The 56941-nt window shown below is 71.3% G+C and carries 46 protein-coding genes and 3 pseudogenes (1 of these 49 cut by a window edge); 28 read left to right on the forward strand and 21 right to left on the reverse strand.

Annotated features, from left to right (window positions below):
- On the reverse strand, window positions 1-1088 hold a 1088-nt coding region (locus ACTWP8_RS30400; RefSeq protein ID WP_443325297.1), incomplete at its 3' end, for a GAF domain-containing protein.
- 489 nt (window positions 1089-1577) lie between these two features.
- Between ACTWP8_RS30400 and ACTWP8_RS30405 the strand changes: the two genes are divergently transcribed.
- The 3 genes from ACTWP8_RS30405 to ACTWP8_RS30415 all read left to right on the forward strand — a co-directional run bounded on the left by ACTWP8_RS30405 (window position 1578) and on the right by ACTWP8_RS30415 (window position 4005).
- Entirely contained in the window at window positions 1578-2321 is a 744-nt protein-coding gene (locus ACTWP8_RS30405) for a helix-turn-helix domain-containing protein (RefSeq protein WP_443325298.1), read from the forward strand.
- 13 nt (window positions 2322-2334) lie between these two features.
- Window positions 2335-2913, forward strand: coding sequence for a hypothetical protein (locus ACTWP8_RS30410; RefSeq protein ID WP_443325299.1), 579 nt, complete (start codon window positions 2335-2337; stop codon window positions 2911-2913).
- Window positions 2914-3258: 345 nt separating this feature from the next.
- Window positions 3259-4005 carry a hypothetical protein gene (locus tag ACTWP8_RS30415; RefSeq protein WP_443325300.1) on the forward strand — a complete coding sequence of 249 codons (747 nt, stop codon included), beginning with the start codon at window positions 3259-3261 and terminating at the stop codon, window positions 4003-4005.
- A 94-nt stretch (window positions 4006-4099) separates the two neighbouring features.
- Here the strand turns inward: ACTWP8_RS30415 and ACTWP8_RS30420 are convergent, their stop codons facing one another.
- On the reverse strand, window positions 4100-4570 hold the full coding sequence (locus tag ACTWP8_RS30420; protein ID WP_443325301.1) for an ATP-binding protein: 471 nt from the start codon (window positions 4568-4570) through the stop codon (window positions 4100-4102).
- Window positions 4571-5784: 1214 nt separating this feature from the next.
- Here ACTWP8_RS30420 and ACTWP8_RS30425 point away from each other — a divergent pair.
- The 3 genes from ACTWP8_RS30425 to ACTWP8_RS30435 all read left to right on the forward strand — a co-directional run bounded on the left by ACTWP8_RS30425 (window position 5785) and on the right by ACTWP8_RS30435 (window position 13222).
- Window positions 5785-7380 carry a BTAD domain-containing putative transcriptional regulator gene (locus ACTWP8_RS30425; RefSeq protein ID WP_443325370.1) on the forward strand — a complete coding sequence of 532 codons (1596 nt, stop codon included), beginning with the start codon at window positions 5785-5787 and terminating at the stop codon, window positions 7378-7380.
- 1213 nt (window positions 7381-8593) lie between these two features.
- A complete protein-coding gene (locus ACTWP8_RS30430; RefSeq protein ID WP_443325302.1) occupies window positions 8594-9784 on the forward strand; it encodes an MAB_1171c family putative transporter in 1191 nt (396 codons plus the stop codon).
- A 198-nt stretch (window positions 9785-9982) separates the two neighbouring features.
- A complete protein-coding gene (locus ACTWP8_RS30435) occupies window positions 9983-13222 on the forward strand; it encodes an amidohydrolase family protein (protein WP_443325303.1) in 3240 nt (1079 codons plus the stop codon).
- Between the two features lie 155 nt (window positions 13223-13377).
- Here the strand turns inward: ACTWP8_RS30435 and ACTWP8_RS30440 are convergent, their stop codons facing one another.
- Genes ACTWP8_RS30440 through ACTWP8_RS30450 form a run of 3 tightly spaced genes read right to left on the reverse strand, consistent with a single transcriptional unit; the run spans window position 13378 to window position 15664 of the window.
- A complete protein-coding gene (locus tag ACTWP8_RS30440; protein WP_443325304.1) occupies window positions 13378-15006 on the reverse strand; it encodes a solute symporter family protein in 1629 nt (542 codons plus the stop codon).
- Window positions 15003-15536 (reverse strand): DUF485 domain-containing protein, encoded by a 534-nt coding sequence (locus ACTWP8_RS30445; RefSeq protein WP_443325305.1) that lies wholly within the window; start codon window positions 15534-15536, stop codon window positions 15003-15005. Before ACTWP8_RS30445 ends, ACTWP8_RS30440 begins: the two co-directional genes overlap by 4 nt.
- Window positions 15533-15664: a hypothetical protein gene (locus ACTWP8_RS30450; protein ID WP_443325306.1), complete on the reverse strand. Its 132-nt coding sequence runs from the start codon at window positions 15662-15664 to the stop codon at window positions 15533-15535. The genes ACTWP8_RS30445 and ACTWP8_RS30450 overlap by 4 nt, the downstream gene beginning before the upstream one ends.
- A 289-nt stretch (window positions 15665-15953) precedes the next feature.
- On the opposite strand from ACTWP8_RS30450, the gene ACTWP8_RS30455 reads away from it, so the two are divergent.
- Both ACTWP8_RS30455 and ACTWP8_RS30460 read left to right on the forward strand, forming a co-directional pair.
- Complete coding sequence (locus tag ACTWP8_RS30455) at window positions 15954-17090, forward strand: GAF domain-containing protein (protein WP_443325307.1); 1137 nt, start codon at window positions 15954-15956, stop codon at window positions 17088-17090.
- Complete coding sequence (locus tag ACTWP8_RS30460) at window positions 17087-17719, forward strand: response regulator (protein ID WP_443325308.1); 633 nt, start codon at window positions 17087-17089, stop codon at window positions 17717-17719. The genes ACTWP8_RS30455 and ACTWP8_RS30460 overlap by 4 nt, the downstream gene beginning before the upstream one ends.
- A 100-nt stretch (window positions 17720-17819) precedes the next feature.
- On the opposite strand, the gene exaC is transcribed toward ACTWP8_RS30460, so the two are convergent.
- Entirely contained in the window at window positions 17820-19343 is a 1524-nt protein-coding gene (gene exaC, locus ACTWP8_RS30465; protein ID WP_443325309.1) for an acetaldehyde dehydrogenase ExaC, read from the reverse strand.
- Between the two features lie 56 nt (window positions 19344-19399).
- Window positions 19400-20839 carry a GAF domain-containing protein gene (locus ACTWP8_RS30470; RefSeq protein ID WP_443325310.1) on the reverse strand — a complete coding sequence of 480 codons (1440 nt, stop codon included), beginning with the start codon at window positions 20837-20839 and terminating at the stop codon, window positions 19400-19402.
- Between the two features lie 39 nt (window positions 20840-20878).
- Here ACTWP8_RS30470 and ACTWP8_RS30475 point away from each other — a divergent pair, with 39 nt between their 5' ends.
- Window positions 20879-21004, forward strand: a complete 126-nt coding sequence (locus ACTWP8_RS30475) for a hypothetical protein (RefSeq protein WP_443325311.1) — start codon at window positions 20879-20881, stop codon at window positions 21002-21004.
- Between the two features lie 65 nt (window positions 21005-21069).
- Window positions 21070-21822 (forward strand): PIG-L deacetylase family protein, encoded by a 753-nt coding sequence (locus tag ACTWP8_RS30480; protein ID WP_443325312.1) that lies wholly within the window; start codon window positions 21070-21072, stop codon window positions 21820-21822.
- 336 nt (window positions 21823-22158) lie between these two features.
- On the opposite strand, the pseudogene xylA reads toward ACTWP8_RS30480, so the two are convergent.
- A pseudogene (gene xylA, locus ACTWP8_RS30485) lies at window positions 22159-23325 on the reverse strand (xylose isomerase); the annotation flags it as partial.
- Between the two features lie 140 nt (window positions 23326-23465).
- Here xylA and xylB point away from each other — a divergent pair.
- From xylB to ACTWP8_RS30500, 3 genes are all read left to right on the forward strand, one after another.
- Complete coding sequence (xylB, locus tag ACTWP8_RS30490) at window positions 23466-24950, forward strand: xylulokinase (protein WP_443325313.1); 1485 nt, start codon at window positions 23466-23468, stop codon at window positions 24948-24950.
- A 182-nt stretch (window positions 24951-25132) separates the two neighbouring features.
- Window positions 25133-26335 carry an ROK family protein gene (locus tag ACTWP8_RS30495; protein WP_443325314.1) on the forward strand — a complete coding sequence of 401 codons (1203 nt, stop codon included), beginning with the start codon at window positions 25133-25135 and terminating at the stop codon, window positions 26333-26335.
- Window positions 26336-26413: 78 nt separating this feature from the next.
- Complete coding sequence (locus ACTWP8_RS30500) at window positions 26414-27016, forward strand: N-acetylmuramoyl-L-alanine amidase (protein ID WP_443325315.1); 603 nt, start codon at window positions 26414-26416, stop codon at window positions 27014-27016.
- 28 nt (window positions 27017-27044) lie between these two features.
- Here ACTWP8_RS30500 and ACTWP8_RS30505 read toward each other — a convergent pair whose 3' ends face one another.
- Entirely contained in the window at window positions 27045-28340 is a 1296-nt protein-coding gene (locus tag ACTWP8_RS30505) for an SWIM zinc finger family protein (protein WP_443325316.1), read from the reverse strand.
- Complete coding sequence (locus ACTWP8_RS30510) at window positions 28337-31321, reverse strand: SNF2-related protein (RefSeq protein WP_443325317.1); 2985 nt, start codon at window positions 31319-31321, stop codon at window positions 28337-28339. Before ACTWP8_RS30510 ends, ACTWP8_RS30505 begins: the two co-directional genes overlap by 4 nt.
- Window positions 31322-31625: 304 nt before the next feature.
- On the opposite strand from ACTWP8_RS30510, the gene ACTWP8_RS30515 reads away from it, so the two are divergent.
- Together ACTWP8_RS30515 and ACTWP8_RS30520 are read left to right on the forward strand one after the other, a co-directional pair.
- Window positions 31626-31808 (forward strand): hypothetical protein, encoded by a 183-nt coding sequence (locus ACTWP8_RS30515; RefSeq protein WP_443313897.1) that lies wholly within the window; start codon window positions 31626-31628, stop codon window positions 31806-31808.
- Between the two features lie 91 nt (window positions 31809-31899).
- Window positions 31900-32442, forward strand: a complete 543-nt coding sequence (locus ACTWP8_RS30520) for an MOSC domain-containing protein (RefSeq protein ID WP_443325318.1) — start codon at window positions 31900-31902, stop codon at window positions 32440-32442.
- A 157-nt stretch (window positions 32443-32599) separates the two neighbouring features.
- Here ACTWP8_RS30520 and ACTWP8_RS30525 read toward each other — a convergent pair whose 3' ends face one another.
- The 3 genes from ACTWP8_RS30525 to ACTWP8_RS30535 form a co-directional block, all read right to left on the reverse strand.
- Window positions 32600-33544, reverse strand: a complete 945-nt coding sequence (locus tag ACTWP8_RS30525; RefSeq protein ID WP_443325319.1) for a hypothetical protein — start codon at window positions 33542-33544, stop codon at window positions 32600-32602.
- Window positions 33545-33671: 127 nt separating this feature from the next.
- Window positions 33672-34010: a hypothetical protein gene (locus ACTWP8_RS30530; protein WP_443325320.1), complete on the reverse strand. Its 339-nt coding sequence runs from the start codon at window positions 34008-34010 to the stop codon at window positions 33672-33674.
- Between the two features lie 39 nt (window positions 34011-34049).
- The gene (locus tag ACTWP8_RS30535) at window positions 34050-34673 is read right to left on the reverse strand and encodes a class I SAM-dependent methyltransferase (RefSeq protein WP_443325321.1); all 624 of its coding nucleotides are present in this window, start codon (window positions 34671-34673) and stop codon (window positions 34050-34052) included.
- Window positions 34674-34743: 70 nt separating this feature from the next.
- Between ACTWP8_RS30535 and ACTWP8_RS30540 the strand changes: the two are divergent.
- Window positions 34744-34827: pseudogene (locus tag ACTWP8_RS30540) on the forward strand (ATP-binding protein); the annotation flags it as partial.
- Window positions 34828-34836: 9 nt separating this feature from the next.
- Here ACTWP8_RS30540 and ACTWP8_RS30545 read toward each other — a convergent pair.
- Window positions 34837-35265, reverse strand: a complete 429-nt coding sequence (locus ACTWP8_RS30545) for a PPOX class F420-dependent oxidoreductase (protein WP_443325322.1) — start codon at window positions 35263-35265, stop codon at window positions 34837-34839.
- A 133-nt stretch (window positions 35266-35398) separates the two neighbouring features.
- Here ACTWP8_RS30545 and ACTWP8_RS30550 point away from each other — a divergent pair.
- Both ACTWP8_RS30550 and ACTWP8_RS30555 read left to right on the forward strand, forming a co-directional pair.
- Window positions 35399-35788, forward strand: a pseudogene (locus ACTWP8_RS30550) (roadblock/LC7 domain-containing protein); the annotation flags it as partial.
- Between the two features lie 198 nt (window positions 35789-35986).
- Window positions 35987-36994, forward strand: a complete 1008-nt coding sequence (locus ACTWP8_RS30555) for a DUF6397 family protein (protein ID WP_443325323.1) — start codon at window positions 35987-35989, stop codon at window positions 36992-36994.
- A 64-nt stretch (window positions 36995-37058) separates the two neighbouring features.
- Here the strand turns inward: ACTWP8_RS30555 and ACTWP8_RS30560 are convergent, their stop codons facing one another.
- The gene (locus ACTWP8_RS30560) at window positions 37059-37925 is read right to left on the reverse strand and encodes an acyl-CoA thioesterase (protein WP_443325324.1); all 867 of its coding nucleotides are present in this window, start codon (window positions 37923-37925) and stop codon (window positions 37059-37061) included.
- A 285-nt stretch (window positions 37926-38210) separates the two neighbouring features.
- Between ACTWP8_RS30560 and ACTWP8_RS30565 the strand changes: the two genes are divergently transcribed.
- Window positions 38211-39113 (forward strand): MBL fold metallo-hydrolase, encoded by a 903-nt coding sequence (locus ACTWP8_RS30565; RefSeq protein ID WP_443325325.1) that lies wholly within the window; start codon window positions 38211-38213, stop codon window positions 39111-39113.
- Window positions 39114-39171: 58 nt separating this feature from the next.
- Window positions 39172-40665: a carboxylesterase/lipase family protein gene (locus ACTWP8_RS30570; protein WP_443325326.1), complete on the forward strand. Its 1494-nt coding sequence runs from the start codon at window positions 39172-39174 to the stop codon at window positions 40663-40665.
- A 113-nt stretch (window positions 40666-40778) separates the two neighbouring features.
- On the opposite strand, the gene ACTWP8_RS30575 is transcribed toward ACTWP8_RS30570, so the two are convergent.
- Complete coding sequence (locus tag ACTWP8_RS30575) at window positions 40779-43574, reverse strand: AAA family ATPase (protein WP_443325327.1); 2796 nt, start codon at window positions 43572-43574, stop codon at window positions 40779-40781.
- Between the two features lie 392 nt (window positions 43575-43966).
- Window positions 43967-45295 (reverse strand): LuxR C-terminal-related transcriptional regulator, encoded by a 1329-nt coding sequence (locus ACTWP8_RS30580; RefSeq protein WP_443325328.1) that lies wholly within the window; start codon window positions 45293-45295, stop codon window positions 43967-43969.
- A gap of 170 nt (window positions 45296-45465) precedes the next feature.
- On the opposite strand from ACTWP8_RS30580, the gene ACTWP8_RS30585 reads away from it, so the two are divergent.
- From ACTWP8_RS30585 to ACTWP8_RS30595, 3 genes are all read left to right on the forward strand, one after another.
- The gene (locus ACTWP8_RS30585; RefSeq protein ID WP_443325329.1) at window positions 45466-46368 is read left to right on the forward strand and encodes an NADP-dependent oxidoreductase; all 903 of its coding nucleotides are present in this window, start codon (window positions 45466-45468) and stop codon (window positions 46366-46368) included.
- 98 nt (window positions 46369-46466) lie between these two features.
- Complete coding sequence (locus ACTWP8_RS30590; protein ID WP_443325330.1) at window positions 46467-46691, forward strand: hypothetical protein; 225 nt, start codon at window positions 46467-46469, stop codon at window positions 46689-46691.
- Between the two features lie 200 nt (window positions 46692-46891).
- On the forward strand, window positions 46892-47758 hold the full coding sequence (locus tag ACTWP8_RS30595) for an SAM-dependent methyltransferase (protein WP_443325331.1): 867 nt from the start codon (window positions 46892-46894) through the stop codon (window positions 47756-47758).
- Between the two features lie 107 nt (window positions 47759-47865).
- Here ACTWP8_RS30595 and ACTWP8_RS30600 read toward each other — a convergent pair whose 3' ends face one another.
- The 4 genes from ACTWP8_RS30600 to ACTWP8_RS30615 all read right to left on the reverse strand — a co-directional run bounded on the left by ACTWP8_RS30600 (window position 47866) and on the right by ACTWP8_RS30615 (window position 51426).
- A complete protein-coding gene (locus tag ACTWP8_RS30600; protein WP_443325332.1) occupies window positions 47866-48684 on the reverse strand; it encodes an SAM-dependent methyltransferase in 819 nt (272 codons plus the stop codon).
- Between the two features lie 158 nt (window positions 48685-48842).
- Window positions 48843-49799, reverse strand: a complete 957-nt coding sequence (locus tag ACTWP8_RS30605) for a lysylphosphatidylglycerol synthase transmembrane domain-containing protein (protein ID WP_443325333.1) — start codon at window positions 49797-49799, stop codon at window positions 48843-48845.
- A 105-nt stretch (window positions 49800-49904) separates the two neighbouring features.
- Entirely contained in the window at window positions 49905-50720 is an 816-nt protein-coding gene (locus tag ACTWP8_RS30610) for a YqjF family protein (protein WP_443325334.1), read from the reverse strand.
- A gap of 235 nt (window positions 50721-50955) precedes the next feature.
- The gene (locus ACTWP8_RS30615; RefSeq protein ID WP_443325335.1) at window positions 50956-51426 is read right to left on the reverse strand and encodes a hypothetical protein; all 471 of its coding nucleotides are present in this window, start codon (window positions 51424-51426) and stop codon (window positions 50956-50958) included.
- Window positions 51427-51700: 274 nt separating this feature from the next.
- On the opposite strand from ACTWP8_RS30615, the gene ACTWP8_RS30620 reads away from it, so the two are divergent.
- The 5 genes from ACTWP8_RS30620 to ACTWP8_RS30640 all read left to right on the forward strand — a co-directional run.
- Window positions 51701-53017: a glycosyltransferase 87 family protein gene (locus tag ACTWP8_RS30620; protein ID WP_443325336.1), complete on the forward strand. Its 1317-nt coding sequence runs from the start codon at window positions 51701-51703 to the stop codon at window positions 53015-53017.
- Between the two features lie 211 nt (window positions 53018-53228).
- Complete coding sequence (locus ACTWP8_RS30625) at window positions 53229-53702, forward strand: hypothetical protein (RefSeq protein ID WP_443325337.1); 474 nt, start codon at window positions 53229-53231, stop codon at window positions 53700-53702.
- Window positions 53703-53761: 59 nt separating this feature from the next.
- Complete coding sequence (locus ACTWP8_RS30630) at window positions 53762-55633, forward strand: penicillin-binding transpeptidase domain-containing protein (RefSeq protein ID WP_443325338.1); 1872 nt, start codon at window positions 53762-53764, stop codon at window positions 55631-55633.
- A 210-nt stretch (window positions 55634-55843) separates the two neighbouring features.
- Window positions 55844-56596 carry an anti-sigma factor family protein gene (locus ACTWP8_RS30635; RefSeq protein WP_443325339.1) on the forward strand — a complete coding sequence of 251 codons (753 nt, stop codon included), beginning with the start codon at window positions 55844-55846 and terminating at the stop codon, window positions 56594-56596.
- Between the two features lie 337 nt (window positions 56597-56933).
- A protein-coding gene (locus ACTWP8_RS30640; RefSeq protein WP_443325340.1) for a hypothetical protein crosses the window boundary here: on the forward strand, window positions 56934-56941 show its beginning. Its footprint extends 358 nt past the window's final position; the window shows 8 of its 366 coding nt (coding positions 1-8); its start codon is at window positions 56934-56936; its stop codon lies beyond the right edge, outside the window.

The following is a 56941-nucleotide window of genomic DNA, read 5'->3' on the forward strand; positions in this document are numbered from 1 at the left end:
TCGGTGAGCGGGCGGCTGGGGTCGAGGAACAGCGTGCCGAGGTACTCGTTGCCGGTGGCGACCGGCATGGTCCACATGCCGTCGTCCAGTTGCACCGGCGCCGGCTCACCGATGGTGTGAGCGTCCATCGCGGCCGCCATCAGGGCGCCCTCCTCTTTCTCGGGCAGGTCCCCGGCTGTTGCGAGGACGGTGCCGTTGGCGGCGAAGATCAGCAGGCCGCCGTTGAGCCGCTGGCTGACCTCCTCGGCCAGAGCCCGGAGATCGCCGCCCCTCAGAACCAGTTCGATCAGCTGGTCGTGGATGGTGCTGAGCTCCTCGGTACTCCTCAGATCGGCTTCGCACCTGGAGGCACTCTGCCGCAGGTCCCTCACCTCGGCCGTGATGCGGTCCCACTGCCGGGCCCTCTCGATGGCCACACCGGCGATGTCCCCGAGGAAGCTCAGCAACGCGATCTCGTCCGCGCTGAAGTGACGCACCCTCCGATCGGCCACGTACAGTGCGCCGAGCGGCTGTGTGCAGTCGCTCAGGGGAACCGCCATGATGGCATGGAGACCTTCGGCCCCGACCGCCTCATCGACGATTTCGCTGTGCTCGAACCGCTCGTCAGCGAGGTAGTCAGGGGTACAGAACGGTGAGGGACCAGTCGTTACGACGCTGCCGATCTCCGTGCTCGCCGGCAGCCGCAGCCCCACGTTCAGCCCTGCGGTGTGGCCATCGGAAGCGCACACGCAGAACGCTCCCTCGTCGTCCGGAAGGCCGATGTAGGACATGTCGACGCCGAGCAGCAGCCGGGCCCGCCTCGTGATGATCCTGAGTGTGGACTCCAGGTCGTGCAGCGCGGCCAGTTCCCGTGCGGTGTCCACGAGAGCGGAGAGGCCCGTCTCACGCTGCTGGCGCCGGTACAGCCGAGCGTGGAGGGCCAGCCCTAATCGCCTGGCGTGTTCGACCGCCTCCAGCTCGGCGCCGGTGACACCTCGCTTTCGGGCTTCCTGTACGGGCGTATCGAGAAGATCCGCCGGTCCCGCGCTGACCAGCAACTCCAGCACGGTGAGTACGTCGGACCCCGCTCCGGACCTCTCCTGCAACACAACGGCCCCTGTCCTTGGCTGTTTTGGACGACGTCCAGTGCAAGCACCCGAGTCTCAGGTCGCGGGATGGAATGGTCCCGCTGCGTAGCAGTCCCTCCGCGTTCGGGCGCTGAAGGGGAAACGCAGACAGGCTCGTCACTGGTTCGGTCGTGGCCGGGAGGCTCCAAGCACTGCCTGAGCCTTCCTCAAGCCCCCCTGTTGCAGTCCGTATTCGGCTGCCGTTGGCCAGTTAACAGTGAGGGCGATCGGGATATCTTGGGCAGGTCTTGCATAGTTCTTGCCTTGTGGGTTCACCGGGCGGCGCTCTGCCCGAGGCTTCGTCGCCACGGCCGACGGCAAGACTGTTCATACCCTCGTGCTGAAGAGTGAGGGTCTGCCGATTCTGCAGTATGTTAACCTGCACGTTGCTTGGGCTGACCGGCAGCCGCTCCCCGCGTGACTGGCCGGCAGCGCGCACCCAGTCCGGGGATCGTTGTGGAGGTGCGGCACATGGCGAGGGGGCTGTGCCTGTCGTTCGCGGCCGTACTCGACGATCTGTGCCTGCACCCCGCCGGTCGTTCCCAGCGTTACACCAACAGCGAACTGGCCCAACTCGTCGTCGCCAACGGCGGGGACATCACTGACGGCTACATCTCCCATTTGCGTAAGGGGCACCGGGACAACCCCACGCTGCAGACCGTCCAGGACCTGGCCGCTGCGCTCGGGGTGAGTCCTGCCGTCTTCGTCGGAGGCCGCCGGGAACGGCTTGGCGACGAGCAGCCGCGCCGGTCGTTCCCGGACAAGCTGCGCCGCCTGTTCCACGTGGTCCACCCTCCCGGCCGGGGGCCGTACACCCCGGAGGAGGTCGCGAATGCCATCAGCGACAACGGCAGGTACGGATCAATTTCGTCCAGTTACCTTCGCGAACTTCTCAACCCGCCACCCCAGTTGCCGCCCAACCCCCGGCTGAAGCACCTACTGGGGCTGGCCGACTTCTTCGGTCTGGCTGATGACCACGGACCGCAGGTAGCCTACTTCCTCGACGACCACCTGGCGGCCACGATCGATGCCGAGCTCGACGACTACGCGGCCTTCAGGGACGCCGGAGTCGTGGAGTTCGTCACGAGGATGGCCATGCAAGCACCCCAGTGGAGCCCACAGATGCGTCGCCAGGCCATTGACGCCTTCTCGTATGCCGTCGAGTCCGGCGATGGCGCCTGGGCGTTTCCGCTCAGGAAAGATGGCGCTCAATGAAACAGTCGGGGTCATGAAGATCGCTTTATGGGCCATCGGAGAGATCGCCATGAACGAGCGCGAGCGCAGGGAACTCTGTGACCAGGTGGTCGGGCAGTTCAACCTCTCGCATACGGCGACGTACCGGGACGCCTGTCGGCGTGTCGGCGAAGTGATGAGCGAGCGCCTCGGCGCGCGTGTCGAGCTCAGGTTCATGCCCATGCGCAATACGCACCTCAGCGGTGCGACGGCACGGCTCGCCAACGGAACGTACGTCGTGTACTGCGCGAAGTCCCCGTCCTGGTACCACAGGCTGGGCATTCTGCTGCACGAACTCGCTCACCTGCTCCTGGGCCATCAGCCCACCGTCCTCGGACCCGGCGAGGGCTTGCGCCACTTCGCGCCGCATCTGCCGAGCAAGATGGCGCGCCTCGTCGCCGGGAGGACGACCCATACCCGGGACGAGGAACGGGAAGCCGAAGAGTTCGCCGACGAGCTCATTGAACGCCTGACCGAGCGGCAGAACCTTGTGGAGGCCGTGACCCCGTCCGAGGCGAGGCCGCACGTGATGCGGATCGCGGAGGGACTGGGACCCGTCCCCAAGAAGCGCTAAGCGCGGGGGCTGTGCTGAGACTGCTGGCGCCGATCTTCGAGGTGACCCCTATCTCGTGCTTGTGTGCAACATCATGGCGGCCTTTCGCCGCAGCAGTATACTTGCTTGGTTGGATGCCCTATCCTGCAAGCAACGCGGGCTCAGTGAGGAGTTCAGGCACTCGTACCTGGCGCATCCATGAGCCCTACCCGGGGCCCTCGCGGCTCGGTTCCTCTTACTTGTATGGGCGCGCAGCAAAGATCTGGGGGCCTCTGCCGGGGAAGATCAACAGTGGCCTTCTTGGCCAACGGCCGGGTTGAGCCCTGATGATGCCGTTGCGCCGGGGACTGGTGGGAAGGTGTGGCTGTGGCTGATGGTCCACCGCAGTCGTTTGCGGCCATTCTCGATGACTTGTGCCTGTCCCCTGTGGGCCGTGGCCAGCGGTACACCAATACGGAGCTCGCTCAGATCGTCAGCAGTCTCGGCGGTGACATCACCGACGGTTACATCTCTCATCTACGCAACGGGCACCGGGACAACCCCACCCTGCAGACGATCGAGCACCTGGCCGCTGCGCTTCAGGTGTGCCCGGCCGTCTTCGTCGGCGGCCGGAGGGAGCGCCTCGGCGACGAGCAGCCACGGCAGTCCTTCCCAGCCAAACTGCGCCGCTTGTTCCGCGCGGTCCATCCTCCTGGGCGGGGGCCGTACACCCCCGAGGAAGCCGCAAAAACGATCAGTGAGGAGGGGAAGTACGGGTCGATTTCGTCCAGTTACATCCGTGAGCTGCTGAGTCCACCGCACGGCTCCCTGCCCAACCCGCGGCTGAAGCACCTGCTGGGATTGGCAAGCCATTTCGGCCTGGCAGACGATAACGGCCCACAGGCCGCCTACTTCCTCGACGACGATCTGGCCGCCAGAATCGACACCGAGCTCGACGACTACCTGGCCCTCAGGAACGCCGGAGTCATCGAGTTCGTCACAAGGATGGCCGAGCAGGCACCGCAGTGGACCCCGCAGATGCGCCGTCAGGCCGTCGACGCCTTCATGCAGGCCATTGAGTCGGGAGGCAGTACCACTTGGGCGTTCCCGCTCAAGAAGGACGGTGCTCAGTGAAAGCCTCGAGCGATGCACATCGCTGAAGACAGCCGGCACCGGAGCATGCGTCTGTGCTGCGTCGTGCCATGACTCCCCCGCAGAGCAGCTCGTCTCAGTCGTGGTTGCTGCCGACTGCCGAGGTGGTGTCGAACAGGCACCATGTCGTCTTCGTGCCGCTCACGTTCCTGTGAAACCCCCACCTTTGGGTGAGGTGCCCGACCAGCTGAAGTCCCCGTCCGTGTTCCTCATAGCCGTTGGTCTGCTGCAGCAGGGGATCTTCGGAGGAATCGTCTTCGACCTCAATGCGTAATGCGCCTTCGGCGTAGCGCAAAGCGAACCCGACAACCCTGCATGGGGCGTACTGGATGGCGTTGGTGACGAGCTCGCTGGCCACGATCTTGGCGTCGTCTATGAGCGATGCCAGGTTCCACCGAGTCAGGTGTTCATCCACCAGATTCCGGGCGGCTTTGGGGAGGGTCTCGATCTGGCGGCGGTCGGCAGGGTTGAGGATGCAGGCGGCGTGGCGCGGAGCAACGCTCGGCGATTCCGCGCTCAAGGCACTGCTGGTGTCGGTCGAGATCATGGTGACCCCTCAGATCTAGGACAAGTTGAGCTGAGCAATGCTCCGCTGGGCCCCCGCCGGACTGCCTCTGCAATGGATCGCAAGCTGATTGCCTGGGTCCGCCCTCGCCGTCCGACCCGAGACTGCGTGTGTGCAGGAGAGACGGCGCCGAGCGCTGGTGCAAGGGCTGGGCGGGCTCGTGTCGTACGGGAGCGACGGCAGCACACTACTTCGGTGGCAAAATCCGGATGACTTCGCCACATCGGTCCGGCGACTGTCCTAGAAGGTACCGACGGTCTGACCAAGGGACAACTCTTGTGGCGAAGTTACCGACGAGATTATTCAGCAGTATGAGACGTGGGGAGGTCGCGGGCCCTGTCGCCGTGGTGCTGACGGCTGTTCAGTGAACTGTCTCGCATGCCCCCGTGGACAGGTGGGAGTTGGCGGGCAGGCGGAAGGTGCTACTGGGTCTTGGTTCTGGCCGGGTTCCTGCCGACGTGGACGGCCGGCGGCCGGGTCGCCGACGGTCTCGGAGCTGGGGGGGGGCGGGGCCCGCTGACGACACCTTCTGAAGGACGGACAGCAGGTCTGCCCGGAAGCCCCTGGCAGCTCGGCCGGCGATGGCTGGGCCCCGCTGGCTCATACTGATGCGCGAGATTCTGGGGCGATTTCGCTACAGCAGTTGTCCTACTGGGGGGTTGCGGCTACCTTTTTCCCTATTGCCGATACTGGTGTGGCGGCACCCTTAAGATCTTGCCACGCGGGTATTCATTGCTGCGGCCGCTTCCCATCCCACGACCACCGCGAAGCCGACGGCAGCAGCCGATCCTCCTTCATTTGAGAGGAACACGATGACCGGGACTGCCACATGCCGCCCCCGAGCAGGGCCGCTTCGAGCTCGTCGGTCAGGGACGACGTCACACCGTTCACGCCCTGCGCGCCGAGGGCCTCAGGATCTCCCACGCAGGGAGAGAGCCCAGGACTGGTCGGCGACAGCGTTTCAGACAAGACCACGTCAGCCCCGCATACAACTCGGGCTGCACAAGCCCGGCTTGGGGCACTGCCGGCTCGACATGTTCGAACTCACCGGCTGCACGTGCGGGCACTACGCACACAGCAGTGTCGTACGGGGCTTCGTACCGGTCGCACGCTGCGGGCCGAGTCGGCGAGACCGCAACGGCGTAACTCCCCACTGGGAGGACCACTTGGTTGGAAGAAGGGGGTTGGTGGCCGGGATGACGGTGGAGCTAGGGGTCCTGGGTAGCATCGAGGTGGGTGTCGACGGTCGGCTGGTCGATCTCGGCCATGCCCGGCAACGGCTGCTGCTGGCGGCCTTGCTGGTGGACGTCAACCGTGAGGTGAGCATTAGTCAGCTCGCGGAGCGGGTGTGGGGGGAGGAGCCGGCGCAGCGGGGGACGTTGTACGGCTACCTGTCGCGGCTGCGGCAGGCCTTGACCGCGGCGGAGGGTGTGGATATCGCCCGTCGCTCCGCGGGTTATGTGCTCGATGTCGATCCCGCTGTGGTGGATCTGTACCAGTTCCGCGATCTGGTGGAGCAGGCGCGCAGGGCGGACGGGGATGAGCAGGCCGCGGCGTTGTTCGGGCGGGCTCTGGGGCTGTGGCGGGGGGAGGCGCTGGCCGGTGTGGGTACCCCGTGGAGCAACACGGTGCGCACGTGCCTGCATCACGAACGGCTCGCTGCCGAGCTGGACTGGGCGGATGCCCGGATGCGGCTGGGTCAGCACGGTGGTCTGCTCCCGGTCTTGCGTGCCCGTGCCGGGGAGCATCCACTGGATGAACGGCTGGCGGGCCAGCTGATGCTGGCGCTCTACCGGTGCGGGCGGACCGCCGAAGCGCTGGGGCACTACCAGTACACCCGTGGGCTGCTGGTCGAGGAGTTGGGCATCGACCCGGGTCCGGCGCTCAAGCGTCTGCACCAGCAGATACTCACGGCCGATCCCGCTCTTGCCCCGGGGACGGGGGCGAGCGCCAGGTCCGCTCCGGCTGCCGCGGTGTCCGTGTCCGTGCCGGTGCCGGTGCCGGTGCCGCGCCAGTTGCCGGCGCCGTCGGGCGTGTTCACTGGCCGGACGCGCGAGCTGGCAGCGCTCTCGGCAGCGCTGGAGGGGGAGGCCGGATCCGCGGGTAGCGTGCCCATCTCGGTGATCGGTGGCATGGAAGGGATAGGCAAGACCTGCCTGGCCCTGCACTGGGCCCATCACCATCAAGGGGTTTTCCCGGACGGGCAGTTGTATGTCAACCTGCATGGTTTCGACCCCTCAAGGGAGCCCGTGCCGCCTGCCGTGGCAGTGCGGGGCTTCCTCGACGCACTGGGTGTGGAGTCGGCGGCGGTCCCCGTCGAGCCGGCTGCCCAGGCTGCTCTGTATCGCAGCCTGGTGGCCGACAAGCGGATGCTGATGGTGCTGGACAACGCCCGGGACTCCGCTCAGACCATCCCGCTTCTGCCGGGCAGCCCTGGCTGCATGGTGCTGATCACCAGTCGGCACCAGCTTGCCGGCCTGGTGACGACCCACGGAGCCAAACTCCTCACCCTGGACACCCTGTCCGAGATCGAGGCCCGCCAGCTCCTCACCCGCCACCTCGGCGAGCACCGCCTCCGCGCCGAACCCGGCGCGGTCACCGCGATACTCAAGCGCTGCGCGGGCGTACCACTGGCACTGAGCATCGCGGCCGCCCGCGCCGCCATCCAACCCGGACTCCCTCTTGCTCACCTGGCCGAAGAACTGCCCGAAGCCGACATCACCGGGCTGGATGCACTGGCTGTCGCAGGAGCGCCCGCGGACGACCTCCGCACTGCCCTCTCCTGCCTGTGACGCCCACGCCACCCCCGGCTCGTCGAGTACCAGCAGATCCGCGCTCTTCGTTGTGAGCAGGTCCAGGTACGGCGAACGGCCCGTGGTCTATCGGGTGGTGCTTCTTGCCCAGTGGATCCCCTCAAACATCGACACGAATTCGGTGAGCAGGAATTCATCTTCGGGCCGTGGTGGCAGGAGCCACGTCCGCCCGGGACAGTTGCCGAATTGCGGGTATGAGGGGCGGCTGTCCCGTGGACACGACAGGTCAAACGGTCGCACAGTGAACCCCTCGGCCAGCAGGCTTCCGTTGCAGGGTGTCACCGGAATGTGTACGAGACGGTGGACGGCGCAACTCAGGACGGGTCCAACCGGCTTGCCCTGGACCAGGATGGACTCCAGGGCCGCCAGGCCGAGCCCCTGATTGAGGCTGAGGGTGTCCCATCGGCGTTCCCTCACCAGGAATTGCCGCGGTGGGTGATCACCAGGGCTGACCCGCCACAGGGCTAGAGAGGGAAGCAATTGGGGGCTCCGTGGGTGAATTCGTCCCGGCGGCGCTCGATGACTACGCCCATCGAGTTCCCCTGGCCCCCCGTCTCTTCGTCCTCGCCGAACGTGCCCTGCCGCAAGGACAGGTCTCTGGCGTGCTCTACCAACCTGGTCATGGTTCACCCTCCCGCTACTGAAGAGCCGTGCCCGGAGTAGTCGTCAGCAATTGCGTGCCAGGTGCGCCCGTAAAGCGTCGCACCGTGTGCGGCTGTCGAAATCCAGTTAACAGCGACGCTGCGCAAGGGATCTTGTGCAGGTCTTGCTCAGTTCTTGCGAGCAGATGGCAGGCCGAGGCGATCAAGACCCGCAAGGTCGCCGGGCGTCGGCACTGTCGACCACTGGGCGGGACGGCACCTTCTCAGAACTGTCCGCGCCACCTGGCCGACGGGCGCCGCTGGGGCCCCTGCCGGTGGGGGCGCCGCCACTCGAGCCGGACCGGGCGGCCGTGGCCCGTCCGCTGACCGAAATGCCAGGAGACTGCACGCTGAGCGGGTTCCCTCCACGGCGTTCAAGGCCAGATGTATGCAAGGCAGGCTCCCTCGACAGGGCCATTGCTGCACCACATTCCTGCGTATAGCATGCTGCACCACATTCCCATCCACTACCGGGCGCAAGATTCGCACGTCAGGCATCCATGGAATGCCGACGGGGAATTCTTGACACTCGGGAACGCTGGAGAACTTTCGTGGTCTTGAATGTCGTCTTCGCCAGCAGCACCCTTATATACCTGGCCATTTTCCTGTACAAATTCAATCACTTACGCGCCGACTGGTGCAACCCCATATTGTGGACCATGTGCATCGGCTGTCTCCTCTTCGTAATTCCCCGCGCCGCGGGCGGGCCGGCCGGCCAGCACTTCATCAATGAGGTAGCCGGCGTCCCCAACATCGCGATTCTGCTGATGTCTACCGTGCATAACGGAGCGTCGGCGGCATTCGTATCGCTGGCCTTATTCTGGCGCTATCCGATGCAGACGGCATGGCCCCGGGTGCGATGGATCATCGCCGCCTGCGCCCTGAACGTGGCCATCCTCGTCACACTCTTCGCCATGTTGGACGTGCCCGAGGAACGCGTAAGCCAAAATTTTGCCTCTTATTACATACCGAAACAGCCTCTGCTCTTCGTCTTCTACTTGTTCTACTCCGTACCAACGCTGGCGGGGTTTGTCATGTTGTCCATCTGGTGCCTCGCCTGGGCGCGCACAGAGGACTACGCCAATTTGCCACGGTTGCGGCGCGCCCTGTCCCTCTATGGCTGGGCCGGTATCTTCATGTGCGTCTTCCAAGCGGGACAGCTCGGGATCTTTATCGCGATGAAGTTCAGCGCATACTCGCTGGAAAATGTGATGCAAACATTCATTATCGTGGCCGGTCAACTATCCGTTCCGATGCTCGCAGCGGCCCTTCTCGTTCCCTGGTGGGGTCCTCGCTGGGAACTTTTTCGCGACTGGACGAAGCGATGGCACGCATTTCTCGCCCTCCGGTCCCTGCATCGCGCACTCCACCCTGTCGGTCCGGCCAGCGTTATCGTCGCCCAGGACAAGAAGCTCAACCCCCACCACCGCGTGCGACGTATGGTGATCGAACTCAATGACTGGAGCCAGGCCCTCGCCCCCCTCTTCAACTCCACCACCCAAGAACAAGCCGAAAGCCACGGCCGGAAAGCCGGCCTTACCGGCACAAAACTCGCCGCCCTTGTCCAGGCGGTGCAACTCCACACCGCCAAACTCGCCTGGCAGCAGGGCACCCGCCCTCCCGGCAACGGCATGGAATACCAGCACGACGAAGAACCCCGAGACGGAACCGGCATCGACGAAGAAATCACTTGGTGGATCCAGGTGGCCCGTGCCTATAAAGACCACTGCCGCGTTTTCTGAGACCGTGTCCATATGCCCGTCGGCTACCCGTCCGTAGCCGCTGGTCGCCGACATCGCGGTTTCGCCGGATACCCCTGAAATTCGAAGAGTCTGTCAAGTTTACGTTCAGGTATCAACCACTGCGCGGGCCTGCCAGAGGCCCGCGATCACCTCTTATCGTCAGGCGGGCTGACGCGATTTACGAGAGGTGAATGGCTAGTGGGACTCGAGTTCGGATTAACGCGACGGACGCTCGTCAAGCGCAGTGGCCAGGTCGTGGGGGGCGCCGGGGCCGCATGGCTGAGCGGCGGCGCGGCCGGTACGGCGGCGGGCGCTTGGGCCGCCGCCCCGGACGCCGTCCCCGTGGAGCGGATCACCGTCACCGAGGCGACCAACGCCTCGGCCGCTCTCTCCTCGGACGGCCGGACCATCGTCCTCGACCTGTTGGGCCTCCTCTGGACGCTCCCCGCCACCGGCGGCGAGGCCGTCCGCCTCACCGGCATCGAGCAGGAGGCGAGCGAGCCCGACCTGTCGCCCGACGGCACGCGCATCGTCTTCCAGTCCTACGCCGACGGCAACTTCCACCTGTGGCTCATGAGCGCCGACGGAACGGGCAGCCCCCGTCGCCTCACCTCGGGCACCGCCGACCACCGCGAGCCGCGCTTCTCCCCGGACGGCGAGCGGATCGCGTACGCCGGCGAGACCGACGCCGGCCGCTACGCCGTACACGTCCTGGACCTGGCCAGCGGCAAGACCCGGGTCTGGACGCAGGGTGACGGCCAGGAGGGCCAGCCGGCTTGGACCCCGGACGGCTCGGCCATCGCCTTCACCACCGGCATGGCCGCCACCCCGCGGGCCATCGACCTCGTGGACGCCTCCGGAGCGCGCCGCACCCTCGCCACCGTCTCCGAAGGGCGGGTCGCCGGACCCTCCTTCTCCCCGGACGGGGCCCGACTCGCCTATGTTCACCTCACCCCGGCCCGGACCTCGCTCGTCGTCGACGGTGAGAGCGTCACCGGCCAGGGCGAGGGGGGCGGGGAGGACGTCTTTCCCTTCGCCGCCCGCTGGATCTCCGATGACGAGCTGCTGTACACGGCCGACGGCAGGCTGCGCCGCCGTACGCTCGGCGGCCGGGTGCGCGACATTCCGTTCGCCGGCCGACTCACCGTGCCCCGGTTCGCCGAGCGGCCCAGCGCGCGCGACTTCGACTCCACCGCACAGCGGCAGGTCAAGGGCATCCTGAGCCCGGCGCTCTCGCCGGACGGCGGCCGGGTGGCGTTCGCCGCGCTCGGCGACATCTGGACCATGCGGCGCGGCGCCGCGCCCAAGGCAGTCGTCTCCGACGGGCACCGCAACACCGCCCCCGCCTGGGCACCGGACGGCCGCGCCCTCGTCTACAGCAGCGACCGCGGCGGCACTCCCGGCCTGTGGCTGCACGACCTGGTCAGCGGCGAGCAGCGCCGGCTGACCGGCTCCGAACTCAGCGCGGACGCGCCCGCGTTCAGCCCGGACGGCCGCACCGTCGCGTTCGTCGGCGACGGTGCGACGCTGTACACCGTGGAGGTCGCCACCGGGAACCTCCGTAAGGTCGCCGGACCGCTGAACGCCCCGGGCCGGCCCACCTTCACCGCCGACGGCCGGCGCATCGCCAGCGCCGTCCTCGTCCCGGTCACACTGCGCTTTCGCGAGGGCCGCAACCAGGTCCTCACCGTCGACCTGGACAGCGGCGAGTCCCACTACGTCGAGCCCGTCCCTGGAGTCTCGCTCGACGGCCGCATCGACAGCGGACCCGTCCACTCGCCCGACGGCACGTCCCTGGCCTGCGTCATCGGCGGCACCCTGCGGGTCGTACCCATCGACGCCGCCGGCCGCCCGAACGGACCCGCCCGGCAGGTGGGCGACGAGACCGCCGACGCCCCCAGCTGGAGCGGCGATTCGCGCTCCCTGCTCTACCTCTCCGACGGGCAGCTGCGCGTGGCCGACGCCGCCGGCGGCAGCGCCCAGGCGGTGCCCATGCAGCTCACCTGGCGCCCGGCCAGGCCGACCGGCCGCACCGTGATCCAGGTCGGTGCCCTGTGGGACGGCACCAGCCCGCAGCTGCGCCGCGACGTCGACATCACCCTGGAGGGCAACCGCATCGCGGCCGTCACTCCGCGCGGCAGGGGAGCCTCCCTGCCCGGCGACCGGATCGTCGACGCCCGCCCCCTGACAGCGATGCCCGGCCTCATCACCGTCCACGAGCACGGGCCCTGGCCCCGCAACGACACCTGCCGCCTGTGGCTCTCCTTCGGCATCACTTCCATGCGCTCCCCGGGCACCTCGCACTACGCCGCGGTGGAGGCCAAGGAGGCGGTCGAGTCCGGACGCCGCGCCGGGCCGCGGATCTTCGCCGCCGGCGACCTGTTCGAGGGGTCGCGCGTCTCCTACGCCCCCGTCCGCCCCGTCACCAGCGCCGACGCGCTCCAGCGCGAGATCAGCAAGGCGAAGGCGCTCGGCCACGACTTGGTCAAGACCTACGTCCGGCTGCCCTACGCGCTCCAGCGCAAGGCGATCGAGGCCGCCCACCAGCTGGGCCTGCCCGCCACCTCCCACTATCTGTTCGGCCCGCTCGCACTCGGCGCGGACGGCGTGGAGCACATCGGCGCCACCAGCCGCTACGGGCGCGGCCAGAAGGAGTCCTGGCTCGGCCGCTCCTACCAGGACGTCACCGAGCCCCTGATCCGCTCCGGCCTCGCCTTCACCCCGACCTTGGGCCTCTTCGCGACCAACGGATCGAGCCTGCGCCCGGCGCTGTACCGGTACGCCGAGTGGGCCCTGGACGACCCACGACTGACCAGGCTGATGGCCACCAAGGAGTACGAGGACTTCCGTACTGGGGTGAAGGCGGCGCTCGCCAAGGAGCCTACGGCCGAACTCGCCCTCGTCAGGCAGAACGGCAGGACGGTCAGCCGCATGATCGACAGCGGCGCGAACGTCGTCGTCGGCACGGACAGCACGCTGGTTCCCTCAGCGGTCTATTACCACCTCAACCTCCAGGCGATGGTGCGCTACGGCGCCAGCCCGTACGAGACCCTGCGCTGCGCCACCGTCCACGGCGCGCGGGCCCTGGGGCTGTCCGCCCACCTCGGCACCGTACAGCCGGGCAGCCTCGCCGACCTGGCCCTGGTCGAGGGCGACCCGCTCACGGACATCGCGGCGGCCGCGGCGGTCCGGCAGGTCGTCGCCGACGGGACGGTGCACAGCATCGACGGCCTCCTCGCCGAGTCCGCCGAGTCCGCCGAGTCCGCCGATTCCGCTGATTCCGCTGATTCCGCGGGGTCCGCGGGGTCCGCCGAGGCCGCTCCGGCCCCGAAGACCGCGGCGGTGCGGAACGCCCTGCTGCCCGAGGTCCCGCAGGCGCCTGCCCGCGATGCCTACTGGTGGCATCGCGAGCAGCACGCGCCGCGCTCTTGTTGCTGATCGACAGCAGGCGGTCAGGGCCGCCCAGTGACGCTCGCCCGGCGGGTTCGGCTACGCCGATGGGGAGTTCATGGGCGGTCCGCCGCTGTTGGTGAGTTCGGGTGAAGGGCCCGGGGACGACCGGTCGTTGTAGATGACCGGTCGTTGTGGAGGTTTCAGCGGCCTCCGGGCACCGGCTTCTTCATCGGGACCAGTTCCGTTCCGATTCCGCTCCCCACGAGGATGCGGATCTCTGTCTCCGCGTAATCCGCACCGCCCCGTTCCCTCCTGTCCAGGACCGATCCCAGCCAGCCGAGCAGGAAGCCGAGCGGGATCGAGACCAACACGGGACTGCTCAGCGGGAAGACGGCGAAGTCCCGGTCCGGCAGCAGCGCGGCCGGACTTCCCGACAGGGCGGGGGAGAGCAGCGCCAGCAGCACCGAGGAGAGCAGGCCCCCGTAGACGCTCCAGAGCGCTCCCCTGGTGGTGAAGCCCTTCCAGTACAGGTTGTACAGCACGGGCGGCAGGATCGCGGACGCGGCGACGGCGAAGGCCAGGCTCACCAGGAACGTGATGTTCTGGCCCTGGGCGTACATGGACAGTCCCGTCGCGGTGAGGCCGATCAGCAGCACCCCGCCTTTGGCCACCCGGAGTTCGTTCTTCTCCGACGCCCTGCCGCGCATCAGCCCGACCTGGTAAAGGTCGTGCGCCAGCGCGGTTGAGGCGGCCAGCACGATTCCGGAGACCACGGCCAGGATCGTGGTGAAGGCGACACACGAGATCACGGTGAGGAGGAACGCGCCGCCGAGGAACTCGGCCAGAAGCAGCACGGCGGAGTTGCCCGTGGGGCTGTCGGCCGTGATGGTGTTCCGTCCGAGCAGCGCCACCGCGCCGAACCCCAGCACCCCGGCGAGGAGACAGAACGCCAGCGTCAGCCAGGTCGCCCACTTGACCGATCCGCGTGCCGCGCGCGCGCTGGGCACCGCGCCGAGCCGCATGAGCAGGTGCGGCAGCCCGGCGGCCCCCAGGAGAATCGCCAGTTGCAGGCTCAGCGCGTCGAGTCTGCCCACGCCGTCGTCGCCGTAGCGCACGCCGGGCTGCAGGAAGGCATCCCCCAGCCCGCTGCGGTCCGCGGCCCGGCTCAGCAGGTTCGCGGGGTTCCAGCCGAACTTCGCCATCACCAGGAGAGCCAGCAGGCCGCCCCCGCCGAGCAGCATGGCGGCCTTGACCAACTGCACGAGGGTCGTCGCCCGCATGCCGCCGATCATTACGTAGATCACCATCAGGATGCCGAGCGCCCCGACCATGACCTGCCGCGCGCCCGTTCCGTCAAAACCCAGGATGGGCGCGGCCAGTGCCCCCGCGCCGACCAGCTGGGCGACCAGGTACACCAGGGAGATGACGAGCGTGGCGAGGCCCGCTGCCAGGTGTACGGGCCGCGGGCGCAGCCGCCGCCCGAGGCTGTCGCCGATCGTGTAGCGCCCGGTGCTGTGGAACGGCTCGGCGATCAGCAGGAGCACGATCCAGGCGACGATCGGTCCCAGCAGATAGGGGAGGCCGTCGTAGCCCGTCAGCGCGATCAGGCCGGGGGAGCCGAGCAGGGTCGCGGCCGACATGTAGTCACCGAAGAGGGCGACACCGTTGCGAGCTGGTGTGAGCCGGCCGTCGCTGACGTAGAAGTCGCCCGGGGTGGCCCGGTCCGTCGTGACCCAGATGGCCAGGAACAGCGCGCTGGACACGAAGGCGGCGAAGACCACGAATACGGGGAACGAGCCGGAGTCTGCGAGGGTCGCGGCAGCGGTCATCGTGCGTCCCCCTGCTGCTCCACCCGGTTCCTCAGACGCGAGCCCTCGGGGTCGAAGTGGGCCCTGGCGTGGCGCGTGTACCACCAGACCGCCCAGACGGTGGTGCCGCACTGCAGCAGGCTCATGGCCAGGCCGATGTTCAGCGGCCCCGCGATCCGTACGCCCATGAAGGCGCGCGCCTCGCTCGCCAGCAGGGCGTTGAGCACATAGAGGGCCACGACGGTGCCCATGACGGTGAAAACCGGGCGTCGGCGTGCCGCTCGCAGCCGCAGCAGGGCCGGATCGTCCTGAAGCTGCTCGAAGGCGGACGGAACGGGCGCTCCGTACGCGGCCGGTCGCCGGTGCGGGCGCGGCGGAGGCTCCGATCCCCGCGGCGGGGGCGCAGATGCCCGGTACGGGTCCGGTCCGCGGGACTGCTCCGGTCCCTGCCACGGCTCCGGTTCCCGCCACGGCTCAGGTCCCTGCCGCGGTTGGGATCCTCGCCACGGACCGGATCCCCCGGGCCGTGGCGGCGGGATCGCCGGGCTCACGACACCCGTCCCAGCGGCTCGTCGCGAGCGCCGCCGACGGCCCCCAACTCCGGGTCGGGATACGGGGACTCGTCATCGAGCAGGGGCACGTCCCGCACGGTGCTGGTAACGGGGGAACGGCTGGACATGTAGGTGGTCTTCCTTCGGTGTCGGTGCGGCCGGGACGGAGCCGTTCACCGGCCGCTGGGGCGAGGACGGTCCCGCCGTACTGCGCCCCTTGTCGCTTCACCGTCTGCTGCGGCGCTCGGCGCGATCCTGGGTTCCGCGACAGCGGGTGGCTAGCTCCAGGGGGAGGTATGACTTCGGAGGTCTCCATTCGGAGATGGCCACGGCCGCGGTACCAGGCGAGGATGCGGGCCTGCAGTGCGTGCGTACACTTCTGGTCCGCCGGGCGGGAGACGACCTACGATGACCAACGTGCCAGATGGGAGGCCGGACCGGCCGTTGCCGAGCATCCTGTTCGAGCTCACCGAGGGATACAGCGAGGTCCTCGCTCTGCTCGACCAGTCCGTCGCCATGCGCCGGATCGCGGACGACGTGCCGGAGCTGAGCGGGGTCGACGTGGCGTGGGTGGGTGAACCGGACGGCGCCGACCAGATTGTGCTCGGGCACACGGTCAACGCCCGCACGCCCGCCGTGGACGGTCTGGTGGTATCCGCCGGGTGCGGGCTCGGCGGGCAGGTGATGCTCCGGCGCCGCCCCCTGTGGGTCAGTGACTACCGCCGCTCCGACACCATCACCCACGACTTCAACGCCCAGGCGGAGACGGAGGGTCTGGGCGCGATGATCGCCGTGCCCGTCATCCACGACGACCAGCTGCTGGGTGTCCTCTACGGTGCGAACCGGGAGACCTCCCCGTTCGGCGACCGTACGACGCAGGCCCTGGAACAGGCGGCGAGCCGGGCCGCGGCCGCCGCTGTCGTCGCGGAGCGGGCCCGCCAGGCTGCAGAGGTCGCCGTGCATGAGGAACGGCGCCGGCTCGCGCTGGACCTGCACGACACCGTGGGGGCCATGCTCTTCTCCCTGGGGACGGGCATCCGCTCACTGGCCGCGGATCTGCCCGCCGGGGACGCCGTGTCCGCACGGCTCGGTGACCTGGAGGAGCAGGCGATCCAGGCGGCCGCCGCGCTGCGCGTATCGCTGCACGCGCTGCACGCGCCGCCGGAGGAGGTCGCTCTCGGAGTCGCGCTGCGCGGCGACTGCAGGGCCTTCCAGCAACGCACCGGCGTGATCGCCCGGCTGATCACGGTGACCGAGGTGCCGGGTCTTCCGCGGGCCCGGATCAAGGCGCTGACCGACGCGGCGCGGGAGGCGCTCCTGAACGTCGAGAAGCACGCCCGGGCCCGCTCCGTCGTGGTGAGCGTGTTCAGACTGTCCGGAGGCGTGTGCGTGACCATCGCCGATGACGGCGTGGGCCTGTCCCCGGCGGGCGAGTCCTCCGCCGGCATCGGTCTGTCCACCATGTCCGAGCGCCTGGAACGGGTGGGCGGCAGGGTCGATGTCGGCAGTAACGAGGATGGCGGCGTGACCGTCCAGGCGTGGGTGCCGGCATGAACAAGCCGATGGTGCGCGTACTGGTCGTGGACGACCACCCCATCGTCCGCGACGGCGTCGCCCTGGCGCTGGGCAACGCCTCCTGGATCACCGTCTCCGGATACGCGAGTTCCGGACGGGAGGCGATCAGTGAGGCCGGGCGTCTGGTGCCGGATGTGGTGCTGCTGGACCTGCGCCTGCCCGACATGCTCGCCCCCGAGGTCATCCGGGCGCTGCGCACCCATGCCACGGGCGTGAAGGTGGTGATCTTCACTGCCTATCCCGAGCACGCCGCTCTGGAGGACGCACTTGACGCCGGAGCGCACGCCGTGGTCGTCAAGGACGCCGAGCGGTCCGATCTGGTCGACATCGTCCGCCGGGTCTGCGCGGGCGAACGGGTTGTCCGTACCAGCCCGGACCACCTCCTCAGCGTGCTGCTGAACCGCAGGCTCAAGGAGAGCGGCCTGACCCGCCGCGAGTACGAGATCCTGCGCAGGGTCGCGATGGGCGAGACGAACCCGGAGATCGCCGACGTGCTGGGGCTGGCGCGGAACACGGTCAAGACCTACCTCCAGCGAACGCTCGAGAAGCTGGGCGCGCGCAACCGCGTGGAGGCCTTGGCGCGAGCGAGCGAGCGCGGGATTCTCTGACGGCTCGCGGGCAGGCACCCCAGAAAGGATTGACGGTAGGCGATCGCGCGGAAGGCGCCTGACGGGCGCAATCCCGGGTCAGGCGCCTTCTTTCGGGTGTCTAGAAGAAGCCGAGCTTCTTCGCGGAGTAGCTCACCAGCAGGTTCTTCGTCTGCTGGTAGTGCTCCAGCATCATCTTGTGGTTCTCCCTGCCGATGCCCGACTGCTTGTAGCCGCCGAAGGCCGCGTGCGCCGGGTAGGCGTGGTAGCAGTTCGTCCAGACGCGGCCCGCCTGGATGGACCGGCCCGCGCGGTACGCGGTGCCGGCGTCGCGGGTCCAGACGCCCGCGCCCAGGCCGTAGAGCGTGTCGTTGGCGGTCTTCATCGCGTCGTCGAAGTCGTTGAAGGACGTGACGGAGACGACGGGGCCGAAGATCTCCTCCTGGAAGATCCGCATGTGGTTGCCGCCCTCGAAGATCGTCGGCTGGACGTAGTAGCCGCCGGCCATGTCGCCACCGGGGTTGGCGACATGGCCGCCCGTGAGCACCTTGGCGCCCTCCTGCTGCCCGATGTCGAAGTAGGAAAGGATCTTCTGGAGCTGGTCGTTGGACGCCTGGGCGCCGATCATCGTGTCGGTGTCCAGCGGGTGGCCCGGCACGATCTTCTCGGTGCGGGCGACGGCGGCCTCCAGGAACTCCTGGTAGTGGCCCTGCTGGATGAGCGCCCGGGACGGGCAGGTGCACACCTCGCCCTGGTTGAGGGCGAACATGGTGAAGCCCTCGAGCGCCTTGTCGCGGAAGTCGTCGTCCGCAGCGGAGACGTCGTCGAAGAAGATGTTCGGGCTCTTGCCGCCCAGTTCGAGGGTGACCGGCTTGATGTTCTCGCTGGCGTACTGCATGATCAGCCGCCCTGTCGTGGTCTCGCCGGTGAAGGCGATCTTCGCGACGCGCGGGCTGGAGGCGAGCGGCTTCCCGGCCTCCACGCCGAATCCGTTGACGATGTTGACCACACCTGGCGGCAGCAGGTCGGCGACCAGGCTCAGCCACACGTGGACGGACGCCGGGGTCTGCTCGGCCGGCTTCAGCACGACGGCGTTCCCGGCCGCCAGCGCCGGAGCCAGCTTCCAGACGGCCATCAGAATGGGGAAGTTCCACGGGATGATCTGGCCGACGACGCCGAGCGGCTCGTGGAAGTGGTACGCGACCGTGTCGTCGTCGATCTCGCTGAGGCTGCCCTCCTGGGCACGCAGCGCGCCCGCGAAATACCGGAAGTGGTCGATGGCGAGCGGGATGTCGGCGGCCAGCGTCTCGCGGACCGGCTTGCCGTTCTCCCAGCTCTCCGCGACCGCCAGCTCCTCCAGATGGGCCTCCATCCGGTCCGCGATCCGCAGCAGGACGTTGGCGCGGTCGGCGGGTGCCGTACGGCCCCAGGCGGGAGCCGCGGCGTGGGCGGCGTCCAGGGCCGCCTCGACGTCGTCGGCGGTGCCGCGGGCGACCTCGGTGAACGGCCGGCCGTTGACCGGCGAGGGGTTCTCGAAGTACTGGCCGAGCTTCGGCTTGACGTACTCCCCACCGATCCAGTGGTCGTAGCGGGACTGGTAGGAGACGACTGCGCCGTCGGTGCCTGGAGCGGAGTAACGGGTCATATCGGTGGCCTCCCCACGACGTCGCCGCCCGCCGTTGGGCGGCGTTCCGCGCGAGGCTAGGGACGGTGAGGTTGCGACCACGTTGCGGCGGACCCGGAGACGGACCCGGACCCGGACTCGGACCCGGGCCCCGACCGGGCGGGTCGGAGTCCGGCCCCGGGCCCGGAGCCGGACTCGGACTCGGACCCGGACCCGGACCCGGGTGTGTACGCGGAGCCGCCGGATCCGTCGCCCGGCAGCCCGAGTTCGCCGTCGAGCTGACGCAGCCGGGCCCGGGCGACAGCTGCCGTCACGGACCCGCTCGGCAGGGTGGCCGCGAGCGCCGTCCACGCCTCCAAGTCCTCCGCGCCCCACGGGCTCCTCGTCCAGGCGCCCAGCAGATCCGGGTCGCGGCGGGCGATCAGCGCGGCCCGCAACTGGTCCTCGACCCTGCGCCGCAACCGCTCCACTGCCGGAGCCCGGGAGCCCGGCAGCAGTGGCCCGCCGTACGCGGTGACGGCCGCCGCGGGTGCGCCGGAGCCGAGCCTGCGGAGCACGGTCTCGAAGTCCGCCTCGACCGGGACGCCCAGCCGGTACGGGCGTGAGTGCAGGACGTCCTCGCCCAGCAGGCGGCGCAACCGGGAGAGTTCGGCCCTCAGCGTCACGGGCGAGACCGCCCCGTCCTCGTAGAGGGCGAGCATCAGCTCGTCACCGCTCAGCCCCTCCGGATGGCAGGCGAGGAGCACCACGATCTCGCTGTGCCGCCGGCTGAGCCGTACCCGCCTGCCCCCGTGCACGAGAAGCGCCTCGTCGCGGCCGAGCGCGGTCAGCTCCAGCCGGGGGTGTTCGGCCGGCGGTGCGAGGATGGCCAGTTGGGACTCGGCCGCGCGCGCGACGGCCTGGACGAAGGCGAGGCTGTGCGGGTGGGCGAGCCGGTCGCCGCCGGTGATGTCCACGGCGCCGAGCACCCGCCCGGTCCGCGGGTCGTGTACGGGCGCCGCCGCACACGTCCAGGCCTGGACCCTGCGGCTGAAGTGCTCGGCCGCGAAGACCTGCACGGCACGGTCGAGCGCCACCGCCGTACCCGGTGCGTTGGTGCCGACGGCCGACTCGGCCCAGCGCGCGCCGGGCACGAAGTTCATCATGTCCGCCCGACGCCGCGTGGCCGCGTGTCCCTCGACCCACAGCAGCCTGCCCTGCGTGTCGCAGATGGCCACGAGGTGCTCGCCGTCCGTGGCGAAGGTGCCCATCAGCTCGCGGAACAGCGGCATCACCGGGGCCAGTGGGTGTTCCGCGCGGTAGGTCCCCAACTCGCCGTCGGTGAGCTCGACGGACGCGGTGGTGTCCGGGCTGACGTGCGCCCGGGCCGAGCGGCGCCAGGAATCCACGACCACCGGCCGTATGGGGCGGTCCACAGAGCCTGCCGCCGTGAAGGCCTCGTGGGCACGGCGGATCGCGCCGACCCGCTCGGCGGGATCGGCGCCCGATTCCAGGGCGACCCACGGATTCGCGGTCAATGCGGCTTCCCGGAGTGGATGATCGGCTTGGATGTCGGAGTGGCTGCGTCCATCGTGGCCCGCGAGGGAGCCTTCGACAACAGCCCGGACAAGAGCCAGGACAACAGCCCGGACAAGAGCCAGGACACCAGCCCGGACAAGCCCGGACAACAGCCGGGGCAGTAGCCCGGGCCAACAGCCCGGGCAGCGGCCCGGCCGCCGGACCGACAGCGAGAGCAGCAGGAGACGTGATGACCGACCCGCAGTCGCCGCAGGAGCTCGAACCGATGCCCACCGACTGGGAGCGATGTCTCGCGGTCGTCGCCCACCCCGACGACCTGGAGTACGGCGCCGCTGCCGCCATCGCCACCTGGACCGACCGCGGCGCCGAGGTCGGCTATCTGCTGGTGACCCGCGGCGAGGCGGGCATCGACGCCCTCGAACCCGCCGCGTGCGCGCCCCTGCGCGAGCAGGAGCAGCGGGAGAGTGCCGCCGAAGTGGGCGTGACCTCGGTGGAGTTCCTCGATCACGCGGACGGTGTGATCGAGTACGGCACGCGGCTGCGGCGGGACATCGCGGCCGCCATCCGCCGCCACCGCCCCCAGCTGCTCCTGACGCTCAATCACCATGACACCTGGGGCGGCCGGTTCTGGAACACACCGGACCACCGGGCCGTCGGCAGGGCCGTACTGGACGCCGCCGCCGACGCCGGAAACCGGTGGATCTTTCCTGAGCTGATCGAGGAGGAGGGCCTGGCCCCCTGGAACGGGGTGCGCTGGGTGGCCGTCGCCGCCTCGCCCGAGCCCACCCACGCGGTCGACGTCACCGCGGGCCTCGACCGGGGCGTACGGTCGCTGCTGGCCCACCGCATGTATATCGAGGCCCTCACCGACGAGGAGCCGGAGGCCTACTGCCGCGCGTTCCTGACCCGCAACACCGAGCGCACGGCCGCCCGCTTCGGCGGCAGGCCCGCGGTCGCCTTCGAGCTCTTCCCGCGCGGCTGAGCCGCCTACGGCAGCGGCAGCCGCGGCGGCCTGCGCGCGAAGGGCGATGTGCGGCTCGGCCTCGATCCGCGCCGCCGTCTCGGCGAGGGCGGGCAGCAGCATGGCGCGCGCCTCCTCGGCCGTGCCCGGCCGGTGTACGTGGAGACCTTCAGCGCCGCGACCGGGCGGCCGCTGGAGTCTGCCACCCACCGGTGCCAAGGGCAGCTCGCCGGGCTGCACCGGATCGCGGACTCCGTCGCCGCCTCGCCCGAACTCGCCGAGATCTACACGCGATTACCGATCGGCCGACCGCCGTGGGCCCCATGCGCGCCGCGCACTCGGCCCCGTGTGGACGGCGCGTACGCCCAGCAAGTGGTCCATCGCCAGCTGGTCCAGCCGCTCGAAGGCCATGCCGCGGGCCGCGGCCGCCCCGGGGTCGAACTCCTCGAAGGCCGAGCGGTCGGCGAGCAGGCCGGCCAGGGTCTCGCCCTCGGCCAGGGTCGGCTGGGCCAGCTCGTCGAGGCGGGACGCCCGCAGTGCCTCCCGGACGGCGGGGTCGGAGCGGAACGCCGCGGAACGCTCCTTCAGGATCAGGTAGTTGCGCATGCAGCCCGCCGCCGAGGCCCACACCCCGTCGAGGTCCTCGGTCCGCGGCGGCTTGAAGTCGAAGTGCCGGGGCCCCGCGTAGCCCGCCGACTCGAGCAGGTCCACCAGCCAGAACGCGGCGCGCAGGTCGCCTGCGCCGAAGCGCAGGTCCTGGTCGTACTTGATGCCGCTCTGCCCGTTGAGGTCGATGTGGAAGAGCTTGCCCGCCCACAGCGCCTGGGCGATCCCGTGCGGGAAGTTGAGCCCGGCCATCTGCTCGTGGCCGACCTCCGGGTTGACGCCGTACAGCTCCGGCCGCTCGAGCCGCTCGATGAAGGCGAGCGCATGGCCGACGGTGGGCAGGAGGATGTCGCCGCGCGGCTCGTTCGGCTTGGGCTCGATGGCGAAGCGCAGGTCGTATCCCTGCTCGGTGACGTACGCGCCGAGAAGGTCGAACGCCTCCTTCATCCGGTCCAGCGCATCCCGGACGTCCTTGGCGGCGCCGGACTCCGCGCCCTCGCGGCCGCCCCACGCGACGTACGTCCTGGCCCCCAGTTCGGCGGCGAGGTCGATGTTGCGGATCGTCTTACGGAGGGCGTAGCGGCGCACGTCGCGGTCGTTGGCGGTGAACGCGCCGTCCTTGAAGACGGGGTGGGAGAAGAGGTTCGTGGTGGCCATCGGTACGACGAGGCCGGTGGCATCGAGCGCCTGGCGGAAGCGCTTGATACGGGACTCGCGCTCGGTTTCCGGGGATCCGAAGGGGATCAGGTCGTCGTCGTGGAACGTCACGCCGTACGCGCCGAGCTCGGCGAGCCGCTGGACGGACTCGACGGGGTCGAGGGCGCGGCGGGTCGCCTCGCCGAACGGGTCCCGCCCCCGCCAGCCGACCGTCCAGAGGCCGAAGCTGAATCTGTCGTCGGGGGTGGGCTGGTAGCTCATGGCGGCTCCCTCGCTATTTCGTCATGGCCGTTGACAAATTAGTGTGCGCAAGCAGAGTGGGGAACCCCCGATGCACGAAGCATCCCGAGGCCCGCAGCATGAGGAATCCGATGCCCGCAACACGAGGAAAGGGACGTGCGATGGGAGCACCGGAAGGACCGCTGGTCGTCGGCGTGGACAGCTCGACCCAGTCCACGAAGGCCCTGGTCGTCGACGCCGCGACCGGCGCAGTCGTCGCGCGCGGGCAGGCCCCGCACCAGGTCAGCGGCGGGCCCGGCCGCGAGAGCGACCCCGAGCAGTGGTGGAGCGCGCTGTGCCGGGCGCTGGAGCAGTGCGGGCCCGTGGCGCGCGGCGCGGCCGCCGTGTCGGTCGGCGGCCAGCAGCACGGGCTCGTCACGCTGGACGCGGCCGGGCGGCCCGTACGGCCGGCGATGCTCTGGAACGACGTGCGCTCGGCCCCGCAGCGCGACCGCCTCGTGGCCGAGCTCGGCGGGCCCAAGGCGTGGGCCGAGCGGATCGGCAGCGTTCCCGCTCCCGCCTTCACGATCACCAAGTGGGCGTGGCTGCGCGAGACCGAACCGGAGGCGGCCGCCCGCGTGAGCGCCGTACGGCTGCCGCACGACTACCTCACGGAACGGCTCACCGGGCGTGGCACGACGGACCGCGGGGACGCCTCGGGCACCGGGTGGTGGTCGGCGGCGACCGGTGCGTACGACGGGGAACTGCTCGACCGCGTCGGGCTCTCCACCGGTCTGCTCCCCGAGGTGCTGGCCCCTGGGGAGCCCGCGGGGTCGGTACGCGAGCGACTGCCGGAGCTGCCCCTGTCGCCCGGAGCCCTGGTCGCGGCGGGCACCGGCGACAACATGGCCGCGGCGCTGGGCCTCGGGTTGGACCCCGGGCAGCCGGTGCTGAGCCTGGGCACCTCCGGGACCGTGTACGCGGTGTCGCGCCACCGCCCCGCCGACCCCACCGGCACGGTGGCGGGCTTCGCGGACGCGCGCGGCGACTGGCTCCCGCTGGCCTGCACGCTCAACTGCACGCTCGCCGTGGACCGGATCGCGGCCCTGCTCGGGCGGGACCGGGAGGCGGTGGAGCCGGGCGGCAGTGCGGTGTGCCTGCCCTTCCTCGACGGCGAGCGGACCCCGGACCTGCCGTACGCGTCGGGGCTGTTGCACGGGCTGCGGCACGACACGACGGCCGGGCAGCTGCTCCAGGCCGCGTACGACGGGGCGGTGTTCGTTCTGCTGGCAGCCCTCGACCGGGTCCTGGACGGCGACGCACCGCAGGGCGCGCCGCAGGACGTGCCGGAGGATGCGTCGCAGGGCGCGCCGCAGGACACGCCGATCCTGCTGATCGGCGGTGGCGCGCGGGGCACGGCGTGGCGCGAGACGGTCCGCCGCCTGTCCGGCCGTCCGGTGCGGGTGCCGGAGGCTTCGGAGTTGGTGGCCCTGGGCGCGGCGGCGCAGGCGGCGGGTGTGCTGACCGGTGAGGACGCTGCGGCGGTGGCGCGGCGCTGGGGCACGGGCCGCGGACCGGCTTACGCGCCGGTCACGCGGGACGAGGCGGCGGTGGAACGGCTGACGGCGACGCTGGCCGACGCGGGTGGGTTGCTCGGGGGGCCGTGACCGGCGGGGCCGGAGGCCGCCGGGGGCGCGCTCGGCCCAACGGAGCCGGCTGCGGGCCGATCAGGCCGCTGTCCGGAGGGTCGGGCTGCGGTGCCCAACCTGTGGGGCGCTCCGAGACACCGGCGCCCGGCCCAGGGCCGGGCAAGTCCCCCCACGAGAACGATCGAGAGGAGTCCTCGGCCTTGGCCGCCCCCGCGCCCCAGACGCAGCACGGCATCCGGCAGCGCAATCTCTCCCTCGTGCTGCACGCCGTCGCCGCGCACGGGCCCCTCTCGCGTGCCGGAGTCGCCGGCCGGATCGGGCTGACCCGGGCCGCCGTGTCCACGCTCGTCGACGAACTGACGCGTGCCGGCCTGCTGGTGGAGCTGGGCCGCACCCGCCCCGGGACCGTGGGGCGGCCCGGCAGCGCGCTGGCGCTCAGCGATCGCGGACCCGCCGGGCTCGGTGCCGAGATCGGTGTCGACCATCTCGCCGTGTGCGCTGTCGATCTGCGCGGGCGCGTACGGGTCCGGGCCGAGGAGACGGCGGCCAACCGGAACAGCGAGCCCGGGTCCGTCATGGCCCGGCTCGCGAGGCTCCTGCGGCGGGTCACCGCCGAGGCGGAGCGGGAAGGCCTGACGCCCGCCGGGCTCGCCGTGGCCGTGCCCGGCCTCGTCGCCCGCGGTTCGGCGACGGTCGTCCGCGCACCGAACCTCGGCTGGCACGGCACCGACATCGGTCCGGCCCTGGCGCGAGCCCTGACTCCGGCCCTCCCCGCCGCCGTCGACAACGAGGCGAACCTCGGCGCGCTCGCCGAGCTCTGGCTGGGCGAAGGCGGCGCCGCCAGGCGGGACTTCGTGCACGTCTCCGCCGAGATCGGCATCGGAGCGGCGGTCGTCGTGGACGGGGCGCTGCTGCGCGGTGCGCAGGGCTTCGCGGGCGAGCTGGGTCATGTGCCCGTACGCCCCGAGGGCCACCCCTGCCCGTGCGGCGGCCGCGGCTGTCTGGAGCAGTACGCGGGCGAAGAGGCGGTGCTCCGCGCGGCCGGGATGACGGGCGGCGAGGGGATTCCGGAGTTGCGGGACCGGGCCGCCGCGGGCGACGGCGTCGTACGGCGGGCCCTGCGTGGCGCGGGCACGGCGCTCGGGATCGCGCTCGCCGGGGCGGTGAACCTGCTCGACCCGCAGGCCGTGGTGCTCGGTGGGGCGCTCGCGGAACTGTCGCCGTGGCTGCTGCCCGCCGCGGAGCGGGAGTTGGCCCGCCGGGTGACGCGCCCGTACGGCGAACTCGTCGTCTCGCGGCTCGGACGCGACGGGCCGCTTCTGGGGGCGGCACACTCCGTCGTGCAGGGCGTGCTCGACGATCCGATCGGGCGCACCAACTCCCCTGGTGCCGGGGTTGTCTGATCCTCTGTTTCAGCGCTGGTCGCAGCGGTCACCATGACAGAGGGGGGTGTCATGTGCGCGTCGCCCCTGGAGACCCCCATGGACTCGTCCCTCCCGGCCCGCCGGACCCTGCTGCGAGGCGGCCTCGTGATCGCCACCGCCGCTCTGACCACCGGCACAGCCGCAACCGCCACCGCCCGCCCCCGGAGACGCCCGGCCGACTACCCGGACGCCCACTGGACGCCCGCCAGCCCGTCCAACTACACCGTCTCCAGCCGCCCTTCGAGCTACCCGCTCGACTACGTGGTCGTGCACGTCACGCAGGAGACCTACGACGACACGATCAAGATCTTCCAGAATCCGGCCTCCCAGGTTTCGGCGCACTACGTGGTGCGCTCGGAGGACGGGTTCGTGGGCCAGTGCGTGCACGACAAGGACATCGGCTGGCACGCCGGGAACTGGGACTACAACACCCGCAGCATCGGCATCGAGCACGAGGGCTGGGTGGACAAGCCCGAGTACTTCACCGACGCGATGTACGAGTCGTCGGCGGCCCTCGCCGCGTACCTCTGCGACACCTACGGCATCCCGAAGAACCGCGACCACATCATCGGCCACAACGAGGTGCCGGGCTCCGACCACACGGACCCGGGACGGCACTGGGACTGGGCGCGCTATCTGCGGCTGATCAACGAGGGATGAGCCCCGTCGGTGCGGGGCCCGGCCCGACCTATTGCGGGCCGTGGAGGGCCGCCAGGGCGGACGCGGGGTCGTGGTCGGAGGGGCCCGCAGGGGACCAGCGGCCGTGCTCCTTGCGGTACGGCCACCACCGCCCGTCCCTCCCGTACCGCAGCTGCGTATCCGTCCCCACCGCCGTCCAGCGGTTGAGGGCGGCGCGCAGCTCCGGCGCCCGTTCCTCGTCCGCCCACGCGGCGGACAGCTGCGCACGCGCGCGTGCCAGCGCCTCCGGCTCCGGGTTCCAGTCCTCCTCCAGCACCGCGAGCGCCGCGGGACCGCCCTGGCCCCAGGCGCGTACGGCCAGCGCCAGGCTGTCGCGGTCCCGGCCGGTTCCTGCCGCCAGCCGCGCCGCGATACGGGCGTCGGGGCCGGCCGCGGCGAGCCGTACCGCATCCTGATCGAGCGTCAGCTCCCCCGGGTGCGGCGCCAGTTCGTGCCGGGGCGAGAGCGCCTCGGTGAGCATCCGCCGCGCACGGGCCGCGGCATCGGCCGCGAGGAACTCCAGCGCGGCCGGGTCGAGGCCCGGTGCCGGATCCGTGCCGCTGCCGAGCGCGGGCGGGCGGCCCGGCTCCTCGACCGGCGGCGGGGGAGCCGGCAGCGGCGGCAGGGTGTCCGCCGCGGCGAATGCCTCCCGCGCCAGGACGCCCGGCGGAGCGCCTTCGGGCTCCGGAACCCCGCCGTCCCCCGGAGGCGGCTTCTCGGCGCCCCGCACGCCCCGCGCCACGCTGCGCACCTGCAGCTCGGCCAGCAGCTCGCGCTCCCGGCGTCCGCGCACCAGCAGCAGGACGAAGGGATCCTGGTCCAGCAGCCGCGCCACCTGATAGCAGAGCGCGGCCGTGTGCGGACAGTGGTCCCAGACGCCGCAGCTGCACTCCGGCTCCAGGTCGCCGATGCCCGGCAGCAGTTCGACGCCGGCCGCCGCCGCGTCCTCGACCAGATGGGGCGGCATGTCGCGGTCGAGCAGCGCCGCGATGTGCCCGGCCCGGTCGGCCACCGTGTCCAGCAGCCGGTCCCAGTCCTCCTCGCCGAGCTCCTGCAGCAGCACGTCCGAGCGGTGCGGCGTCCGGTCGCGGTCCCGCACCACCGCGGTGATCCGGCCCGGCCGGACGGACACGGCGCCCACCGCGCCCTCGCGCGCGTACCTGCGCCCCTTCTTCAACTGCTCGGCGTCCAGGGCGGTGTCCTCCAGGGCCTTCAGCCATGCCTGGCCCCACCAGGTCTGCGCGAAGCCGCGGCCGCGGGCGGGCGGCAGAGCCTCGAAGGTCCGTTCCATGGAGTGCTCCGTCATCGCTCGTCCCTCCGCAGTTCGACGAGGTCCGCCAGCTCGGTGTCGGTCAGTTCGGTCAGCGCGGCCTCGCCGCTGCCGAGGACGGCGTCCGCCAACTCCCGCTTCCGCTGGAGCATGTCCGCGATCCGGTCCTCGACCGTGCCCTCGGTGATGATCCGGTGGACCTGCACCGGCTGCGTCTGGCCGATGCGGTACGCGCGGTCGGTGGCCTGTGCCTCGACGGCGGGGTTCCACCAGCGGTCGTAGTGCACGACATGCCCTGCGCGGGTGAGATTCAGCCCGGTGCCCGCCGCCTTCAACGACAGCAGGAAGACCGGCACTTCGCCGTCCTGGAAGCGGCGCACCATCTCTTCGCGCCGCTCGACAGGCGTGCCCCCGTACAGGAGCTGTGCGGGCACGCCGCGCGCGGCCAGGTGGCCCTCCAGGAGCCGGGCCATCTGCACGTACTGGGTGAAGACGAGTACGCTCGCGTCCTCGGTGAGGATCGTGTCCAGCAGTTCGTCCAGCAGCTCCAGCTTCCCCGAGCGGCCGGGGAGCCGCGGCCGGTCCTCCTTCAGGTACTGGGCGGGGTGGTTGCAGATCTGCTTGAGGGCGGTGAGGAGCTTGACCACCAGACCGCGGCGGGCGAAACCGGCGGTGCCGGAGATCTCCGCGAGCGTCTCGCGCACCACCGCCTCGTACAGCCCGGCCTGCTCCTTGGTGAGCGCGACCGCCCGGTCCGTCTCGGTCTTCGGCGGCAGTTCGGGCGCGATGCCCGGGTCGGACTTGCGGCGGCGCAGCAGGAAGGGGCGGACGAGTCTGCTGAGCCGCTCGGCGGCGGCCGGATCGCCACCTCCCTCGACTGCCTGGGCATAGCGCCTGCGGAAGGAGCCGAGCGTGCCGAGCAGGCCCGGCGTGGTCCAGTCGAGGATGGCCCACAGCTCGGAGAGGTTGTTCTCGACGGGGGTGCCGGTGAGCGCCACGCGCGCGTGGGCGCCGATGGTGCGCAGCTGCCTGGCGGTCGCGGAGAACGGGTTCTTGACGTGCTGCGCCTCGTCGGCGACGACCATGCCCCAGGGCCCGGCCGCGGCCAGCCGGTCCGCGTCGAGCCGCATCGTGCCGTACGTGGTGAGCACGAACTCGCCATCCGCCAGGTCCTCCAGGCTGCGGGCCGAGGCGTGGAAGCGGCGCACGGGCGTGCCGGGCGCGAACCGCTCGATCTCGCGCTGCCAGTTGCCCATGAGGGAGGTCGGGCAGACGACGAGCGTCGGTCCCGCGGACGCCGGGTCGGTCTGCCGGTGCAGGTGGAGCGAGATGAGCGTGATGGTCTTGCCGAGGCCCATGTCGTCGGCGAGACAGCCGCCGAGGCCGAGCGAGGTCATGCGGTGCAGCCAGTCCAGGCCGCGCAGCTGGTAGTCGCGCAGGGTCGCGGCCAGGGCCGCGGGCGGCCTCACGGGCTCGCGGTCCCCGCCCTGCCCGTCCGCGTGCCGCCCCTCCCCGTGCTGCCCGTCCCCGTGCCGCCCGTCCTTGTCCTGCCCGTCTTCCGGGTCCGCGAGCCGGTCGCGCAGGGCCGCCAGCCAGCCTCCGGCCTCCACGTCGACGGTCTCGCCGTCGGCCTCGGCCTTTCCGGTCAGCGCCGCGCCCAGCGCGTCGACCGCCGTGACCTTGCGGTCCTGCCGGCTCCGGGCCCGGCGGGCCAGTTCGGGATCGACCAGCACCCACTGGTCGCGAAGGCGTACGACAGGGCGGCTCGCCTCGGCGAGCCGGTCGAGCTCCTCCCGGGTCAGGTCCTGCCCGCCGACCGCGAACCGCCAGCTGAAGGCCAGCAGGGCGTCCGCGGACATGAGCGACGGAAGACCGGACTCGGGCCGGTCGGGTCCTGTGCCCTCCGGCGGGCCGATGACGGCGCGGGCGGTGAGCTCACGAGCCAGCTCCCTCGGCCAGTGCACCTGCACACCCGCCGCGTCCAGAGCTCTGGCCGCCTCGCCCAGCAGCTCGGTGACCTCCTCGTCGGCGAGCTCGATGGCGTCGGGGACGGCGGCGGAGAGCAGGGGGGACAGGGGCGGCCACGCGCGCGTGGCCCGGCGGAGGATCAGAAGGGTGTCCATCCGGGCGCGCGGCCCGAACCCCGTGTCGCCCCGGCCCGCGCTGCCGGCCCACACCTCCGAGGCGTCGGCGACGAGCGTGGCGTCGGTGAGGCTGTGCAGCTGTACGACGGCGCGGAACCGCGGCCCGGCATCCGCACTCAGATCCTGTTCGACAAGACCGGGCAGCTCGACCCGCAGCGAGACTCGTACACCCGCGTCGTGCCCGGCCGCCACCTCGGCGGCCCAGTCGCGCTGCTCCGGCAGGCGCTGCGGCTCCGCGGCGGCGAAGGCCGGGCCCCCTGCGGCGAGCGTGGCGGCAGGGGAGCGGGGGAGGCCGTCGGCGACAGCGTCGAGGAACGCCCGGAGCAGCGGCTCGGGGTCCGGCAGCCGTAGCGGATCCGTGTCCCGAAGCGGATCCGTGTCCCGAAGCGGATCCGTGTCCAGCAGCGGTACCGCGTGGGCGGCGGGCGGCATCGCGGCGGCGAGCTCGCGCACCCGCCGCAGGTCGTCGGGGGCGAGCGGGCCGACTCGCCAGGCGTCGTGGTCGGTGGCCGTCAGACCGGGGAGCAGGCGGCCGCGGGCGGCCAGCTGGAGCGCCAGCACGGCCGCCGAGCCCCAGAAGACGGCCGAGGGGTCGCCCTTCGCCGCGCGGGCGCGCGTGAGGACCGGCACGGCCTCGCGCACCGGCAGGACCACTGCTCGTACGGTCCGCCCGCGGACGTCGTCGCCGTACGGGACGGCCACGGTCAGCTCCTCTGCAGGACCGGTGCCCGCGGGCGGCGCGCCGTCCGCGCGCCAGAAGGCGACCCGGCCGGTGCGGGCGGGGTCACCGGGCAGGAAGACCGCCGCGCAGTGGGCGAGTTCGGAGATCGCGGAGGGCGTTGTCGCGGGGGGCGGAGGCACAGCGCTACGCATTCCTCAAACTTGACTAGTGGAGCCGGAGCCGCCGAGATTACCTCACGGTGCCCCTCTCCGGGAGCGGCTCAGTCGTGAGGAAGGTCACCGGTGCGATCGGTGTGCCGCACATGCCGCAGGCCCCGAGCCGGGCCCGACTCGTACGGGCGGAGCTACGGCACGTGCACGGAGTCGGCGCTTCGCGGCCTGCGGAGCGAGACTGGTAGTGGCGGCGCAGCAGTGCGCCGGGTGCCCGGGGGAACTGTCGCGGGTGTGTGCCCGTTCACAGGATGACCTCGGGGTCGCCGCGAAGGAGGCGTCGGAGATGACGAACAGGGCCAAGGTCGCCGTCGGGGGAGTGGCGGTGGGGATCGTCCTGCTGTGGGTGCTGCCCTTCTGGGCGGCGCTGCTGATCATGGTCGGCGTTCCGGTGGGTGCCTATCTGCTGCTGGACGAATCGCAGCGGCGGAGGCTGCGCCGGGTGAGCCGGAAGGAGCTGGGCCGCTGATCCGCGCGCCCCGCGAGGCGCCCCCTCGCTAGAGTCACCGTGATCTCCGTGGGCGCACGGAGGTCACCGGACGGGGAGGAGAGCCGTGCTCATGGGTGGCACGGTCACGGCGGTGAGCCGTAGCAGGGATCACGACTTCAGCAAGCGGACGCGGGAGAGCATCCGGCTGGTGGCCGGGCTGGGTGTCGACGGCGATGCGCACCTGGGGGTGACGGTGCAGCACCGCTCGCGCGTCGCCCAGGACCCGACCCAGCCGAATCTGAGGCAGGTCCACCTCATTCATGAGGAGCTGTTCGCCGAGGTCCGCGAGGCCGGGTTCGAGGTCGGCCCGGGGCGGCTGGGGGAGAACATCACCACGGCGGGGATCGACCTGCTGGCGCTGCCGACCGGCACGCTGCTCCGCCTCGGCGCGGAAGCCGTGGTCGAGGTGACCGGGCTTCGCAACCCCTGCCTGCAGATCGACACGTTCCAGGACGGGCTGCTCAAGCAGGTCGTGGGGCGGGACGAGGACGGCCGGCTCGTCCGCAAGGCCGGGATCATGGGAATCGTGGTGACCGGCGGAGAGGTACGCGCGGGTGATGCCATCGGCGTCGAGCTGCCCGCCGAGCCGCACCGGCCGCTGGAACGGGTCTGAGGCGTACTGCTCACCGCCATCCGCCCCCCGTTCCCGAACAGCCCCTCGCCCGACCTGGCGTTGAGCGAGATCAGGGCCGTGCGGCACGTCGGTCTTCCCGGGGCTACTGACGCGCGGCGAGGGGCGGCGAGGGGTCGGGTTCGGCGGGGATCGCGGGTCAGGAGGGGCGCACCGCGAGCTCGTCGAGGGCCCTGAGCAGGCCCGGGAGTTCGGGGCCCCGGCCCACGGGGAGGACTTCGCCCGGCTCGTCGTCGACCAGGATGAAGGCGATGTCGTCGGTGCGGGCCACCATGCTCCAGCCCGGGCCGTCCGCGCGCAGCGTACGGGCCTCGCCCGAGGCGAAGGCGGAGCGGATGCGGCCGGGCGGTGGGGGCTTGTCCACGTACGCGCGCGCCTCCTCGAGCACCCTGCGCACCGCGGGGTGTGAGGGCTGCCCGGGTTCCGGCCCGTCGCCCTGCTCCGGCTCGTCTCCCGACTCCGGCTTCTCTGGCGCCTTGGGCTCGTCTTCGGCCTTGGGCTCGTCTCCCGCCTTCGGCCGGTCTTCGGCCTTCGGTTGGTCTTCGGCGTTCGCTTGTTGCCCGGGTTCGGTGAACTCGACTTCCTCGTCCACCTGTTCCCGCCACATCGCCCACTGCAGGGCGATCTCGTCCGCGCCCAGCCGCCGCTGCGCCGGACCCCAGTTCTCGGAGTCCGGCGGGCACAGCGGAGGCCGGTCGACGCCGCCCAGTTCCGGGTCGGGCTCGGGGTCGTGCGGGGCCGGGATGCCCGGGGCGGCGACCGCGACGGCGAGCGGCCAGCCCGGCAGCGCGGCGACGACGCTGCGCTCGTCGGGCGACAGGTCGTACTCCATGCCGCAGTCCCAGGCGGCGATGGCACAGGCGACGAGCGACACGTCGTCGGTGACCACGGTCCACCGCGCGCCGTCCCCGTCCTGCCCGAGCACCAGGCCGTACCCCTCGGCGTACGGCTCGAGACCGAGCACGGAGCACGCCTCCGGGTAGTCGTCGCCGAGCACGCTCGGGAACTGAGCGGGAGTGAGGAGCACTGCCGTCAGCACGAACAGGGCGTCCTCGGCGTCCTGGGCCTCGTCCGTAACGGACATGGTCACCTCTCCATGGATCAGTGGGGTGCGCGCACATTAACCAGTAGGTAACGCCTCCGTCGAGGGTTCGGCGGAACCCGGGCGCCTGGCCTGGCCTCCTGCGTGCGCCGGCCTGGGCCCGGGCCGGTCAGACGGCGGGCAGGCCGAGGAGGGACCGTGCCACGGTCTTCGGTGACTCGTCGCGCTCGCGGGCGACCGCGATGACCGCCCGGCACGCCAGCTCGTTCACCCCGAAGGACAGCGCCTCGGGCGACACCCATCCCGCCGCCTCTGCCAGCCCGTGCTCGTCGTCCTCGATGCCCGCGGCCACGTATGCGGCGGCCGCGTCGAAGAGATTCGGCCGCCTGCGATCCGGACGAGCGGCCCGGCCCCGGCGGCCCTGGTCCCCGTTCCGGTCCTGGCCCTGGTCCCGGCCCCGGTTCCCTCTCCTCAGCGGTTCGATCAGCTTGCGAAGCCTGCCCAGCACGCGGACCACCTTCCCCCTGTCTGCTGTGTCACCGAATCTTCAAGTGTGCCTCGCGTCCGTAGGGTTGGCAGGGCGCACGGCCAGTGCGAGGAAGCGTGCGTCCTCGTCCGCATAGGAGACCAGGCGCCAGCCCGAGGCCGTGAGCAGCGGACGGAGGTTGGGCTCGGCCCGCAGGTCGTCGGGGGTGAGCTGCCGTCCCTGGCGGGCGGCGAGAGCGGCCCGGCCGATGGGGTGGAAGAGCGCGAGTCGCCCGCCGGGGCGCACGACGCGCGCCAGCTCGCGCAGCCCCTCCCGCGGGTCCGCCAGGTGTGACACGAGTCCTGCGGCGAACACCGCGGCGAGCGAGGCGTCCCGCAGCGGCAGCCGCGCGACGTCCGCGATGACGAGGCGGGCGCTGCGGTCCCGCCCGGCACGGACGGCCTCGCGCAGCATCTCCGGGGTCAGATCGGCGCCCAGAACCGTGCCGCCCGGGCCGACGGCCTCGCGCAGCGCGGGCAGCGCCCGGCCGGTGCCGCATCCGGCGTCGAGCACCGCGTCCCCGGGGCGCAGCCGGAGTTCGTCCACCGCCGCAGCGAAGGCCGGGGCGTCGTCCGGGAAGCGGGCGCCCCAGCCGTCGGCCCTGGCCGCGAAGAATTCCCGTACGTGACTGTGGTCGGCGTCCATGCCCCCATGATCCCGCGCCCGTGAGCCGCCCGCTCGCGCCCCGGGCGTCCACGCGCGTGTGCACGGGTGCCGTGACTCGGGAGAGGAGGCGCTGATCAGGCTGGTCGAGTACGCCGGGCGGGTCCACACCGCCCGGCTGCTCGACTCGGTGGGCCAGGACCGGCTAGTGCGTGAGGCCGCTCATGGCCACGGCCGTATGGATGCGCACGCGCACCAGCAGCTCGCCGGGGACTGCGTTCCGCTTGCCGAACTCCTCGGCGCGCTCGGTGCCCATGTAGCGGGCGGCGATGCGCGTCGTCCACCGGCGCATCTCCGAGAGGTCCTCGCTCAGCTCGGCGTGGCCCTGGAGCGTGGCGAACGCGAACGGCGGGCGGTCGTCCTCCACGCAGATCGCAACCCGGCTGTCGTGCGCCAGATTGCGTCCCTTGACGGTGTTCTTGCCGGTGGTCAGGACCAGGTCGTCGCCGTCGAGTACGAACCACACGGGGGCGACGTGAGGGCTGCCGTCGGGCCGTACGGTCGCCAGCTTGCCGGTGCGCGTTCCCTGGGAGACGAACGCGTGCCATTCGTCGTGAGTCATCGTCTGTGCCATGCGCTCATCCTGTGTCATATGCGGGGGCCGGGCCCAGTACGACGCCCGCGGCGCAGAGCGGCTTGCCCGGACGGCCGAGGTGGTACAGGCTGGCACGGCGGTTGAGGCGAACTGCCGTACGGGGAGGCACGCAATGGCACTGGGCAAAGGGCTCGACTGGCTTGTGGAGGACTTGACGCAGCGCGTCGGGTCCGTGCGACACGCGCTGGTTCTGTCGAACGACGGGCTGGTGACGGCGGCGAGTGAAGGGCTCGAGCGCGAGGACGCCGAGCACTTGGCGGCGGTGTCGTCCGGGCTGCACAGCCTGGCCAAGGGTTCGGGGAAGCACTTCGGGGCGGGGCGGGTGCGGCAGACGATGGTCGAGTTCGAGGACGGGGTGCTGTTCGTGACCGCGGCGGGGGAGGGCAGCTGTCTGTGCGTGCTCGGCTCTGCCGACGCGGACATCGGCCAGGTCGCGTACGAGATGACGCTGCTCGTCAACCGGGTGGGCGAGCACCTCGGGGTCGCGGTGCGTCAGGAGGGCCGGATTGCCGGGGGCGGAGCATTCCGGGGCGGGGTCGGCAGCGGTGACGGGGCGACGGGCGGAGAGGCGGCGAGCGGCGGGGCGGCGAGCGGCGGGGCCGATCCCGGCGACTGAAGTTATCCACAGGGGGAGCGGGGGTCGGACTTCCCGGCTACGGTCGTCACCGAGAGTGATCGGATCGTGCGGGGGAGGACCGTCATGACAGTGCAGGAGAAGCACGACAGGCACGCGAGGCACGCGAGGCACGCGAGGCACGCGAGGCACGCGAAGCAGGAGAAGCAGCCCGCGGGGCCCGGCGCGGAGGAGACTTTCGCGTTCAGCAGGGCGGCGGCGGAGCTGGGCCTGAAACCGCGGGAGTTGGAGCTCGCGGTGCAGCTCGAGAAGGTGCGGGCCGTCGCGGCGCCAGGAGGCGGGCGGCGGCGGGTGCCCCGCGCCGAAGTGGCCCGGCTGCAGGAGGCGGAGGACTTTCCCGACGGGCTGCGCGAGCGGGTGCGGGTGGTCGGGACTGCCGAGGCGGCGGAGTTGATGGGCATCAGCCCCGACCGGTTCACCCGCCTGGCGCGGGTCGGTCTGATCAGCCCGGCGACGTTCTACGTCAACCGCTACCGCGCCGTCGTATGGCTCTATCCGGCAGTGGAGCTGCGGGAGTTCGTGGAGCGGGAGCCCGCGATGCTGAGCGGCATCATGCCGAAGAACCTGAAGGCGCTGCTGGACGCCGGGGAGGACTGGCGGGCGCGGAACTGGCGCAGCCGGCGCATCGGGCAGCTGGCCCGGCAGACGGACGACCCCTGGGCGCGGGCCGCGGTGCCGGCCGGGGTGCTGCCGGCCGATGAGCTCGCCCAGATCGTCGATGACCCGTACGAGCGGGCGTACTTGCGCAAGCTGCGCCCGGCGCTGGTGTCCACCCGGGCCGACTCGACGGCGACGTGGGACGTGGTCGAGCGGCTGATCAGAGCGGACGACCCCGACGAGGTCCTCTGGATCAGGCTGTCGCTGCTGTACGCGCTGGACGAGGCCAGGGCCTGCCGGTCGGCGCCGATGCCCGGCGGTGCCCCGCAGGAGGGGCCACGGCAAGCCCCCTCGGAAGCCCCTCCGCAAGCGCCGCGGGAAGGCCCGTCGGAAGCGCCTCGGCACAGCCCGCCGGACGGATCGGGGGAGACTCGGCCGCGCGGATTCAGGGCCTGGTTGCGCCGCCGGGCGGGGTGAGGGGAGGGGTAGCCGAGGGAGGGGCAGCCGCGGGGAGCGCACGCTTGAACGGAATAGTGGTCCGCTACCCGTCCAACTTGCGGAAGAGGCCCTCCTGCATGACGGATACCAGGAGCTGCCCTTCCCGGTTGAAGATCTGGCCGCGGGCGAGCCCGCGGGCGCCCGTCGCGATGGGTGACTCCTGCTGGTACAGGAACCACTCGTCCGCGCGGAAAGGACGGTGGAACCACATGGCGTGGTCCAGGGACGCGATGTCGAATCCCCTTGAGCCCCAAAGGGGTTCGACCGGCACGCGGACCGCGTCCAGCAGCATCATGTCGCTGGCGTAGGTGAGGGCGCAGGTGTGAACCAGCGGGTCGTCGCCGAGCTGTCCCACCGCCCGCATCCACACCGCGCTGCGCGGCTCGACACCTTGGAGCTCTTCCCGCGACCACCGCAGCCGCTCCACGTAGCGAATGTCGAACGGCTGGCGGCGCGTCATGCGTTCCAGCGCGTCGGGTAGTGCGCCCAGGTGCTCGCGGAGCTCGTCGGCCAGTGCCGGCAACTTCTCCGGGCCCTGCACGTCCGGCATGGGCAGCTGATGTTCGATGCCCGCCTCGGGCTGATGAAAGGAGGCGGTCAGATTGAAGATGGTGCGGCCCTGCTGCACCGCGACCACTCGCCGGGTGGTGAAGGTCCGCCCGTCCCGTACGCGTTCCACCTGATAGACGATCGGCACGCCCGGCCTGCCGGGACGGAGGAAATAAGCATGCAAGGAGTGCACCGGACGCTGCCCGTCCGTGGTCCGCCCCGCGGCCACCAGTGCCTGCCCGGCGACCTGCCCGCCGAACACCCGCTGCAGCGACTCGTCGGGGCTGCGGCCGCGGAAGATGTTCACCTCGATCTGCTCCAGATCGAGCAGGTCGACGAGCCGTTCGGCGGGGTTGGTCATCGGTGCTCCTCGGTTCGTGCCACAGCATCCGCAAGACTAGAACAACCCTCGGGCCGCGACGGCAGGCAGCTGCCCACCGAGCCTCGCCAGGAGCGGCGTGGCCGTCGACCCGAGCCCGGGACCGTCGAGGCCGTTGACCTGCGCCGGGAGCGGCGCGGCCGTTGACCTGGGCCCGCCATGACTGCCCCGCGTGGCAGGTGCAGTCATGTGACGGATACCGCCCCGCAGGCACCCGCGACAAGGCTCTCCTGTGCGAGCCGAACACGGATCGACGGAGGAGTTTCCATGCAGCAGATAGTGCTGGGCGACGTCAGCATCACCCGCGTCGAGGAGTTCTACGGCCCTGTCGAGATGACGCCCGAGGTTTTCTTCCCGGAGACTCCGAAGGAGGCGTGGGAGGAGAATACGTCCTGGCTGGCCCCGGATTTCCTGGACTTGGACAGCAATATTGTGCAGTCCGCGATTCAGACCTGGGTCCTGCGCAGTGAAGACAAGACCATTCTCGTCGACACCGGTGTCGGCAATCACAAGTACCGGCCGTATGCGCCGGTGTGGAGCTACCTGGACACCGACTTCCTGGGCAATCTCGCCAGGGCCGGCGTGCGGCCGGAGGACGTCGACATCGTGGTCAACACCCATCTGCACATTGACCACGTCGGCTGGAACACCTACCTCGACGGCCGGCAGTGGGTGCCGACGTTCCCCAATGCCACCTATCTGATGCCGGAGCGGGACTTCGAGTTCTGGAACCCGGAGAATGAGCAGAAGCCGCTGCTCGGGCGAGGCAACCAGAACGTCTTCGCGGACTCAGTCGCGCCCATCCACGAGGCCGGCAAGACGCTGCTGTGGGACGGCAGTTACGACATCGACGCCAACCTGCGTCTGGAACTCGCCCCAGGGCACACCCCCGGATCGTCCGTGCTCGCCCTGAACTCCAAGGGAGACCGCGCACTTTTCGTCGGGGACCTGCTGCACAGCCCGGTGCAGATTCTGGAGCCGGACGGCAACAGCTGCTTCTGCGAGGACCCGGCCGAATCCCGCGCCACGCGCCGCCGCATCCTCGGCCAGTCCGCCGATGACAAGGCCCTGGTCTTCCCCGCCCATCTGGGCGGTCACGGCGCCGCCGAGGTGCAGCGCGACGGCAGCAAGTTCTCCATCAAGGAATGGGCGCCCTTCACCCGCCTGTGACCCTTCACCCGCTTGTGACCCCTCACCCCAGCGACTGCGAAGAAAAGACACCGACGACATGACCAACAACACCGATCCCACTGTGCAGACCGCCCAGGGCGCCGTCCGGGGCCGCCGCGAGGAGGACGCCACTGTCTTCCTCAACATCCCCTACGCCGCACCCCCGCTCGGCGCCGCCCGGTTCTCCCCGCCCACGCCGCACGCGCCGTGGTCCGGAGTCCGGGATGCCACCGTCGCTGGTCCCACCGCACCGCAGCCGAAGCGCGATGCGTTCGGCGACCTCGACATGTCCCCGTACTTCGGTCAGGGCTGGGTTCCGGGCGAGGACTACCTCATCGTCAACGTCTGGACGCCCGACACCGCTCGCGACGACCTGCCGGTGATGGTGTTCGTACATGGCGGCGGATTCGTCGCCGGATCCACCCGGTCGGTGCTCTACGACGGCACGAACTTCGCCCGCGACGAAGTCGTCCTGGTCACCCTCAACTACCGGCTGGGCGTGCCCGGTTTCCTCCACCTCCCCGACGCTCCCGACAACCGGGGCCTGCTGGACGTGATTGCGGCCCTGCGCTGGGTCGAGGAGAACATCGCGGGCTTCGGCGGCGACCCGTCCCAGGTGACGCTCTCCGGTCAGTCGGCCGGCGCCACGATCGTGGGCGGCGTGGTGGCGAGTCCGCAGTCCGATGGCCTCCTCCAGCGCGCGATCATCCAGAGCGGCAGCGGCCTGGGAGCGTTCACCCGGGCTCAGGCGAACCGGGTCACCCAGGCCCTCGCCCAGGCCCTGGGGGTCGCTCCGACGGCCGAGGCCTTCGCATCGGTGCCGGATGAGCGTTTCGTCGAGGCCATGCCCCAACTGGCCGGTACCGACCTCAAGGTCGACGGGCACTTCGACCCGCTGATCGGCCTGAGCGCGTTCAGCCTCGTTCTGGACCAGCAGCCGGCCGAGGCCGTGGCCGCCGGCCGCGGCGCGGGCGTCGACCTGCTCCTCGGCACCACCACCGAGGAAGGCAACCTGTACCTCGCGCCGCTGGGCAACCTGACCCCCTCGACAGCGGATGACGTGTACGCCGCAGCAGCTCGTTCGCACCCCGACCCGGACAAGCTGGTGGAGGTCTACCGCGGTGAACGGCCGGGGGCATCGTCCGGCGCACTGCGGTCCGCCATCATGGCCGACGCCCTGTTCGGCGCGGGAACGCGGCGGCTGGCGGAGGCCCATGCGCAGCACCCCTCATCGCGTACGCACGTCTACGAGTTCGCCTGGCGGTCGCAGGCCCTCGACGGCGAACTCGGCGCAGCGCACACCATGGAACTCCCGTTCGTCTTCGACCGCACCGATCTGCCGCAGCTCCACGGCCCCAAGGCGTTCCTCGGCCCGACCGAGCCCCCGGCCGACCTCGCTTCCCGCGTCCACTCCGCATGGATCCGCTTCGCGAGGACCGGCGACCCGGGCTGGCCGCAGTACGACACCACCCGCCGCACCAGCATGCGCATCGCCGACGCATGGACACAGGTCGACGACCCCAACGCCCAGGTACGGCAGGCCTGGACCTGAGCCCCGGCGGTACTCCCGTGCCGCCACGCCCCCCTCCAAGGACGTCATCGCATGACCAGAACCATCATCAGCGCCGGGCTGCTTCGGCTTCACGCCTGTGCCCCCGAGGCGCCCTACGGGGTGCTCTCGATGATGTCGCGGAGTTGTGAGCGGGCGGTGATGCCCAGCTTGGGGAAGACCCGGTAGAGGTGGGAGCCGACCGTACGCGGCGACAGGAACAGCCTCTCGCCGATCTCACGGTTCGTCAGGCCACGCGCGGCGAGCTGGACGATCTGCTGCTGCTGAGGGCTCAGTTCGGCGAAGGCACTGGGGACGACGGTGCTCGCCTCGATGCCCGCGGCGCGCAGCTCGGCCTGCGTGCGCGCGACCCACGGCCGGGCGCCCAGCCGCTGGAAGGTCTCGAGCGCGGCGGTCAGCAGCGGACGGGCCTCCGTGATGCGGCGCTGCCTGCGGAGCCACTCGGCGTAGTCCAGCCGCGTCTGCGCCTGCTCGAAGGGCCACTGCTCGCCGGTGGAGTCCGCCAGGGCCGCCCGGAAGTACGGTTCGCCGGCCCCGGGATCCGCCAGCAGGGCGCGGCCTCGGTTGATCAGCGCGGCGATCCGCGGCGACATGCCATCGCCGAGGCGGCGCGCCGACCGCTCCAGCACCTCGGAGGCATCCTCCCGCCGCCCACTGCGGGTGGCTGCCGCGGCGAGTTCGGCCAGAACGGTGTACGAGACGTGGTAGTGGACCGGATCGCCGTTGCCGGTGAAGGCGGAGCGGAACTGCTCGTACGCCGTGTCGTAGTCGCCCTCGGCCACGGCGGCCAGGCCCAGGGCGCGCCGCGCGGAGACCGCGATGGAGCGGCTCTCCACCGGATCGACGAGGGCCAGGGCCCGCCCGGCACGCTCGCGCGCGCCCGCCTGATCTCCCTGCAGGGCGAGCACCGTGGCGTCGGTCGCGCACGCGCACGCCTCGGCGTGGTCGAGTCCGGACACCGACGCCACGTCGGCGATGTCGGTGGAGACCTTACGGGCCTGAGCCCACCGCCCCTGCTCCAGGTACGCCCATCCGGCCGCGCCTCCCAGTCCGTCGGGCAGCGGCCCGCGTGCCTGCCAGCGGTCGAATGCCTCGTCGAACGTCCTGACGGCGAGGGCGGTCTCGTCGAGGATCCAGGCAACGATGGCGAGCGCGGTCAGCCATCCCGGGTCGTTCTCCGTCCCGGCGATCAGGCCAGGCAGTACGGGAGCCAGCTGCGCCCTGCTGCTGCTCGGGTCCGAGATGGCCAGCACCCAGGCGCGCAGCGCAGCGCGGGAGGGGTCGTCGGGGATACGGGCCAATACGTCCTGGGTCCACCGGCGTTGGGAATCCTCGCCCGAGTAGTAGCCCACCACTGCCGCCGCGGCCAGTGCGTCCAGTGCCACGGACGACTGCGCGGCCGCCGCCTCGTCCGTGACGCGCGACAGGAGGGCGAACGCCTTCGCATGCTGCTGCGTCATGGCCATGAGCTCCCCGCTCGCCAGCCAAGCACTGCTCACGAGTGACGGATCGTCAGTGGAGGTACGGACCTGGGCGGCCAGGTGCTCGACCCACGTGAGGCGGCCGGTGAAGACTGCCATGGCCGCGGCGTCCGTCAGCAGGCGCGCCCGGTCCTCGCGGTGCGGGCTGAGTTCCGCGGCGCGCTCCAGGGCGGCCGCGGCAGCCGCATAGCCGCCGCGGCGCCGGGCGCGGTCCGCCGTCTCCCGCAGTGCGGCCGACACGCCCTCGTGGGGGTGCAGTGTCGCGGCGGCGAGGTGCCAGGCACGCCGGTCCGGTTCCCCGCGCAACCGCTCGGCGAGGGCCAGATGTGCCTCCCGCCGGGCCTCGAAGGACTCGGAGTGGTAGACCGCCGAGCGGATGAGCGGGTGACGGAAGGAGACTCCAGGGCCGCCCTGGCGTACGAGACCGGCCTGTTCGGCGGGGAGCCACGCCTTGTCGTCCGCTTCGGGCAGGCCGAGCGACGCCGCCGATGCGTCCGCGGCGTCCGCTGCCGCCAGCAACAGCAGGGCTCGGCGGGTGGGTTCGGGCAGGTCCGCCACCTGCCCGGCGTAGATGCGCTCCAGCCGGTCGGTGACCGGCAGTGGGCCCTCCGCGGTTCCGCCCGCCGGGTCCCGGAGCGCCGCGGCGCGGGAAAGTTCCACCAGGGCCAGTGGGTTGCCGACTGCCTGCTCCAGGATCCGCATCCGGGTGCGGCCGCCGGGTGGCGCGGCCTGCAGGTCGAGCAGCCGGTTCGCGGCCTCGGGGCCGAGCGGTCCGAGGGTGAGGCGCTGATATCCCTTGTCGAGCCCGGGCAGCGGATCCGCGGCGCGTACGCCCACCAGCAGGGTGACGGGTTCGCTGTCCATCCGCCGAGCCACGAAGGAGAGCGCGTCCAGCGACGCGCGATCGATCCACTGTGCGTCATCGACCACTACCAGCAGTGGTGCCGGCTCGGCCAGCTCGGACAGCAGCGTCAGCACCGCAAGATCCACGAGCATGGCGTCCGGGGTCTCGGCGGCCTCGCCGAGACCGAAGGCGCCCAGGAGCGCGGAGCGTTGCCGGGAGGGCAGGCTCTCCACCTCGTCCAGCACGGGACGGAGCAACTGGTGGAGACCGGCGAATCCGAGATTCGCCTCGGATTCGCTGCCCACCGCGCGCAGGACTCGCCGGCCCGCGCTGGCCGCTCGGTCGGCCGCGATGTCCAGCAGCATGCTCTTGCCCGCACCGGGATCTCCCGTGAGGATCAGCACTTCGCTGTGGGTCTGATCGGCGTCGACGAGCTGGAAGAGATGTGCGATCTCGGTGTCGCGGCCCACCGCTGGTCCCCCGGGACCAGGCCCCGATCCCTGGCTTTCACGGGCCTTCGCGGGATTTTCCACCGATGCTCCAGGGAATGCGGATTCTCCGATCATTCTCGCAGAGAACTCGACAGCGTCGGTCGGAAACCGCCTGCCACCCGACGGGGGGCGGCGGGGGCCGTCGACGTGTGTGTACGCGCGCACCTGCCGCCGTTCCGCGAACGACGCGGCGGGCGGCGCTGCGGTCGCGGCTGATCACGGGCGGGGGGAGAGAGGCGCCGCCGATCTGGTAGTCGAACCCGGCGTGCACCGGGGGGAGAGACACGGAATCGGGAGACGTCCGGCCCGTGCAGGATGCGAGCAGCGGGGCTGTCACCCCTGCCGTAACTGCTGCGGTGGATGCGCATGAGTGCGCTCCAGATGAAGGAGGGCGCGCCCCCGCCTCGGGCGCTCACAGCGGTCCTGGTGGACGGAGGGCGAAGCCGCCCGGGGGCCGGTCGGCTCGGTCAGGCGGCGGCCCCGCCCCACGTATGGGCAAGTGCGGCCGCCTCGCCCCGGGTCGTGACGCCGAGCTTGCCGAGGATGTTGGCGACGTGGAACTTCACCGTCGACTCGCTGATGTGCAGTTCCTGTGCGATGGCCCGGTTGCGATGGCCCCGGGCGAGATGACCGAGCACCTCCAGTTCGCGAGCGCCCAGCGCGGACAGCGGGTCCGCCTGCCTGGCCTGCTGCGGCCCGTGCGGGGCGAGCGGCACCGTGACCGTCACCGTCGTGCCCCAGCCGGGCACCGCGTCCAGGCCGAGCCCGCCTCCGAGCGCGGCCAGCCGCTCACCGACCCGGCGCGCAGCGAGCGCGTCCCGTGACAGAGCGCCGGGCCCGTCGTCCCGTACCGTCGCGTGCAGTTCACGATCGTCGACCTTCCATCCGACGTGAACGCGCCGCACCGGCTCCGGACCCTGCTCCAGAACGGCGAGCAGCACCGCCCGTACCACGGCTCGCGCAGCGTTCGCAACGTCGGCGGACAGCAGCCGGTCGGCAGCTCCGTCCTTCTCCTCCGGAGGCGCCAGGTCGAGCCGCACCTGGCTGTGGCGCAGCAGTGGCCGCAGCGAGTCGGCCAGCCGCTCGAACGCCTGGCCCGCCGGCTCCTCGACCAGCGCCTGGTCCCGCTCCGCCTCCGCGCGCAGGTCGACCAGCGCGGAGACGGCGAGGTCGACCGCCCTGCCACGGGCCGTCGAGTCGTCGAGCGCACGGCTTCGCAGTACGCCCAGGAGCCCGGTCAGCGTGGCCTCGTGCGCGTCGCCGAGTTCGGCGATGGTTCTGGCCCGGGTGTCCGCCGCGACCCGTGACTGGGCCAGCACTCCCGGCACCGCCTCCGCGGTCATGCGGTCCCGATGCGCGGTCACGAGGTCCCAGAGCGTCTGGGCGAGCGCGGTGACTGCCGGCGGGAGCGCGGAGTCGTCGGTGCGTACGAGAACCAGGAGCGCTCCCCTGGGGACGACGTCGCTGGAGACGGCGAGGACGGGAAGCTCGGTTCCGGCGACACGGGCCCGTCCCTGCCACGGCTGCCCGGCGGGTACGGAGGGGGCGAGCGCGGCCAGTTCGGCGTTCGTGATCCGCCGGTCACCCACCGGGTCGCCGTGGGTCTTGAACGGCGCATAGGTGCACTCGCTGGACAGCTCCGCCACCGCGTGGTGCGGAGCCGGTCCCGCCAGGGCGGCGGAGAGCCGGGGCAGGATCTCGGCCAGCGGCGCCCGGATCACCTCGACGGCCGCTGCCAGAACGGCCGCTGCTCCTGTTTCCGTTCCTGCACCCGTTCCTGCTTCCGCGAACTCCATGGCCGCCAGGTTAAACGCCTCCCCGGCCTGCTCGGCTGTCCTTTCGGCCAGGTACGAACTCTCCGTAAGGATGGCCGGGCGTCAGGTCCCGACGACAGAGGCTTCAGGGAGCCGAGAGGAACTCTCAAGGCACTTGTCGAAGAAACTCTCAACGCAGGGACAGGACGGACATGGAAGCCATCGTCTTCGAGGAATTCGGCGGACCCGAGGTGCTGCGTCTGGCGCAGGCCCCGGAGCCTCACCCGGGACCCGGACAGGTGCGGCTGCGCGTCAAGGCGGCAGCCGTCAACCCCCTCGACTACAAGATTCGCAGCGGCTGGGTGCAGGACGTGTTTCCGACCACGTTCCCCGCGATCCCTGGAATGGAGGCCGCCGGAGTGGTCGACGAGGTCGGCGAGGGCGCCACGCCGGCGGTCGGCGACGAGGTGTTCGGCACCACCGACACCGGCGCCTACGCCACGTACGCCCTCGCCACCGTCGTCGCCCCCAAGCCGGCCGAACTCAGCTGGGAGGAGGCCGCGGCGCTGCCGGTGGCCGCCGAAACGGCGCAGCGCGTCCTCGGCCTGCTCGGCGTCGAGGATGGCGAGACACTGCTGCTGCACGGTGCCGCCGGCGCGGTCGGGACGGCTGCCGTCCAGCTGGCCGTCGCCCTCGGCGCCACCGTCATCGGCACCGCCTCACCGGCCAACCACGACTACGTGCGCTCCCTCGGCGCCATCCCTCTCGCCTACGGCGACGGACTCCTCGGCCGCGTCCGCGCGGTGGCCCCGAAGGGGGTGGACGCGGTCTTCGACGTGGCGGGCAAGGGGGCGCTGAAGGACTCGATCGAGCTGCGCGGCGGTACGCCGGATCGCATCGTCACCATCGCCGACCCGAGTGCTTCCGAGTTCGGGGTCCCCTTCTCCGCGGGAGCCCAGCGCGCCCCTGAGGCACTCGCCGAGCAGGCCCGCCTCGCCGTACAGGGCAGGCTCAGGATCCCGGTCGACCGGATCTTTCCGCTCGCGGACGCGGCCGAGGCCCAGGCGGTGAGCGAGGCCGCGCATGTACGCGGCAAGCTCGTGCTGCGCCCGTAGTACGGACACCATGGCCCGTGGGCCGGCCCCGGCGGTGGTCGCCGGGGCGGGCCCCTCGCCGTTCGAGGACAACTGAGGGCAACTATTGGGCGGCGCCAGTGATCACGCCGCACCCGGACCAGCGGACGTGCCCGTCCGTCAAAGGGGCCGACCTCGACCACCTCACCCGGCTGCGGCAGTCGGCTCGCGCTGCGAGCGCCGACGAGGCGCTGATCCTCTCTCCGGACGGCCGAGTGCGCGAAGGCTCCACACGCTACGCCTCCGCCGAGCCGTGGGGCGAGCGTGCCTCATCGGGCCCCGCGACCGGAGAGGGGTACGGGTAGAAGCGGCGGGCCTGTTGATGGTCGCCGCCGTGATGCAGTACGTGGACTGCGCGCAGAACATCGCCGCGGGGGCCCCGAGTTGCCCTGTAGCACTGCAAACCGCCTATGCATCAAGGTAGTTGGAGGGCACAGGCGAGTTCCCGGTGATGCGTAGGATTCCGCACACCATCGAGTGATCGTTCCCACATGGAGGAGAGCGCATGGCAGCGCACGGATCCGCCGGCCACGACACGGGGAGCGGCGCCGCCGGTACGTGGGCTGATCGCGACCTGCGGCAGGACAAGCCCCACAGCGCCCGCATGTACGACTTCTACCTCGGTGGCAAGGACAACTACCCCGCCGACCGCGAGGCCGCCGCCAAGGTCGTCACGGCGTTCCCGGGGATCAAGGTGTGCGCGCGTGCCAACAGGGCCTTCATGCACCGCGCGACCCGGCTGCTCGCCCGGCGCGGTATCCACCAGTGGCTCGACATCGGAACGGGCATCCCGACCAGCCCCAATCTGCACGAGGTGGCCCAGGCCGTCGCGCCCGACGCGCGCGTCGTCTACGTGGACAACGACCCGATCGTGCTCGCCCACGCCAACGCGCTGCTCATCAGCTCGGACGAGGGCCGCACCGCGTACATCGAGGCCGACGTCCTCGATCCGGAGAGCATTCTGACGGCTCCTCAGCTGACCGGAACGCTGGATCTGACCCAGCCGGTCGCGCTCAGCCTCAACGCGCTCATGCACTTCGTGCCCGATGAGCAGGCCCCTTACGGAATCGTCGACCGCCTCATGTCCGCGCTGCCGTCCGGCTCCGCGCTCGCGCTGTCGCACTGCACCCAGGACTTCGACCCCGACACCTGGCAGCGGGTCGTCGATATATACATCAGCAGCGGCACCCCCGCGCAGCTCCGCGGCAAAACCGAGGTCGAGGGGTTCTTCAAGGGCCTGGACATGGTCGGGCCGGGCGTCGAGGTCGCGCATCGCTGGTACCCCGACGAGGGCACGGACGCCACCGTGGCCACGGGCGGGGTCACCGACGCCGAGGTCAGCCTGTGGGCCGGCGTGGGCTTCAAGCCGTGACCGCCGGCGGGGCGTGACCATCGGGCGGGGCATAACCACCGGCGGGGCACGACCACCGGCGGGGCACGACCACCGGCGGGGCGTGACCGCCGCGGGGTGCCGGTCCGTCAGGGCTTACGGGCCACGCCCGCCCAGTAGTAGGCGGCGTTGGGGTCGGTCGGCCGGTCGTCCTCCGGGTGCCAGCTCATCACCGGCACGACTCCGGGGGCGACGAGTCCCCAGTCGCCGAAGAACCTCTCGACCTGGCCCCGGTCGCGCGGGACGAGGGTCATGTGGCCCTGTTCCGCGGCTCGGACGACCTCGGCCATCGCCGACGGGTTGAAGTCCTGGCTGGGGTGGGAGATGGCGACCTGGCTGCCCGGCGGAAGGGCGTCGAAAAGGGTGGCGGTGCTCGCCCACGGATCGTCCTCGTCGCCGAGAAGCATGAGGATCGCGACCAGCAGCAGCCCGACGGGCCGGTCGAGGTCGAGTGCGGCCTTGAGGGCGGGCGCTTCGAGGATCTGGTCCGGATGCCTCAGATCCGCCTGCAGGTATACGGTTCTGGGCTGCTCGCCGTCGGTCATCCGGGTCCGGGCGTGGGCCTGTGCGTGGGCGTGCACGATCGGGTCGTTGTCCACGCACACGACGCGGCTGTCGGGCGCGATGATCTCGGTGACGGAGTGGGTGTCGCCCGCGGCCGGGATGCCGGTGCCGATGTCGAGGAACTGGCGTATGCCCGCCTCTGCCATGGAGCGCACGGCCCGGCCGAGGAATCTGCGGTTCTCCCGGGCCATGGTCCTGATGCTGGGAATCGCCTGCTCGAAGGCCTGGCCCAGGGCCCTGTCGGCGGCGAAGTTGCTGCTGCCGCCGAGCCAGTAGTCGTACATCCGGGCGGAGTGCGGCACGCTGGTGTCGATCGTGGGCGGGGTGGTCTGATCATGAGTCATGTAGCCCAATGTGCACGATCAGTGCCGGGGCGGCTACCGGAATGGAACCGAAATCCGGGCACGGGCGTAAAGGAGCGCGGGGCCCTCACGAGTGCGGGCGTAACGGGCCACGGTTGTACGGGAGTTGGGCCCGTGCTGCGGCCTCGCGGGCCGCGCGGTCACAGCACCTTCCAGCGCACCAGCGCGCCCAGCATCAGCGCTCCGGGAAGCAGTGGCAGCCACACCGTGATGAGCCGGAAGGCCAGAACCGCCGCCGTGGCCACGGCCGCAGGAGCACCGACCGTGATCAGCGCGAGGGCGAGTGCTGCGTCAACGGACCCGATGCCGCCCGGTGTCGGGACCGCGGCGGCCATGACGCTGGCCGCGAGGTAGGCGACCGCCACGTGCATCGCCGGAACCGGCAGGTGGAGCGAGAGGCCGACCGCCACAAGGCCTAAGGCCTGCAGAGCCGGAAAGGCCAGCGATCCGCCCCAGAGGGCTAGGACGCGGGCCGGCCTGGCGTGGATGGAGCGCGCCTCGCTGAGGGCGGTGCTCAGAAAGGTCCTGACGACTCTGCGCAGGGGGCGTACGGCGGCGATCACCAGGAGCGCCGCGGCGAGGAGTACCCCGCCCGTCATGGCCAGCGACGTCAGGGCCCCGCCCGGCACCAGGTGCCCGATCCGCAGCGCGTGCGGAAACGCGGCGAGCAGCGACAGCAGCAGAGCCACCCGCGCGACGGACTCGGCGAGGAGATAGAGGGCCAGCGCGGCCGAGGAGCGGGCGGGCGGCAGGCCGCAGACGGACATGAACCGGAGATTCACCGCTCCCGCGCCGAGGCCCGACGGCAGCAGGTGGTTGGCGGACGAGGCGGCGAACTGCGTGGCCAGCAGACGGGCCGGGGGCAGCCGCTCGACCACGGCACCCTGCCGCGCGAAGGCCGCGGCGATCCAGGCCATTCCGGTGGCCGCGGCGGCCGCCACGAGCCAGGAGCGGTCGGCGGCCAGCATCCGGAGGACGCCCTCCTCGACGACGGGCCAGGACCATACGGCCCACGCGGCCACGGCCACGACCGGGACGAGGCAGGCAATCTCGCGCAGCGGAAGCCGCCGCCACCGGGGAGCCGTTTCTGTCGCCATGGTGGGTACAGGCTCAACGCGCCGGGCCAACAGCGGGCGACGGGCGGCCGACGGGCGGCCGACGTACGGAGGTCGCCGAGGTGGCGGTGCGACGCTGGGCCCGGATCACGACGGGGACGACGCGGACGACAGGGACGCTGTCGAGGCGGCCGCCGGTCCCGAAGGCTGTGCGGTCGCGGGCGTCCCGAACACGACGGGGACACCGGGGGAGTAGAGCACGCTGCACGGCGGCCCCTGCGGAGCGGCGAGACCCGCGGCCCGTATCAGGTCCTCTTCGAGGTGGTGGACGCGGGCCGTGTGGAGAGGCCATGCGGGGTGCGCGTTGGGGAGGTGGAGGGTGCGTCCGTACCAGTCGACGTGCAGCCCCCAGCGCGCGGTGAGAAACGACTCGAGCTCGCCCGGCCGCTCCAGCTTCCCGCCGATCTCCACGGATATGCGGTACTTCCTGGGGCGTTCCGGGGGCAGGCGCCGCCCGGTGTAGGTGAGCCGGCTGCCGTCCCGGGTGATGCTCATGGATGACCAGAGGTAGGGCAGCCGGAACCCGGCCCGGCCGCTGAGGACCGGCAGCAGGCGGGCCGCGTCGAGGCTCCGGAAGACGACTCCGCGCCGCCCTTGGCCGTCCACGCTGTAGAGCCGCACGTTCGTCTCCGGGAAGGTGCCCAGATAGGGGAGAGCCGGGCGGCGGCCGATGGACACCCGCTCCATGCGGAACGGCACGAGACCGACGTACGTCGTGCCGTCGAGGACATCGGGGCGTATGCCGCGCGGCAGCAGGGGCGCGACGGCGTCCGGGTCGGCCGGCCAGTGCAGGAACGTCACATCGGTCCACCACTGCGTCAGGATCGGTCGGCGGATGGTGTGGGGCGCTGTCGCGGTCAGGGGGGCGGGGCCGGGGCCGGCATCACGTTCACGGTGTTCCATCGGACCGGCTCCAATTCGGCTGCGGGGGGCGGCATGTCGAGCCGGGCCAATGTATCCGGCAGCAGCACAGCGATTCCGCCTCGGCTGCTGTCGATGCCGCAGCGCCGACGCCCGGTCACATGCCAACCTTCCCCCGTGCACGGGGAATTGAAGTGCCCGTCATACGTGATGCTGCACCGGGAGCCGGGCCCTGGTGCAGCGTCACGTAGGGCGGGACAGCGTCACGTATCGCGCGTCAGCGCTCGCAGCGCGAGTGGTGACCCACCGCGGCCAGCAGCAGTCCGATGGGGACCAGGGGCCCGGGTGCGTGCCAGTCGGGGGCCGCGGCCCAGTGCGGGCCCGGCGGTTCCCGGCGAAGCCGCCCCGGCACTCCGATGAAGGTGTGACAGTCGAGCCTCTCCGTGTGCTCCGCGCGCCAGAACGCGGTGGTGCCGGCGGGGACGAGGAAATACAGCCGGGGCTGCGGACCCCAGGTGTCGTGGATGACGAAGTGGCGGTCCGAGGCGGGCAGCGCGTGGAACACGTCGAGACCCAGCGCTTCGGGCATGCGCACCACGTCCCACCAGACGCCGACCGGCACGCTGCGGATGACATCACCCGGCGGTAGCCACGCCCTGAGCGTTCCGGCGGTATCCGGCGACGCGTCGTGACCCGGGGGGACCGCGTCCCGGCTCCACGAGGACGGGTGGCTTTCGGTGGCGGCCATGATGTGACCTCCTCACGCTTCCCATGCATGGGGCCATGCATGGGGCCTTCATCAGGGAGTACGGACCTGACGGCGCCCGGTTCACCGATCGGCAGCGCGACCGGGGAAAAGCGGCGAATTCGGGAGCCGGTGGAGGAATCCGCGATCGAGGCGTACGGGCCTGGGCAGGAAGTACCGGCGGGCAGGTGCTCCGGGCGCCTGGACGACGACGCGAACCCGGACGCCGTCCGCAGCGTCTATCAGCCCGACGACGTCGCACCGAGGGATACAGCCATTGCCCTACCAAAGCCTGCAAACCGCCACCGATCTCCCCGCACCCGCCGCCCGCGCCCGCGCCCAGGATCCGGTCAAGCGGACGTACGCGCGACGCGCGATATGGTCCGCGACAGCCGTCTGGGCCCTCACCCGGCTGTGGTTGGTCTCCGCCGCGCTGGAGATCGGCCCGTTCCACCAGCCCGGCGGTCTCGACCGGTCGGTCGACGAGTTCTATCCGCGCTGGTTCGCGGTGCTGAGCGGCGGCGCCTTCCCGGCACACGACGTCACCTGGCAGTACCCGCCCGGCGCCGCCGCCCCGATTCTCGCTCCGGGCCTGGTCCCGTTCCTGGACTACGGCCACGCCTTCGTCGTGCTGTGCGCGCTCTGCGACGCCGCGGTGCTGGCCGGGCTGCTCTATGCGGCCACCCGCCGCGGCAGTTCGATGGCGGGCCCCTGGCTCTGGATAGCCGGCCTCTCCCTCCTGGGCACCGTGCCGTGGCGGCGCTTCGACGTGATGGTGACCGCGATCGCGATGGCCGCGCTGATCGCCGCCGCCTCCCGGAAGGCATGGGCCGACCGGGTCTTCGGGGCGCTGACCGCCGTCGGCGCGATGATCAAGGTATGGCCGGTGCTGCTGCTCGCCGGTACGGGCAGGGGTGGCCGAACGCGTACGGCCGTCACGTACGCGGCGGTGGCCGCTGCCGTGTCGGCGGCCTGCCTCGCGCTGACCATGCCGCACGCCTTCTCCTTCCTCAGCGGGCAGAAGGAGCGGGGGATACAGATCGAGTCGGTGGGCTCGCTGCCGTTCCACGTGGCCCGCCACTTCGGGTGGAGCGGCGGCTGGGCCGAGAGGTACGGCTCGCACGAGTTCGTCGGCCCCGGTGTGCAGTGGGTGGTCTGGGGCAGCCAGGCGCTGTCGGTGCTCGCCCTGGGCTGGCTGCTGTGGTGGCGTACGCGCTCGGACCGGGCGGCGGTACGGGTCCTTCCGGACGCGGCGCTGACCGCGGTGCTGCTGTTCGTGGTGACCAGCCGGGTGATCAGCCCGCAGTACATGGTCTGGCTGGTCGGTCTGGCCGCGGTGTGTCTGCTGCGTCCGGCCACCACCCAGCGCCCGGTGGCCTGGCTGCTCCTCGCCGCCTGCGTGTTCACGGTGGCCGAGTTCCCGTTCCTCTACGCCCAGCTCCGCGCGGACGCCGACCCGTTGGCCATCGCCGTGCTGTACGCCCGCAATCTGCTGCTGCTCGCCGCCGCGGGACTCTCCGCATGGCGCCTGTGGCGGGCGACGGCCGGCGCGCATCGGGCGGACCACCGCGCCTGCGGTGGGCTTGCCCCCTGACGCGCCCTCCCTCTGGGGACACCTCCCGGGCCGCTGGGCGCAGGGGGACTACCGCTGGGCGGGGGGTGCCCCCACCGGTACCGGGCGTCGGCGCCGCGATCGACGCCTCCCCGGGTGAACCTCCCCCCGTGACGCTGCGTTCCCTCCTTCCGGCGGCAGCCTTCACACAGCCGTCTGTCGATCGGTGACCCGGGGGAGGAGGAACACAGCCATGCGCGGATACGAGACCGCCGCGATCGGGGCCGTCTCGATTCCCCTCGTCGTGACGGGAATCCTGCTGGCCGGATCGATGGGGGACCCGCCGGAGGCGGGAGACCGTCCGGCAGAGCACCCGAGGATCCAGATCGGTCAGACGTGCGCGTCCCCGCGCGATCGCGGACTGGAAATCTCGTGCGGCACCGTCGCATTCGGCGACACGCGCTTCAACTGCGCCCGAGTGCATGGGGAAAAGTGCCCGAAAACGCGATCCCTCACGGTGCGGAATGTCGGCCGGGCGCCGGTCAGGATCATTGTGATCAGCGGTTCGGGGCCCGGCGAGCGCAACGAATCCACCACGCCGGCCCTCGAGACGGGGAAAGAGGCGGCGCTGCACCCCGGGACGGGGGACTCCTTCCTCTTCGACATCGTCGTGCGGTCGGAAGGCGGCCGAAGCCCCGGCAGGATTCGCATCATCAGCATTGCCTGACGCCCGGGTAGTACATGTATCGACCGTATCGACGGTATCGACCCAGGAGAAGAACCTTCATGCGACACCGACGCACTCGCGCAGCGGCACTCGCGGCAACCGTGATCGCGAGCCTCGCCACCGGCTGCTCCGACCAGGACGAGGCCACGGAGGCGGTCGCGTCGTTCCTCTCCGCCTGGGCCGCGGGGGATGAGGAGAAGGCCGCCTCCTTCACCGACGACCCGAACACGGCCAAGGCCGAGCTGGCCCGCCTCGACGAGGAACTGGGCGTCGGCAAGGCGCAGTTCACGCCGGGGAAGAGGAAGGACGGGAAGAAGGAAGGAAGGGCGAGCGTCGCGTTCCGGGCCCGGCTCACACTTGACGGGGCGGGTACGTGGACGTACGGGTCCGCCGCCGAGGTATGGGAGTCCGACGGCGACTGGAAGGTCCACTTCGCCCCCACCCTCCTGCACCCGGAGCTGACGGAGCCCGGGAGCCGCCTGGTGCGCTACCGCGACCTGGCCCCCCGCGCCGGGATCCTGGCCGCGGACGGCACCAACCTCGCACCCGAGACCACCGTGTGGAACATCAGCATCTGGCCCGCCAAGCTCTCCGACCCCGACCGCGCCTACCGGGCCCTGGAAGACCCCGACCTCGGCGTCGACATCGACACCGACGCGCTCAAGTCCCGTGTGGACGCGGCGAAGCCGGATCAGGCCGTCCCCGTGATCACCCTCAGGGACGAGGTGTACAGAAAGGTGCGCGAGAAGCTGCTGCCCGTACCCGGGTTCCAGTTCCGCGACCACAAGCGTGCGGTGGCCACGACCGCGAAGCCGCTGATCGGAAGCGTCCTGCCCGCCACGACCGAGACGTTGAAGAACGCCGGGCCGGCCGCGGAGAACTCCGACGAGGTCGGTGCCACGGGGCTGCAGTACCGCTACCAGAAGCAGCTCGCCGGCACCGCCACCATCGCGGTCCGCGTCCTCAACGAGGTGCAGGAAGCGGGCCCCGCCCTCTACCGCAGCAAGGGGAAGGCGGGCACGCCGATCGAGACCACTATCGATCCGAAGGCCCAGCGGGCGGCCGAGGCGGCCCTCGCGAAGGTGGGGAAGAAGAAGGCCGCTCTCGTGGCCCTGCGCCCCGGCACCGGCGAGATCCTGGCCGTCGCGAACACCCCCGACTCCGCGGAGAACCGGGCACTCAGCGGCCGCTACGCACCCGGGTCCACCTTCAAGGTGATCACGACGGCGGCGCTGCTGCGGAACGGGGTCACGCCGGACAGCGCCGTGCCCTGTCCCCGCACGGTCAGCGTCGGCGGCCAGAAATACCAGAACCAGGACGAATTCGATCTGCCTTCGGGCACGACGTTCCGCAAGGACTTCGCCCAGTCCTGCAACACGGCCTTCATCGGGCTGCGCGGCAGGATCGGGGACGGAGGACTGACGGACGCTGCCGGGCAGTTCGGCATCGGCGGGGAGTGGGACGCGGGGGCCGCCACGTTCGACGGCAGCGTGCCGGAGGCCGCGGACGAGAACGAGAAGGCGGCGGACATGATCGGGCAGGGGAGGGTCGAGGCCAGCCCGCTCGTCATGGCGTCCGTCGCCGCCACCGTCCAGTCGGGCACGTTCAGGCAGCCCGTACTGGTCCCGGGCGCCGTGAAGAACAAGCACAAGGCCGCGAAGGCGCTGGACCCGGACGTCGCGCGGCAACTGCGCACGCTGATGGGCGCCGTCGTGACCGAGGGCTCGGGGAAGGCGCTGCGCGGCATCTCCGGGAGCCCGGCGGCCAAGACCGGCACGGCCGAGTTCGGCACCGAGAATCCACCGCGCACGCACGCCTGGATGATCGGCTTCCGCGGTGACCTGGCCTTCGCGGTCCTCGTGGAGGACGGCGGCTCGGGCGGCAAGAACGCGGGCCCGGTGGCGGCGGAGTTCCTGCGCGGTCTCGACTGAGGCGAGGCGGCCGGCCTGAGGCGCGCGCCGACGTCGTGTGCTGCGCCGACGAAGGACGCTCGTGCTGAAGCCGCTCGTGCCGAGGAGCCGACCGGTGCGGAGCCGCCGCCACCCCGGTGAACCAACCCTGCCGGGCGTACGTCACCCGGGCAGGAGACTCGTGGCGCGCGGAAGGGGCGAGTGAACGATGACACAGGGCGAGGGGTTCGCATGAACCCTGCACCGGAGCACGATCCGGAACTCCTCGGGTCACTCGCCGCGTACGCTCTGGGCGCGCTGGAGCAGGAGGACGCGCGGGCCATGGAGGCGCACCTCGCGACGTGCGCTCCCTGCAACTGCGAGCTCGCCGAACTGCGCGAACTGCGTGCCGTGCTGAGCACCGCCCCGCTGGACCGGGTGCTGCCCGACGCGCCGCCACCGCAGGTCAGTGAGGCTCTGGTGCAGCGGACGGAACAGGCCGTGCGGGAGCAGAGCCCCGCCCGTACGCGGCTGCGGTCACGGGCCGTCCGGCCGGTGGTCGCGGCCGCGGTGGCGGTCCTCGGACTCGGCGGCGCGGTGCTCGTGGGGCGCGCCACATCACCCGACCATGGCGGCCCGGTGGTGGCGCAGTCGACGGCGCGTACGGCGACCAGCGCGCCATCGGCCGCGCCATCGGCTCCCGTGAAGGTCGCGTCGAGGACCGACCCGCGCACTGGCGCGCGCATCGTGGTCAACGTGACCCCGGCCGCGGGGTGGATCCGCCTCAACGCCTCCGTGGCCGGTGTCCCGGCCGGTGAGAAGTGCCGCCTCGTGGTCGTCGCGCGGGACGGCACCCGCGAGGTCGCGGTGAGCTGGCTGGTCTCCCCGGCGGATGAGAAGAACGGCAGCAACCTCGACGGCGGAGCCGCCGTCGCTCTGGAGAGGGTCAGGGCCGTCGAGGTGCGGAACGCCCAGGGCAAGACCCTCGTGACCGTGCCGGTCTAGGAGCCCACCACGCGGCGAAGCCGGATATGGCCCGCAGCCGGGAAGGGGGCGGGGCAGCGGAACAATCCGCCCGCCCCGCATGACGACCGCCTTCGTCGACCTGTTGGCGGCCCGCGCGTGCGTACTCCCGCCACACGTCCGCGCCGTCATCGGCCCGGCCGCCCAGGAGCCGGAACGAGAGAGCTGAGGACCCCGCGGATCCCGGGCCAGGCCGGTGAACCCGGGTTCCGCCTCCCCGCGTAGTAGGCCATGAGGCCTCACCGCACCCGTCCACGCGCGCGTGAACCGGGCGTACGGGCCGCTACGTTCCGCAGAGTCGTTCCGAAGGGGTAGAGGAATGCCGGA

This window comes from Streptomyces sp. 7N604 (assembly GCF_052245475.1).
In the GTDB taxonomy this organism is placed as follows: domain Bacteria; phylum Actinomycetota; class Actinomycetes; order Streptomycetales; family Streptomycetaceae; genus Streptomyces.

What these genes read in the sequence shown, in the direction of transcription:
- ACTWP8_RS30505 (WP_443325316.1), bottom strand. Translation starts at nt 28,340, where the DNA reads ATGACGGAGCACTCCATGGAACGGACCTTCGAGGCTCTGCCGCCCGCC.
- ACTWP8_RS30595 (WP_443325331.1), top strand. Translation starts at nt 46,892, where the DNA reads ATGGCAGCGCACGGATCCGCCGGCCACGACACGGGGAGCGGCGCCGCC.
- ACTWP8_RS30605 (WP_443325333.1), bottom strand. Translation starts at nt 49,799, where the DNA reads ATGGCGACAGAAACGGCTCCCCGGTGGCGGCGGCTTCCGCTGCGCGAG.
- ACTWP8_RS30615 (WP_443325335.1), bottom strand. Translation starts at nt 51,426, where the DNA reads ATGGCCGCCACCGAAAGCCACCCGTCCTCGTGGAGCCGGGACGCGGTC.
- ACTWP8_RS30580 (WP_443325328.1), bottom strand. Translation starts at nt 45,295, where the DNA reads ATGGAGTTCGCGGAAGCAGGAACGGGTGCAGGAACGGAAACAGGAGCA.
- ACTWP8_RS30450 (WP_443325306.1), bottom strand. Translation starts at nt 15,664, where the DNA reads ATGTCCAGCCGTTCCCCCGTTACCAGCACCGTGCGGGACGTGCCCCTG.
- ACTWP8_RS30570 (WP_443325326.1), top strand. Translation starts at nt 39,172, where the DNA reads ATGACCAACAACACCGATCCCACTGTGCAGACCGCCCAGGGCGCCGTC.
- ACTWP8_RS30630 (WP_443325338.1), top strand. Translation starts at nt 53,762, where the DNA reads ATGCGACACCGACGCACTCGCGCAGCGGCACTCGCGGCAACCGTGATC.
- exaC (WP_443325309.1), bottom strand. Translation starts at nt 19,343, where the DNA reads ATGACCCGTTACTCCGCTCCAGGCACCGACGGCGCAGTCGTCTCCTAC.
- ACTWP8_RS30515 (WP_443313897.1), top strand. Translation starts at nt 31,626, where the DNA reads ATGACGAACAGGGCCAAGGTCGCCGTCGGGGGAGTGGCGGTGGGGATC.
- ACTWP8_RS30585 (WP_443325329.1), top strand. Translation starts at nt 45,466, where the DNA reads ATGGAAGCCATCGTCTTCGAGGAATTCGGCGGACCCGAGGTGCTGCGT.
- ACTWP8_RS30535 (WP_443325321.1), bottom strand. Translation starts at nt 34,673, where the DNA reads ATGGACGCCGACCACAGTCACGTACGGGAATTCTTCGCGGCCAGGGCC.
- ACTWP8_RS30420 (WP_443325301.1), bottom strand. Translation starts at nt 4,570, where the DNA reads ATGATCTCGACCGACACCAGCAGTGCCTTGAGCGCGGAATCGCCGAGC.
- ACTWP8_RS30560 (WP_443325324.1), bottom strand. Translation starts at nt 37,925, where the DNA reads ATGACCAACCCCGCCGAACGGCTCGTCGACCTGCTCGATCTGGAGCAG.
- ACTWP8_RS30575 (WP_443325327.1), bottom strand. Translation starts at nt 43,574, where the DNA reads ATGATCGGAGAATCCGCATTCCCTGGAGCATCGGTGGAAAATCCCGCG.
- ACTWP8_RS30545 (WP_443325322.1), bottom strand. Translation starts at nt 35,265, where the DNA reads ATGGCACAGACGATGACTCACGACGAATGGCACGCGTTCGTCTCCCAG.
- ACTWP8_RS30440 (WP_443325304.1), bottom strand. Translation starts at nt 15,006, where the DNA reads ATGACCGCTGCCGCGACCCTCGCAGACTCCGGCTCGTTCCCCGTATTC.
- ACTWP8_RS30555 (WP_443325323.1), top strand. Translation starts at nt 35,987, where the DNA reads ATGACAGTGCAGGAGAAGCACGACAGGCACGCGAGGCACGCGAGGCAC.
- ACTWP8_RS30460 (WP_443325308.1), top strand. Translation starts at nt 17,087, where the DNA reads ATGAACAAGCCGATGGTGCGCGTACTGGTCGTGGACGACCACCCCATC.
- ACTWP8_RS30480 (WP_443325312.1), top strand. Translation starts at nt 21,070, where the DNA reads ATGACCGACCCGCAGTCGCCGCAGGAGCTCGAACCGATGCCCACCGAC.
- ACTWP8_RS30500 (WP_443325315.1), top strand. Translation starts at nt 26,414, where the DNA reads ATGGACTCGTCCCTCCCGGCCCGCCGGACCCTGCTGCGAGGCGGCCTC.
- ACTWP8_RS30635 (WP_443325339.1), top strand. Translation starts at nt 55,844, where the DNA reads ATGAACCCTGCACCGGAGCACGATCCGGAACTCCTCGGGTCACTCGCC.
- ACTWP8_RS30525 (WP_443325319.1), bottom strand. Translation starts at nt 33,544, where the DNA reads ATGTCCGTTACGGACGAGGCCCAGGACGCCGAGGACGCCCTGTTCGTG.
- ACTWP8_RS30425 (WP_443325370.1), top strand. Translation starts at nt 5,785, where the DNA reads ATGACGGTGGAGCTAGGGGTCCTGGGTAGCATCGAGGTGGGTGTCGAC.
- xylB (WP_443325313.1), top strand. Translation starts at nt 23,466, where the DNA reads ATGGGAGCACCGGAAGGACCGCTGGTCGTCGGCGTGGACAGCTCGACC.
- ACTWP8_RS30610 (WP_443325334.1), bottom strand. Translation starts at nt 50,720, where the DNA reads ATGGAACACCGTGAACGTGATGCCGGCCCCGGCCCCGCCCCCCTGACC.
- ACTWP8_RS30600 (WP_443325332.1), bottom strand. Translation starts at nt 48,684, where the DNA reads ATGACTCATGATCAGACCACCCCGCCCACGATCGACACCAGCGTGCCG.
- ACTWP8_RS30565 (WP_443325325.1), top strand. Translation starts at nt 38,211, where the DNA reads ATGCAGCAGATAGTGCTGGGCGACGTCAGCATCACCCGCGTCGAGGAG.
- ACTWP8_RS30520 (WP_443325318.1), top strand. Translation starts at nt 31,900, where the DNA reads ATGGGTGGCACGGTCACGGCGGTGAGCCGTAGCAGGGATCACGACTTC.
- ACTWP8_RS30410 (WP_443325299.1), top strand. Translation starts at nt 2,335, where the DNA reads ATGAAGATCGCTTTATGGGCCATCGGAGAGATCGCCATGAACGAGCGC.
- ACTWP8_RS30405 (WP_443325298.1), top strand. Translation starts at nt 1,578, where the DNA reads ATGGCGAGGGGGCTGTGCCTGTCGTTCGCGGCCGTACTCGACGATCTG.
- ACTWP8_RS30625 (WP_443325337.1), top strand. Translation starts at nt 53,229, where the DNA reads ATGCGCGGATACGAGACCGCCGCGATCGGGGCCGTCTCGATTCCCCTC.
- ACTWP8_RS30510 (WP_443325317.1), bottom strand. Translation starts at nt 31,321, where the DNA reads ATGCGTAGCGCTGTGCCTCCGCCCCCCGCGACAACGCCCTCCGCGATC.